Origin of the sequence: Vibrio sp. L5-1, from assembly GCF_021728315.1 — a bacterium.
Taxonomy (GTDB): domain Bacteria; phylum Pseudomonadota; class Gammaproteobacteria; order Enterobacterales; family Vibrionaceae; genus Vibrio; species Vibrio splendidus_K.
The window spans coordinates 157,626-215,296 of the sequence record NZ_JAKKCQ010000006.1 but is presented as its reverse complement, the minus strand read 5'-3'; the positions used below and the strand labels follow the sequence as shown (position 1 = coordinate 215,296).

50 protein-coding genes and 1 riboswitch (1 of these 51 only partly in view) are annotated in these 57,671 nt (G+C 45.9%); of the genes, 27 read left to right on the top strand and 23 right to left on the bottom strand.

Annotation, left to right across the window (positions count from 1 at the left end; translation table 11 throughout):
- Window positions 1-43: 43 nt before the first annotated feature.
- Window positions 44-703 (bottom strand): ribosome biogenesis GTP-binding protein YihA/YsxC, encoded by a 660-nt coding sequence (gene yihA / locus L3V35_RS19945; RefSeq protein WP_054547998.1) that lies wholly within the window; start codon window positions 701-703, stop codon window positions 44-46.
- A 148-nt stretch (window positions 704-851) separates the two neighbouring features.
- Between yihA and L3V35_RS19940 the strand changes: the two genes are divergently transcribed.
- The 5 genes from L3V35_RS19940 to hemN all read left to right on the top strand — a co-directional run bounded on the left by L3V35_RS19940 (window position 852) and on the right by hemN (window position 5,454).
- Window positions 852-1,469, top strand: coding sequence for a c-type cytochrome (locus L3V35_RS19940; RefSeq protein ID WP_004735574.1), 618 nt, complete (start codon window positions 852-854; stop codon window positions 1,467-1,469).
- A gap of 557 nt (window positions 1,470-2,026) precedes the next feature.
- Window positions 2,027-2,665, top strand: a complete 639-nt coding sequence (locus tag L3V35_RS19935; RefSeq protein WP_004735576.1) for a class I SAM-dependent methyltransferase — start codon at window positions 2,027-2,029, stop codon at window positions 2,663-2,665.
- On the top strand, window positions 2,665-3,222 hold the full coding sequence (gene yihI, locus L3V35_RS19930; protein ID WP_004735577.1) for a Der GTPase-activating protein YihI: 558 nt from the start codon (window positions 2,665-2,667) through the stop codon (window positions 3,220-3,222). The genes L3V35_RS19935 and yihI overlap by 1 nt, the downstream gene beginning before the upstream one ends.
- 6 nt (window positions 3,223-3,228) lie before the next feature.
- Window positions 3,229-3,717 (top strand): DUF2489 domain-containing protein, encoded by a 489-nt coding sequence (locus L3V35_RS19925; protein ID WP_017079341.1) that lies wholly within the window; start codon window positions 3,229-3,231, stop codon window positions 3,715-3,717.
- 345 nt (window positions 3,718-4,062) lie between these two features.
- Window positions 4,063-5,454, top strand: coding sequence for an oxygen-independent coproporphyrinogen III oxidase (hemN, locus tag L3V35_RS19920; protein WP_017095620.1), 1,392 nt, complete (start codon window positions 4,063-4,065; stop codon window positions 5,452-5,454).
- A gap of 86 nt (window positions 5,455-5,540) precedes the next feature.
- On the opposite strand, the gene L3V35_RS19915 is transcribed toward hemN, so the two are convergent.
- The 5 genes from L3V35_RS19915 to glnA form a co-directional block, all read right to left on the bottom strand.
- A complete protein-coding gene (locus tag L3V35_RS19915) occupies window positions 5,541-8,105 on the bottom strand; it encodes a GGDEF and EAL domain-containing protein (protein WP_054547997.1) in 2,565 nt (854 codons plus the stop codon).
- 108 nt (window positions 8,106-8,213) lie between these two features.
- Window positions 8,214-9,617, bottom strand: a complete 1,404-nt coding sequence (gene glnG / locus L3V35_RS19910; RefSeq protein WP_017081697.1) for a nitrogen regulation protein NR(I) — start codon at window positions 9,615-9,617, stop codon at window positions 8,214-8,216.
- A 122-nt stretch (window positions 9,618-9,739) separates the two neighbouring features.
- Entirely contained in the window at window positions 9,740-10,816 is a 1,077-nt protein-coding gene (gene glnL / locus L3V35_RS19905; protein WP_017079339.1) for a nitrogen regulation protein NR(II), read from the bottom strand.
- Window positions 10,817-10,984: 168 nt separating this feature from the next.
- The gene (locus tag L3V35_RS19900) at window positions 10,985-11,554 is read right to left on the bottom strand and encodes a DUF4124 domain-containing protein (protein WP_237300532.1); all 570 of its coding nucleotides are present in this window, start codon (window positions 11,552-11,554) and stop codon (window positions 10,985-10,987) included.
- A gap of 226 nt (window positions 11,555-11,780) precedes the next feature.
- A complete protein-coding gene (glnA, locus tag L3V35_RS19895) occupies window positions 11,781-13,190 on the bottom strand; it encodes a glutamate--ammonia ligase (protein ID WP_004735585.1) in 1,410 nt (469 codons plus the stop codon).
- A 564-nt stretch (window positions 13,191-13,754) separates the two neighbouring features.
- On the opposite strand from glnA, the gene typA reads away from it, so the two are divergent.
- Complete coding sequence (typA, locus tag L3V35_RS19890) at window positions 13,755-15,587, top strand: translational GTPase TypA (protein ID WP_004735586.1); 1,833 nt, start codon at window positions 13,755-13,757, stop codon at window positions 15,585-15,587.
- A gap of 467 nt (window positions 15,588-16,054) precedes the next feature.
- On the opposite strand, the gene L3V35_RS19885 is transcribed toward typA, so the two are convergent.
- Both L3V35_RS19885 and L3V35_RS19880 read right to left on the bottom strand, forming a co-directional pair.
- Window positions 16,055-16,585, bottom strand: a complete 531-nt coding sequence (locus L3V35_RS19885) for an AAA family ATPase (protein ID WP_237300531.1) — start codon at window positions 16,583-16,585, stop codon at window positions 16,055-16,057.
- A gap of 20 nt (window positions 16,586-16,605) precedes the next feature.
- Window positions 16,606-17,247, bottom strand: coding sequence for a DUF2959 domain-containing protein (locus L3V35_RS19880; protein WP_017079335.1), 642 nt, complete (start codon window positions 17,245-17,247; stop codon window positions 16,606-16,608).
- Window positions 17,248-17,452: 205 nt separating this feature from the next.
- Here L3V35_RS19880 and L3V35_RS19875 point away from each other — a divergent pair, with 205 nt between their 5' ends.
- From L3V35_RS19875 to L3V35_RS19865, 3 genes are read left to right on the top strand one after another with little or no spacing between them, the layout of a single operon-like run.
- Entirely contained in the window at window positions 17,453-18,394 is a 942-nt protein-coding gene (locus L3V35_RS19875) for a virulence factor BrkB family protein (protein ID WP_054542072.1), read from the top strand.
- Window positions 18,366-18,800: a D-aminoacyl-tRNA deacylase gene (gene dtd, locus L3V35_RS19870; protein ID WP_004735590.1), complete on the top strand. Its 435-nt coding sequence runs from the start codon at window positions 18,366-18,368 to the stop codon at window positions 18,798-18,800. Before L3V35_RS19875 ends, dtd begins: the two co-directional genes overlap by 29 nt.
- Window positions 18,801-18,816: 16 nt before the next feature.
- Entirely contained in the window at window positions 18,817-19,752 is a 936-nt protein-coding gene (locus tag L3V35_RS19865) for a bifunctional GNAT family N-acetyltransferase/hotdog fold thioesterase (protein WP_004735591.1), read from the top strand.
- Between the two features lie 51 nt (window positions 19,753-19,803).
- Here L3V35_RS19865 and L3V35_RS19860 read toward each other — a convergent pair whose 3' ends face one another.
- The 4 genes from L3V35_RS19860 to hslR all read right to left on the bottom strand — a co-directional run bounded on the left by L3V35_RS19860 (window position 19,804) and on the right by hslR (window position 25,183).
- The gene (locus L3V35_RS19860) at window positions 19,804-21,768 is read right to left on the bottom strand and encodes an AsmA family protein (protein ID WP_237300530.1); all 1,965 of its coding nucleotides are present in this window, start codon (window positions 21,766-21,768) and stop codon (window positions 19,804-19,806) included.
- A 153-nt stretch (window positions 21,769-21,921) separates the two neighbouring features.
- On the bottom strand, window positions 21,922-23,547 hold the full coding sequence (gene pckA / locus L3V35_RS19855) for a phosphoenolpyruvate carboxykinase (ATP) (RefSeq protein ID WP_017091441.1): 1,626 nt from the start codon (window positions 23,545-23,547) through the stop codon (window positions 21,922-21,924).
- A gap of 337 nt (window positions 23,548-23,884) precedes the next feature.
- Window positions 23,885-24,778, bottom strand: a complete 894-nt coding sequence (gene hslO / locus L3V35_RS19850; protein ID WP_054547993.1) for an Hsp33 family molecular chaperone HslO — start codon at window positions 24,776-24,778, stop codon at window positions 23,885-23,887.
- Window positions 24,779-24,796: 18 nt separating this feature from the next.
- Window positions 24,797-25,183, bottom strand: coding sequence for a ribosome-associated heat shock protein Hsp15 (hslR, locus tag L3V35_RS19845; protein ID WP_004735595.1), 387 nt, complete (start codon window positions 25,181-25,183; stop codon window positions 24,797-24,799).
- A 317-nt stretch (window positions 25,184-25,500) separates the two neighbouring features.
- Here hslR and gspC point away from each other — a divergent pair, with 317 nt between their 5' ends.
- From gspC to L3V35_RS19785, 12 genes are all read left to right on the top strand, one after another.
- Window positions 25,501-26,397 carry a type II secretion system protein GspC gene (gspC, locus tag L3V35_RS19840; RefSeq protein WP_029404958.1) on the top strand — a complete coding sequence of 299 codons (897 nt, stop codon included), beginning with the start codon at window positions 25,501-25,503 and terminating at the stop codon, window positions 26,395-26,397.
- 41 nt (window positions 26,398-26,438) lie between these two features.
- The gene (gene gspD, locus L3V35_RS19835; RefSeq protein ID WP_017091443.1) at window positions 26,439-28,463 is read left to right on the top strand and encodes a type II secretion system secretin GspD; all 2,025 of its coding nucleotides are present in this window, start codon (window positions 26,439-26,441) and stop codon (window positions 28,461-28,463) included.
- Complete coding sequence (gene gspE, locus L3V35_RS19830; RefSeq protein WP_237300529.1) at window positions 28,463-29,965, top strand: type II secretion system ATPase GspE; 1,503 nt, start codon at window positions 28,463-28,465, stop codon at window positions 29,963-29,965. Before gspD ends, gspE begins: the two co-directional genes overlap by 1 nt.
- A 1-nt stretch (window position 29,966) precedes the next feature.
- Window positions 29,967-31,187, top strand: a complete 1,221-nt coding sequence (gspF, locus tag L3V35_RS19825; protein ID WP_004735600.1) for a type II secretion system inner membrane protein GspF — start codon at window positions 29,967-29,969, stop codon at window positions 31,185-31,187.
- 88 nt (window positions 31,188-31,275) lie between these two features.
- The gene (gene gspG / locus L3V35_RS19820) at window positions 31,276-31,719 is read left to right on the top strand and encodes a type II secretion system major pseudopilin GspG (protein ID WP_004735601.1); all 444 of its coding nucleotides are present in this window, start codon (window positions 31,276-31,278) and stop codon (window positions 31,717-31,719) included.
- Window positions 31,720-31,819: 100 nt separating this feature from the next.
- Window positions 31,820-32,413, top strand: a complete 594-nt coding sequence (gspH, locus tag L3V35_RS19815; RefSeq protein WP_017079328.1) for a type II secretion system minor pseudopilin GspH — start codon at window positions 31,820-31,822, stop codon at window positions 32,411-32,413.
- Window positions 32,400-32,795: a type II secretion system minor pseudopilin GspI gene (gspI, locus tag L3V35_RS19810; protein ID WP_017086958.1), complete on the top strand. Its 396-nt coding sequence runs from the start codon at window positions 32,400-32,402 to the stop codon at window positions 32,793-32,795. The genes gspH and gspI overlap by 14 nt, the downstream gene beginning before the upstream one ends.
- The gene (gene gspJ / locus L3V35_RS19805; RefSeq protein ID WP_237300528.1) at window positions 32,782-33,549 is read left to right on the top strand and encodes a type II secretion system minor pseudopilin GspJ; all 768 of its coding nucleotides are present in this window, start codon (window positions 32,782-32,784) and stop codon (window positions 33,547-33,549) included. The genes gspI and gspJ overlap by 14 nt, the downstream gene beginning before the upstream one ends.
- Window positions 33,533-34,582, top strand: coding sequence for a type II secretion system minor pseudopilin GspK (gspK, locus tag L3V35_RS19800; RefSeq protein WP_054547989.1), 1,050 nt, complete (start codon window positions 33,533-33,535; stop codon window positions 34,580-34,582). Before gspJ ends, gspK begins: the two co-directional genes overlap by 17 nt.
- Complete coding sequence (gene gspL, locus L3V35_RS19795) at window positions 34,551-35,798, top strand: type II secretion system protein GspL (protein ID WP_237300527.1); 1,248 nt, start codon at window positions 34,551-34,553, stop codon at window positions 35,796-35,798. Before gspK ends, gspL begins: the two co-directional genes overlap by 32 nt.
- 20 nt (window positions 35,799-35,818) lie before the next feature.
- A complete protein-coding gene (locus L3V35_RS19790) occupies window positions 35,819-36,307 on the top strand; it encodes a type II secretion system protein M (protein WP_017081685.1) in 489 nt (162 codons plus the stop codon).
- Window position 36,308: 1 nt separating this feature from the next.
- Window positions 36,309-37,088, top strand: coding sequence for a type II secretion system protein N (locus tag L3V35_RS19785; RefSeq protein ID WP_237300526.1), 780 nt, complete (start codon window positions 36,309-36,311; stop codon window positions 37,086-37,088).
- Between the two features lie 149 nt (window positions 37,089-37,237).
- On the opposite strand, the gene cysQ is transcribed toward L3V35_RS19785, so the two are convergent.
- From cysQ to L3V35_RS25560, 4 genes are all read right to left on the bottom strand, one after another.
- Window positions 37,238-38,065, bottom strand: a complete 828-nt coding sequence (gene cysQ, locus L3V35_RS19780) for a 3'(2'),5'-bisphosphate nucleotidase CysQ (protein ID WP_237300525.1) — start codon at window positions 38,063-38,065, stop codon at window positions 37,238-37,240.
- A 36-nt stretch (window positions 38,066-38,101) separates the two neighbouring features.
- Window positions 38,102-38,653 carry an ADP compounds hydrolase NudE gene (nudE, locus tag L3V35_RS19775; protein WP_017094150.1) on the bottom strand — a complete coding sequence of 184 codons (552 nt, stop codon included), beginning with the start codon at window positions 38,651-38,653 and terminating at the stop codon, window positions 38,102-38,104.
- 328 nt (window positions 38,654-38,981) lie between these two features.
- Complete coding sequence (gene nfuA, locus L3V35_RS19770) at window positions 38,982-39,566, bottom strand: Fe-S biogenesis protein NfuA (protein WP_004735612.1); 585 nt, start codon at window positions 39,564-39,566, stop codon at window positions 38,982-38,984.
- Window positions 39,567-39,675: 109 nt separating this feature from the next.
- On the bottom strand, window positions 39,676-40,389 hold the full coding sequence (locus tag L3V35_RS25560; RefSeq protein ID WP_186437183.1) for a ComF family protein: 714 nt from the start codon (window positions 40,387-40,389) through the stop codon (window positions 39,676-39,678).
- Between the two features lie 93 nt (window positions 40,390-40,482).
- Between L3V35_RS25560 and bioH the strand changes: the two genes are divergently transcribed.
- Both bioH and L3V35_RS19755 read left to right on the top strand, forming a co-directional pair.
- A complete protein-coding gene (bioH, locus tag L3V35_RS19760) occupies window positions 40,483-41,259 on the top strand; it encodes a pimeloyl-ACP methyl ester esterase BioH (protein WP_054547984.1) in 777 nt (258 codons plus the stop codon).
- A gap of 341 nt (window positions 41,260-41,600) precedes the next feature.
- Window positions 41,601-42,074 (top strand): hypothetical protein, encoded by a 474-nt coding sequence (locus L3V35_RS19755; protein WP_004735616.1) that lies wholly within the window; start codon window positions 41,601-41,603, stop codon window positions 42,072-42,074.
- Between the two features lie 138 nt (window positions 42,075-42,212).
- Here the strand turns inward: L3V35_RS19755 and L3V35_RS19750 are convergent, their stop codons facing one another.
- Complete coding sequence (locus L3V35_RS19750) at window positions 42,213-44,543, bottom strand: Tex family protein (RefSeq protein ID WP_054547983.1); 2,331 nt, start codon at window positions 44,541-44,543, stop codon at window positions 42,213-42,215.
- Between the two features lie 707 nt (window positions 44,544-45,250).
- On the bottom strand, window positions 45,251-45,733 hold the full coding sequence (greB, locus tag L3V35_RS19745; RefSeq protein WP_017079316.1) for a transcription elongation factor GreB: 483 nt from the start codon (window positions 45,731-45,733) through the stop codon (window positions 45,251-45,253).
- A 178-nt stretch (window positions 45,734-45,911) separates the two neighbouring features.
- On the opposite strand from greB, the gene ompR reads away from it, so the two are divergent.
- Both ompR and envZ read left to right on the top strand, forming a co-directional pair.
- The gene (gene ompR / locus L3V35_RS19740) at window positions 45,912-46,631 is read left to right on the top strand and encodes a two-component system response regulator OmpR (RefSeq protein WP_004735642.1); all 720 of its coding nucleotides are present in this window, start codon (window positions 45,912-45,914) and stop codon (window positions 46,629-46,631) included.
- A gap of 165 nt (window positions 46,632-46,796) precedes the next feature.
- Window positions 46,797-48,092 (top strand): two-component system sensor histidine kinase EnvZ, encoded by a 1,296-nt coding sequence (envZ, locus tag L3V35_RS19735; protein WP_237300524.1) that lies wholly within the window; start codon window positions 46,797-46,799, stop codon window positions 48,090-48,092.
- 108 nt (window positions 48,093-48,200) lie between these two features.
- Here the strand turns inward: envZ and recG are convergent, their stop codons facing one another.
- From recG to gmk, 4 genes are all read right to left on the bottom strand, one after another.
- On the bottom strand, window positions 48,201-50,279 hold the full coding sequence (gene recG, locus L3V35_RS19730) for an ATP-dependent DNA helicase RecG (protein ID WP_054547980.1): 2,079 nt from the start codon (window positions 50,277-50,279) through the stop codon (window positions 48,201-48,203).
- 418 nt (window positions 50,280-50,697) lie between these two features.
- On the bottom strand, window positions 50,698-52,824 hold the full coding sequence (gene spoT, locus L3V35_RS19725; RefSeq protein WP_004735646.1) for a bifunctional GTP diphosphokinase/guanosine-3',5'-bis pyrophosphate 3'-pyrophosphohydrolase: 2,127 nt from the start codon (window positions 52,822-52,824) through the stop codon (window positions 50,698-50,700).
- 45 nt (window positions 52,825-52,869) lie between these two features.
- Window positions 52,870-53,142 (bottom strand): DNA-directed RNA polymerase subunit omega, encoded by a 273-nt coding sequence (gene rpoZ / locus L3V35_RS19720; protein WP_004735648.1) that lies wholly within the window; start codon window positions 53,140-53,142, stop codon window positions 52,870-52,872.
- A gap of 116 nt (window positions 53,143-53,258) precedes the next feature.
- Entirely contained in the window at window positions 53,259-53,882 is a 624-nt protein-coding gene (gene gmk, locus L3V35_RS19715; protein WP_017109197.1) for a guanylate kinase, read from the bottom strand.
- Between the two features lie 348 nt (window positions 53,883-54,230).
- Window positions 54,231-54,330: riboswitch (purine riboswitch) on the top strand.
- 57 nt (window positions 54,331-54,387) lie between these two features.
- On the opposite strand from gmk, the gene L3V35_RS19710 reads away from it, so the two are divergent.
- The gene (locus L3V35_RS19710; protein ID WP_065207346.1) at window positions 54,388-55,758 is read left to right on the top strand and encodes an NCS2 family permease; all 1,371 of its coding nucleotides are present in this window, start codon (window positions 54,388-54,390) and stop codon (window positions 55,756-55,758) included.
- Window positions 55,759-56,009: 251 nt separating this feature from the next.
- Here L3V35_RS19710 and L3V35_RS19705 read toward each other — a convergent pair whose 3' ends face one another.
- Window positions 56,010-56,579 carry a porin family protein gene (locus L3V35_RS19705; RefSeq protein ID WP_171328759.1) on the bottom strand — a complete coding sequence of 190 codons (570 nt, stop codon included), beginning with the start codon at window positions 56,577-56,579 and terminating at the stop codon, window positions 56,010-56,012.
- Between the two features lie 308 nt (window positions 56,580-56,887).
- Between L3V35_RS19705 and L3V35_RS19700 the strand changes: the two genes are divergently transcribed.
- On the top strand, window positions 56,888-57,671 hold the 5' portion of the coding sequence (locus L3V35_RS19700; protein ID WP_171328762.1) for a winged helix-turn-helix domain-containing protein. 41 nt of this gene lie beyond the right edge of the window; 784 of the gene's 825 nt are visible here — the first part of the coding sequence; the start codon lies at window positions 56,888-56,890; the stop codon falls past the right edge of the window.

Genomic DNA, 57,671 nt, shown 5'->3' with positions numbered 1-57,671 from the left:
GTGCTTTAACCTCTAATTATAGATAAAGCTATAGATAGAAGAACTACTCTGCGTCGTTGTGCTCTTCGTCAGCCAGTTCATCAAGAATCTGGTCAGCAAAAGCTGGGGCAAACCACTCATCCATCTTGGCTCGCAGTTGATCAACGCCGATGCCCTTCATTGAAGAGAAGACATCAACCGCTACATCACCACCGAAAGATTTCGCATCATTACGGATTTTCAGTAGTTGCGCTTTACGAGCGCCACTTTTCAGTTTGTCTGCTTTTGTTAACAAAACTTGCACTGGGATGCGGCTATCGATAGCCCAGTAGATCATTTGCTGGTCAAGGTCTTTCATTGGGTGACGGATATCCATCAATACCACTAAACCTTTCAAGCTTTCGCGTCGCTGTAGGTATTCACCTAGCGATTTCTGCCATTTTTTCTTCAGCTCAAGAGGGACTTGAGCAAAGCCATATCCAGGTAAATCGACGATATGACAACCGTCCGTTACCTTAAATAGGTTAATTAGCTGAGTTCGACCGGGTGTTTTACTGGTTTTCGCCAAGCCTTTTTGGTTTGTAACGCGATTTAGCGCGCTAGATTTACCAGCATTGGAGCGTCCTGCAAACGCAATTTCGATCCCTTCGTCTTCTGGTAAATGACGAATATCAGGTGCACTGGTAATGAAATGCGTGTTTTGATAATGAATTTTTACGCTCACTGTTAACTCCATCTCGACTTTGTGTAGTCGATTGATTACTTTTTTGTGAATTTGTGTAAAATAACCGTGCTCGGCATAAGGTCGCCTATTGTACCATGAGTGGCAACATAGAGTGGTACTGGAAGCTTGATAATTATAATGGAATGTCATGAAGAAATTAGCGCTAATTTTGAGTCTTTTAGCCAGCTGCTCAGTATGGGCTCAAGGTAGTATTGAAGCTGGTAAAGCCAAATCACAAACATGTGTTGCCTGCCACGGTGCTGACGGCAACAGTCTGATCACTCAGTACCCTAAGCTGGCTGGTCAACATGAGAAGTACCTAGAGAAGCAGTTAAAAGAGCTTAAGCTCGGTATGACCAGTGGTGGTAAGCAAGGTCGTAATGAACCTGTAATGGGTGCAATGGCGATGTCTTTATCTGAAGAAGATATGGCTGACCTAGCGGCGTACTACGCATCGCTACCTATCTCTAGTAACTCTACTCCTGAGAATGTAGTAGATGAAGGTAAGGTTCTTTACACCGCGGGTAACGCAGAACGCGGCGTAACGGCGTGTATTGCTTGTCACGGTCCACGTGGTAACGGTACCGAACTTTCTGGTTTCCCTAAGATTTCAGGCCAGCACGCAGATTACATCAAGGCTCAACTTGAGAAATTCCGCGATGGTAGCCGTAATAACGACATGAATGCGATGATGCGTGATGTAGCTAAAAAGTTAACAGACGCAGATATTGATACCTTATCGAAGTACGTTGGTGGTTTACACTAATATGTCGGTTTCTTGCTCTTAGCCAGAGTAAAGAAATGTACGCTCGAGCGAGATTGAAGAGACGCCCCGATCAGTAATGGTCGGGGTGTTTTCTTTTGTATTGGTTTTATTAATATGTTTTGCGCTGATGTCTGATTTATCAATGTGTGATCGATTTGTGTACAAAAGTGTGAGCTTGAACTCTTGTAGTCTTTTTGTAACCGGGTAAAGTAACGGCCATCAGCTAGGAGCTGACTTAGATACGGATGGTCATCTAGTCTAACGGTATAGACAGAAATGGATCAGGCTAGGACAGCCCAGCAACAAGGTGTTAGAAAAGGATAGCCAAAACTCATCAGGACGATGAACAACAAACAAATTTGGCATGGAAAGCACCAATAACAAATGGAGATTTGTGTACCAAGTTGAGTATGCAAATTTTGGCCGATATAGGCAGATTTAGAGAGCGATAGGTTTTCCTATCGCTTTTTTTATTGATTTGATGAAAAAACACCCAATACCTCTCCACTATAAACTCAGTTTCTGGTATGTTTCGCATCCCTGTTTAAGGATGTGCTATGTATACTTGTCCCTTATGCCATCACCAAGGCGTGAATCACTATTTTGAAGACAAACGCAGAGCCTATCTGCAATGTCAGCAATGTGAACTGGTATTTGTTAAACCTGAACAAAGGTTAGAAGCAAAAGAAGAGAAAGCACACTATGATCTCCATGAGAACGATCCTAGTGATGCAGGCTATCGCCGTTTTCTATCTCGCATCGCGGATCCACTAACAGACAAAATTTCATCTAACTCACACGGGTTGGATTTTGGTTGTGGCCCAGGCCCTACGCTATCTATTATGTTAGAAGAAGCCGGACACACCATGGAGTTGTACGATATCTATTACCACCCAGAAGCTTCTGTGTTGGAAAAAACGTATGACTTTATGACTGCCACTGAGGTGATAGAGCATCTTTATCACCCAGACAAAGTGTGGCAGCAATGGTTGAATTTAGTTAAACCCAAGGGCTGGATTGGTCTTATGACTAAACTAGTAATAGACGTAGACGCGTTTGCTGGTTGGCACTACAAGAATGACCCGACACATGTCGTCTTCTTTAGTCGTCAAACATTCCAGTTTTTGGCAGAGCGGGATAAGCTCGAACTAGAATTTTTTGGAAATGATGTAATTTTACTGAGGAAAGTGCAGTAATGGGTCGTAGTAAGAAATCAAGAAAACCGGGAGCACTTGGCGCTCCGGAACCTATGGTTACTCGTAACCGTAGTGAATCTGATGTTGAAGGTCGTGAACGTAAGCGTGTTAAAAAGCGTAAAGGCCTTAAGTCTGGCAGCCGTCACTCAGATGGTAGCGAAGCAAAACAGCGTAAAGCTGCACTAGCTCGCGACCCTCGTTTAGGCAGCAAGAAAAAAATCCCGCTGATTGTTGAACCAGCGAAGAAGTCGACCAAACAAGAGCGCAAGCTATCTAACGAACAAGAGTTAGAGATGCTTGAGAATGATGCTCAACTGAACACATTGCTAGATCGTATCGAAAATGGTGAAAACCTAGGTGCTGGCCTGCAGAAGTTTGTTGATGAGAAACTTGATCGTATCGAACACCTAATGGGCCGCTTAGGTCTGCTAGAGCCAGAAGACGATGAAGAAGAGATCTTCGAAGAAGCACCAGTTGCATCTAAGAAGAAAGCAAGCTCTGACGAAGACTTGCTATCTCAATTCGAAGATTTCGACTTAGACAGCTTTAAAGGTTAATAGCCAATGAACGTAACCTTATTAGCAATTGCTGGTGGAATTATCATTCTCGGCTTGGGCTCTTACGCAGGTTACCTTCTACTTCAAGTGAAGAAGCAGACGGAGTTGCAAAAGCAGCATCAAGCACTTGCCATTGAAAAACGTAACGCGACGATTTACGAAAACGTAAATACTCTGTGCTTAGCGGGTATTCAAGGCCAGTGTGACTTACCTGAGATCAGTATCCGAGTGTGTATCATTATGGATAACGTTCAGGGTGATGAGCGTGTCGATTTTGATTCTGAGTATCCTGCTCTTTCTGAGCTGTACCATATCGTAAAAGATATGGCTCGCGGAGACGGAAGGCAGGAACTGACGAAGAAAGAGCGCATGCAGCAGAATCTCACACGCCATAAGGCGGAGACTCGCTTGAATGATGCGGTCATTGAAGATTTGAAAAGGTTGCAGGAGAAGGTTAAGCCTCTCAACAACCAAATCAACATTCAGATGATCTAGTCACTAAGACTTTTAAATATAGAGGCTTGTTTAACATTTTGCTTTTAGACGCGCTGCTTTTAATACCTATGCATTAAAGACTTTTTGTCCTAAATGCATCTTGTTTTTAAGTCGCCTTGTCTTTAATAGACGATGTTAAATGAGCCTTCTTACCTTTTGCGTCTCGTTAATCCCGACGCTTTGTTAGTGATCAAGCTAGCAGTTCTGAGTTTTTGTCTGAAAAATTGATTTTGTCTTGGAACGACCTTACAGGTCGTGTGGCAAAATAACCCGTCTATATTTTAATGTATGTAAAATGATTTGAGAGACCTTAAGTTCTCGCGGATCTAAATTGGAATTACCGCTATGTCGAGCAAGCCAGTAACAACGAATCAGCAAATCGTTTGGGATCAAGAGATCTTAAACAAGTACAACTATTCGGGACCTCGTTACACTTCATATCCAACAGCGTTGGAGTTTCATGAAGCGTTTACCGTCGCTGATTACGACATGGCGTGTACTCAGTACCCTGAGCGTCCACTCTCTCTTTACGTGCATATCCCGTTCTGTCATAAGCTTTGTTACTACTGTGGTTGTAATAAAGTCATTACTCGTCACTCGCATAAAGCGGATGAGTACTTAGATGTGATTGAACATGAAATCCGCCAGCGCGCCTCTTTGTTGAATGGCCGTCAAGTGACGCAATTGCACTTCGGTGGTGGTACGCCAACGTTCTTGACCAAAACACAAATTACTCGCTTGATGATGATTCTGCGTGAGGAATTTAACTTCACAGCTGACGCTGAAATCAGTATTGAAGTTGACCCACGTGAGATTGAGCTAGACGTACTTGACCACCTGCGTAACGAAGGCTTCAACCGCCTGAGCATTGGTGTGCAAGACTTCAATAAAGAAGTGCAGAAACTGGTTAACCGTGAGCAAGATGAAGAGTTCATCATTGCGATGGTTAAACGAGCGAAAGAGCTAGGCTTTCGTTCAACCAACCTTGATTTGATCTACGGCCTACCAAAGCAGACTCAAGCTTTGTTCGCGGAAACATTGAAGCAAGTGTTAGAAATGAAACCGGGTCGTTTATCGGTATTTAACTACGCACACATGCCGCAACTGTTTGCTGCGCAGCGTAAGATTAAAGATGAAGACTTACCTGAACCAAAAGAGAAAATGGCAATCCTCCAAGATACCATTGAGACTTTAACGGGCGCGGGCTACCAGTTCATTGGTATGGATCACTTTGCTCTGCCTGAAGACGAGCTAGCAGTAGCACAGCGTGAAGGTATTCTGCATCGTAACTTCCAAGGCTACACGACCCAAGGTGAAGCTGACCTAATTGGCTTCGGTGTTTCTGCTATCTCTATGGTCGGTGATGCTTACGCTCAAAACCAGAAAGAGCTGAAGAAGTATTACGCTCAGGTGAATGACCTTCGCCACGCGCTTTGGAAAGGTGTTGCTCTAGACAGTGACGACCTTCTACGTCGTGAAGTGATCAAACAGCTTATCTGTAATTTTAAGCTTGATAAAACCATGATCGAATCTGAGTTCTCGGTTAACTTTAATCGTTACTTCAAAGAAGATTTAGGGCTACTGCAAACCTTCATCAATGATGAGTTGGTTGAAGTCGACGACAAAGAAATCCGCGTGACTTTGCGTGGCCGTTTGTTGATTCGTAATATCTGTATGTGTTTCGATAAATACCTACGTGCTAAGGCTCGTCAACAGCAGTTCTCTCGTGTGATTTAATCGTTCGATTGAGAACAGAAATATAAAAAATGCCAGCATTATGCTGGCATTTTTGTGTCTATCTGTAAGTCAATTCTCTATCTACTTTACATCATGCTTTCTTTACTGCTTTGTTTTACGTTGCAGAGGTCGGTTGGCCATTGCTCAAAAGGAACCGGGCGACTGTATAAGAACCCCTGTGCCTGTGGGCATTTCAGCTGTTTGAGTAGATCCGCTTGTTGCTGAGTTTCTACACCTTCTGCGACTATGCTTACCTTGAAGCCCTTGGTGATATTGACGATGGCTGCAACGATAGAGCTATCTAGGTTCTCTTTTTCGAGCTTGCTGACGAAGCTGCGATCGATCTTTAAGCAATCAAATGGCAGTTTGTGTAAATAAGCCAGTGACGAATAGCCGGTACCAAAGTCATCAATTGCAATCGAGATGCCTAATGCTTTTAGCGTCAGCATGTTATCGATGATGGCAGGATCATTGTCGACGATGCGTGACTCAGTGATCTCTAGTGTCAGGTTGCTTGCTGGTAGCTTGGTGTCACGTAGCGTGCCTTTAATTTGTTCAACAAAGCCACTTTCACTCAGTTGATCGACCGAAAGGTTAACGTGAATAGAGAAGTCCTTGCTCCATTTTCCTGACTCAATCGCGATGGCAGTATCTCGACACGACTTATGTAGAATTTGCTTGCCGATATCGTAAATCAGCCCGCTCTCTTCAGCGAGAGGAATGAATTCAAGTGGTGAGACTATTCCTTCATCGGCTATCCAGCGTGCTAAAGCTTCAGCCCCAATGGTCGATCCGGATTCTAGATCAATAATAGGTTGATAAAAGGGTTCGAACTGTTGAAGTTCAATCGCTCGGTTCATCCGCGCTAGCATCTTAGTACGATGTCTTGATGCTTTACCCATCTCAGGGCTGTAAATGCTGACACTGGCTTTGTCTTGTTTTGCGTTGCTCAAAGCAATGCTACTACTACGCAGCAATAGCGCAATGTCGTGGACGTTAGATACACCGACGACTCCCATCGATACCTTAATGGCGACACTTTCTGATTCCATTGAAAATGGGGAAGCAAAGGTTTGAAGCAAGCGATTAGTCAGTAGTTGAGCTTCCTTGCTTTGGATGACGTTCGGGGCGTAAATGGCGAATTCATCACCGCCAGTGCGAGCTAATAGGTAATCGGATGGCAATGTACCTCTTAAACGAGCGGCCGCAATGATAAGCAATTGGTCACCATTGTAATGACCAAGGCTGTCATTGATGTCTCGGAAGCGATCAATACCCACTAAATAAAGTGTGCCTTTTTCGTTTGCAGGGTTTTTCTTGGCAGCGTCGATAAAGCCTTCTCGACTATATAATTTGGTTAGTGAGTCATAGGTAAGCTGAGACTGTAATGCTTGAAAGGAAGCCTTTAAGTTGTTGGCCATTTCATTGAATGACTCCACCAACATGCTGGTTTCATAGATATGCCCTGTCTTTGGCATGCTCGTGCCCCAATCACCTTTAGCAAGACGCTTTGCCGCATCCGCTGTTGAGGTGATGGGTTGGGTAACGCGATTAAACGCAATTAACCCAGCAATGACACCAATGCAACTCAGCGCTAGCCCGAGCAACCAACTGTTTCTTTGGTTTTCAGGTAATTCACCGAGTAGGTTGCTTTCAGGGATCGACATACCAATAAACCAAGTGATGCCGTGCTCATCTTCATAAGGGGTGATCTGGTTGAAGTATCGTTCGTTGTCTAGGCGAAAGCTAAAGCGCTGCACGCCCAAATTATCGATTAGGTGAAATTGGTCTACGTAGCTAGCACTTTCACGTATTACCGGGTTAGCACTCTCTGATGCCAGTAAGCGTTGGCCCTTATTGGTTTTCCCTGTTCCCCAAGAGACCACGCTACCTCCGCCCGAGTGAGCGACCAAGCGTTGCTGCTTATCAATGATATAAACAGAGGCATCCGTTTTATCTTTGAGTTCTTTGAGAAACGCATTAAAGGTATTGATCTTAATGTCGCTAACGACGACGGCTTTGAATTCGTTGTCATCATAGATAGGGGCGAGGGCAGATAAGGTGATCTCTTGTCGTTCATCTGCATTGGCATAAATTGGCGACCATACAGCCTTTTTTTGTGTAGCAACGGGTGTGTACCAAGGGCGGACTCTCGGGTCGTAACCTGAAATCACCGATCGAATGTCTTCGCTGATCTTGCTGCCACGGTAAATGACCAGCTGATCGTTAGTACGGTCGTCTTGTACCATCAAGGTATAGCCGTTGTTAGCTTCTTTACGAAAACCGACATAGTTACCATCTTCAGAACCAAAGCCGATCACATCGAGTTGAGGTATAGCTGTGAAATGGTCTGAAAACGTATAAAGAATGTAGTCTTGGACCTTGCTAAGGTTGCCCGCTTGATAAAGATGGTGGTAGCCAATGTTATGGCTGAGCGAGAGGTTGGCGTGAAATGGTTTTTCTAAAAAATTGGACAGGCTTTGATGAACATGGTCAGTAAGTGATGTTAGTTGGCGTGCACTAACATCACTCACCATCTCTTTGTAGCTTTGCTTTTGAGTGAAAACCATTACGCTCATAGTGAACAGAAAAATCATCACGAATGGCAGAACCACCGCGGTTCTCAAGGTAATTTGTGTTTTCAAAGACATCTTTAGCTACAACTTTAGTGAATGGTATACCTTAATTGTACCGACACTGTTCAAACCAAGCGACACTTTTTTGGTTAAAAAAGTAGCTGCATCGAGAGTCATATCAGGTCAGTACAGTTCTTTTAGTTTACGAGTTAGGGTGTTTCTTCCCCAACCTAAAACCTTGGCTGCATCCTGTTTATGACCATTGGTATGGTTGAGTGCAGCCTCTAGCAGTATACGTTCAAACTCTGGCAGAGCATAAGTTAGTAGCTCTTTTTCTCCGGAATCAAGCGCACATTTTGCCCAATTAGCGAGCAGTTGTTGCCAGTTGTCTCCAGTCCCTGAGGTCGTCACCACTTTTTCTTCCAACAGTTCTGGAGGCAAGTCTGAAGGGAGTATTTCACTGCCGCTCGCCATGACTGTGAGCCAACGACAGATGTTCTCAAGCTGACGTACGTTACCCGGCCAATTTAGCTGATTGAGCTTCATGATGGTCTCTGAGTGCAGTGTCTTCACTTCTACACCAAGCTCTTCAGCGGCTGATGCTAGGAAGTGGTGAGTCAGTTTTTCAATGTCCTGTTTACGTTCGCGCAGTGCCGGAATATGGATTCGGATAACGTTCAGTCGATGGAAAAGGTCTTCACGGAAACCACCGTCATGCACCAAGCGCTCAAGATCTTGGTGGGTTGCTGCAACGATACGAACATCAACCTTAACCGCAGAATGCCCACCGACACGATAAAATTGACCATCAGAAAGCACGCGCAGTAGCCGAGTCTGAATATCGAGTGGCATATCGCCTATTTCATCAAGAAACAGAGTGCCGCCGTTGGCTTGTTCGAATCGTCCTTGGCGAACACTGTTAGCGCCAGTAAAGGCGCCTTTCTCGTGGCCAAACAGCTCTGATTCGATCAAGTCTTTAGGGATTGCCGCCATGTTTAATGCAATGAATGGCTTTTTAGCTCTTGGGCTGTGACGATGCAGAGCGTGCGCGACTAATTCTTTACCAGTCCCCGATTCACCATTAATAAGAACCGAAATGGATGAACGAGACAAACGGCCAATAGCTCGGAAAACTTCCTGCATTGCCGGTGCTTCACCGATGATTTCTGGTGCGTTGGTCTCTTCGGCTACTTCGCTGGCTTGTTCTCGCTTTTGCTCTTGGCTGTGTGCGATGGCTCGCTCTACTAGAGTCAGTGTCTCATCAATATCAAACGGCTTAGGTAGATACTCAAAAGCCCCTTTTTGATAAGCATTCACCGCCGCATCGAGGTCTGAGTGCGCGGTCATAATGATCACTGGCAGGTCGGGAGAGCGCTGGTGAACTTGGTGTAACAGCTCAATCCCGTCAATGCCAGGCATGCGAATGTCGGACACCAAAACGTCTGGTGTTTCGCGCTCAAGAGCAAGTAATACGCTCTCAGCATCAGCAAATGTTTCGCACTTTATATCCGCAGATGAAAGTGTTTTCTCTACGACCCAGCGTATAGAACTGTCGTCATCAACGACCCAAACGTATCCCTTACTCATAATTCAATTCCTTTGCAGCCAAATCTATTGTGATAATCATTGTTGTTTTTATGATGTCTTTAATCTTTGTGTTACCGAGTTAAGCCTTTCGCCTCGCTGTCCAATCGCGAGGTTCTGTTGACCTAAATTGGTAGGTAAATCGTGAATGTGGTGTTACCCGGCCAGCTCTCAACATCAATTTTTCCATTGTGCTGATCGATCAGGTTTTGAGAAATCGACAGTCCTAGCCCTGTGCCACCCTCTCGTCCGCTGACCATTGGGTAAAACAGCGTATCTTTTAAATCATCGGGGATGCCGGGGCCGTTATCGCTGATCTCAATGCGCGCTGCGAGTTTGTGTCGCTGCCCATGAATATTGGCTTGATGCACCGTTCTGGTGCGAATGGTGATTTTCCCTGATTCTTGCGCCTTTAAAATCTGTGCCGCGTTACTCACGATATTGAGCATCGCTTGTTCAACTTGTGCTGAATCCATCAGAATGTCCGGTAAGCTCGGGTCGTAATCTCGTTCGATGGCGAGCGTTGAACCCGACTCGAGTTCCACGAGCTGCCTGACTTTCTCAAGTATCTGGTGTAGGTTCTCTTCTGACTTGGTCCCCGGTTTTTGAGGGCCAAGCAGGCGATCAACTAACGCTCTTAGGCGGTCGGCTTGCTCAATAATGATCTGCGTATATTCATTAAGAGACTGATCAGGAAGCATTTTCCCAAGTAACTGCGCCGCACCTCTTAAGCCACCGAGTGGGTTCTTAATCTCATGTGCTAACCCGCGCACCAACAGCTTAGCTGCTTGTTGTTGTGCGTGTTGGTTGAGCTCTTGGCTGAGGCGTCTTTGCTGGTCTATCTTGCGCATCTCAACCAATAACAGCGTCTCTCGTTGCCAAGAGATTGGGCTAACCGTGACTTCAAGCATCAGTGGGCGGTTATCAACAACGAAGGTAACGTCACTGTCGGTAATGCTCTGGCCACTTTGTAGCGGTTGCGTCAGAAGCGCCAAATCCAGTGAGGCGTGTTGGATGAGTTGGCTCAATGGGTGATCGACGATGCGTCGCGCGCTTTGTGAAAAGAGTTGTTCAGCCGCAGGGTTGGCGTATCGGACATACAGTTGCTCATCGAGCATCAATGTTGAGGTCACCATATTGTCGAGAATGGCGCTGGAAAGATGATGTGTATCTATGCTGTCGCTTTTGGCTGATCGATTCACTATTTCGTCCTTGAACTGGTGTTTTTCTCACTGCACCAAATTGGTGCGTAGCTAAGTTCAAGTATGGCGCATATCAACCAGAAGCTAAAGATAATTCATTAGAGTCGCTGAAAGCTGCTTCGATTAGGTGAAAAGTAGAGGTAATTCAGTCTCTTTTAACACATTGGCCTACTTGAGCGTCGCTCGATGTAAATACACGGTGACTGGACTAGTAGATGCAATAAGCTTGCCGCTTCTATGTGCTTGAATTGCAATGGTGTGAGTACCTCGATCGATACCTTTCAGTTCCCAATTCGGTTGGGTTTGTGGGGCGCCATAGCGACGACCATCGAGCATCAATTGCAACTGTTCTCCAATACCAAGCTTGCGGCTAAGTTCTATTTGAATAGGGATTAAGCCGCGGTTGCTACGGATGGTTTGGTCATGAACGGGAGTCAGCATGATGAGGGCTAGTTGAGCTGGCGCCTCACGTTTCGTGCTTTCTGTTTTTTCCTGAGCCTGAGCTGGCATTGCCGTTTTAGTTGTAGATGAAGCAGCAGCGTCAACGGGAGTCGAGGCTTCAAATTTAGGTGCGGGTGCTGACGCTTGCACATCCGGTAGGCGAAGAGATTTGGCATCTTGAGCGCTAGGGTTATCACTAAAGTGGAGAACACCATCCTCATCCACCCAGGTATACACCGTTTGAGCAGAGCACGAGATCGCGACTGTTAACCCGATCAGGAACAGTATATTTTTCATATCTTTAGCCTCTTTTCACCGCTAGGTGATTTCACGTTTGGCGTTGGTTTTGTTATTGATTTTATTGTATTTATAGCAGCAGCCTCTGAGGGCTTTTGTCTAAGGTATGGTACGAGGAAGCAGGGGGAGGGAGTATATAAAAAAGGCCCGCCTGCGAGGCGAGCCTAATATTTAGTCAGCGATTCTTACAAGGTTGCAGTAAGAAATGGCTTATCTCTACAGGAGATTAAACTGAGTAGTACAGTTCAAACTCAAGTGGGTGTGTTGCCATGTTCACGCGTTGTACGTCGTCAGATTTCAGTGTGATGTAAGAATCAATGAAATCGTCAGAGAATACGCCGCCAGCTGTTAGGAACTCACGATCGTCGTCTAGCGCTTTAAGTGCTACTTCTAGAGATTCAGCAACGGTTGGGATTTCAGCCGCTTCTTCTGCTGGAAGGTCGTATAGATCTTTATCCATAGCTTCGCCTGGGTGGATCTTGTTCTTGATACCGTCAAGGCCAGCCATCAGCATTGCTGAGTAACATAGGTATGGGTTCGCTGCTGGGTCACCAAAACGTAGCTCGATACGACGTGCTTTCGGGCTTGGTACTACTGGGATACGGATAGACGCAGAACGGTTACGTGCTGAATAAGCAAGCATTACCGGAGCTTCAAAACCAGGTACAAGACGCTTGTACGAGTTCGTTGATGGGTTAGCAAATGCGTTGATTGCACGAGCGTGTTTGATTACACCACCGATGTAGTAAAGCGCCATTTCAGATAGGCCGCCGTACTTATCACCAGCAAACAGGTTAACGCCGTCTTTTGCTAGAGATTGGTGAACGTGCATACCAGAACCGTTGTCACCAACTAGTGGCTTAGGCATGAATGTCGCTGTTTTACCAAATGCGTGAGCAACGTTGTGCACAACGTACTTGTAGATTTGAGTCTCATCCGCTTTTGTTGTTAGCGTGTTGAAGCGAGTTGCGATTTCGTTTTGACCCGCAGTTGCTACTTCGTGGTGGTGAGCTTCAACTACTAGGCCCATCTCTTCCATTACTAGACACATTGCTGAACGGATGTCTTGAGATGAATCTACAGGAGCTACTGGGAAGTAACCGCCTTTAACGCCAGGACGGTGACCTTTGTTACCGCCTTCGATGTCAGAACCTGTGTTCCAAGCTGCTTCTACATCATCAATCTTGAAGAAAGAACCAGACATGTCGTTTGAGAACTTAACGTCATCGAATAGGAAGAATTCTGGCTCTGGACCAACTAGAACTGTGTCTGCGATACCCGTAGAACGTAGGTATTCTTCAGAACGCTTAGCGATAGAGCGTGGGTCACGGTCGTAGCCTTGCATTGTTGCAGGCTCAAGGATGTCACAACGGATGTTTAGCGTTGCATCTTCTGTGAATGGGTCCAGTACAGCTGAAGCTGCGTCTGGCATCATTACCATGTCAGATTCGTTAATGCCTTTCCAACCAGCTACTGAAGAGCCGTCAAACATTTTACCTTCTTCGAAGAAGTCTGCATCAACTTGGTGAGAAGGAATAGAGATGTGCTGCTCTTTACCTTTTGTATCAGTAAAACGTAAGTCGATAAATTTAACTTCGTTCTCTTGGATCAGGGATAGTACATTTTCTACTGACATCTTGGATAACCTCCAGTGTTATTAATTCGGTATTAGCTCGATTCGGTTGAAACTAGCATTGATTAATGTCTATAAGTGCATTAATCGATGCTGATTTATCTATAGCCAAAAACGTGCCAAAAAAATTATTCCATTAATTTCAATGATTTACTTGTTTTCTTGTTTCGTTCACTTTGGTTTTTGCACCAAAATGATCTCCTGGTGCACCTTATTGGTGCAATTGTTTATCTGTGCACCAATATGAAACATAAGCGAGCACCATTCAGCAATGAATTGCCTAAGTTGTCAATCCACTTTTGTTATTTTGCCGGAGATTTGGCTGCCCATCTTGCGGCGGATGCTTTTTTAGAATCCTACGAATTAGACTGTTAGATACTGTACTGAATCAAAGTTAAGCGGATATGAATCGCTAATAAAGAAAAAAGCCTTGGTTGAGATCACATATTTCTGGGTTTTTGTCTAAAATCTGGTATATTATTGACCGTTTTTTAAATCAAGCTAGCGGTTATTATCCAAACTTTTGAGATAATTGACGGCTACCTTTTATGAGTGAATCGAGAATCCATGTCTACTCCACAGATTGATAAGTTAAGAAATATCGCGATCATCGCGCACGTTGACCACGGTAAAACGACTTTGGTTGATAAACTACTACAACAGTCAGGCACTCTTGAGTCTCGTGGTGAAGCTGAAGAGCGTGTCATGGATTCGAATGACATCGAAAAAGAGCGTGGCATTACAATCCTTGCTAAGAACACAGCAATTGACTGGAATGATTACCGTATCAACATCGTAGATACCCCTGGACACGCGGACTTCGGTGGTGAAGTTGAACGTATCATGTCTATGGTTGATTCAGTTCTTCTGATCGTTGATGCAGTTGATGGCCCAATGCCTCAAACTCGTTTCGTAACGCAAAAAGCTTTCGCACACGGCCTTAAGCCAATCGTTGTTATCAACAAGATTGACCGTCCTGGTGCTCGTCCTGATTGGGTTATGGACCAAGTATTTGACTTGTTCGACAACCTAGGCGCGACTGATGAGCAACTAGACTTTACTGTTGTTTACGCTTCAGCTCTAAACGGTTGGGCAACAATGGAAGAAGGCGAAGTTGGCACAGACATGGAACCATTGTTCCAAGCTGTTGTTGATACAGTAGAAGCACCTGCAGTTGACCTTGAAGGTCCACTACAAATGCAAATTTCGCAACTTGATTACAGCTCTTACGTAGGTGTTATCGGTGTTGCTCGTGTTACTCGTGGTTCTGTTAAGCCAAACCAACAAGTAACTATCGTGAATGCTGAAGGCAAAAAACGTAACGGTAAAGTAGGTACTGTACTTGGTTACCTAGGTCTTGAGCGTCACGAAGTAGAACAAGCTAACGCTGGCGACATCATTGCAATCACAGGTCTTGGTGAACTGAAAATTTCAGACACTATCTGTGACGTAAACAATGTTGAAGCAATGGAACCACTGTCTGTTGATGAACCAACAGTAACAATGACTTTCCAAGTAAACACTTCTCCGTTCGCGGGTAAAGAAGGTAAGTTTGTAACTTCACGTAACATCCTTGAGCGTCTTGAAAAAGAATTGGTTCATAACGTTGCACTACGTGTTGAAGAAACTGAAAGTCCAGACCGTTTCCGCGTATCAGGCCGTGGTGAGCTTCACCTTTCTATCCTGATCGAAAACATGCGTCGTGAAGGTTTCGAGCTAGCAGTATCTCGTCCAGAAGTAATCATCAAAGAAGAAGATGGTCAGAAAATGGAACCGTTCGAAACGGTTACTATCGATGTAGTTGAAGAGCACCAAGGTGCGATCATGGAAAGCATCGGTCTACGTAAGGGTGAGCTAACAGATATGGCACCAGATGGTAAAGGCCGTGTTCGCATGGACTTCATGATGCCTTCTCGTGGTCTTATCGGTTTCCAAACTGAATTCCTTACAATGACGTCTGGTTCTGGTCTTATTTACCACTCGTTCGATCACTACGGTCCTTACAAAGGCGGTATCATTGGTCAGCGTAACAACGGTGTTCTAATTTCGAACGCAACGGGTAAAGCACTGACTTACGCATTGTTCTTCCTTCAAGCTCGTGGTCGTCTATTCACAGAGCACGCTGATGAAGTTTATGAAGGTCAAGTAATCGGTATTCACAACCGTTCAAACGACCTGACAGTAAACTGTCTGAAAGGTAAGCAACTAACGAACGTTCGTGCATCTGGTACTGATGAAGCACAAGTTCTTTCTCCACCGATCAAGCACACTCTAGAGCAAGCTCTTGAGTTTATCGATGAAGATGAACTAGTAGAAGTAACGCCACTAAACGTACGTATCCGTAAGAAACTTCTTACTGAAAACGACCGTAAGCGTGCAGCACGTCCAGCTAAGGCTTAATTGCCAGCTGACTAGCTTCTAGCTATCAAGCAATACGTTTTAGAATAAGTAAGAAAGCCCCGAGTAGCCTAGAGCTGCTCGGGGCTTTTGTTTTATGTGATATTGAAGTAGATACGGGTAAACGAGATGCGAGATACGAAGAGCATGCTCCATACCAATTCATTGAATCGTCATTCCAGAATTGGGGACGAGATATCTGGAATCTTTCTTTTTCGGCATACAAGAGATTCCCTATCACGCTCGTTCCTCGCTGTAGGGAATGACGGAATTTTGTTTAGATGCGGGTAACGAGAGGCGAGATATCTGGAATCTTTCTTTTTCGGCATACAAGAGATTCCCTGTCACGCTCGTGCCTCGCTGTAGGGAATGACGGTAGTTTACTTAGATTCAGGTAAACGAGATGCGAGATACGAAGAGCGTTCAAGTCTTCGTCATCCTCAAGAGGGAGGAACGACCGAGTTGGGGATCTAGCTTTTGATACCTAGTTGGCTTTTAACAAATAGAGCCCGCTCTTCGACTGACATAAATGGCACCTCGACCACCTCATACCCAAGCTCTTGATAGACTCTGACCAACGCGTGGTGAATCTCTAATGCCTCTTCAAGCGGATAAGGCCTCACATCATCTTGTACGTAAATAGATGCCTCAGGGCGACAGAACAAGGCTTGTGAGTGATAGCCTTGGCTAGCTTCTCGGTAGATTTTGTCAATCTCAAGGTTCGCCTGAGTTAAGTAACCGCAGATATCTGGAATGGCGCGATCGAGAAACGCAACCGGATGCTGGTTGGCCTGTTCCTTTTGCTCATTCATGACAGTGAGACACAGGCGAGCAAAGCCCGGTAGGTCTAACCAAGGTAAGATACTGTTCTCAAGTTGGCTCTGCTGTTCAATTAACTGTCGAGAAGATTCCGCGAAGGTTGGGTAACCCATGTCACCCAAGGCATTGATCAGTGTTGTCTTCCCGGCTCCGGGGCCGCCAGTAATAATGATAGGTTGCATCGTGTTCTTTATCTGTAACGCTACTTCTGGTTCAGTTGAGCTAGGAACTTATCCGATTCTGCTATTGCAGCATTCATCTGTTCTATCGCGTAGGCGATGTCTTTTTCTAAGCTCATAAATTCGCCCTGCAACGAACCGACAGCACTCGCATTGAGGTTATGCTTTAGATAAAGCGTATTGTCGCGAAGGGTGTTGAGTACCGGGTCCATTTTCTTCTCAGCGCGTTTCATTGCTGAAAGCATGGTCTTGTAAGACGATTGGGTTTCTCGCAGTTTTTGTTCACTCGAACGGCGCAGTGAAGCACTGGTGTAGAGGTCTAACTCGCTCTGCCACTCTGCAAACAGCGCATCTGACACGTCTTCAATCGCAGCAATGCGGTCACTGACATTTTGTGCGGCTTTCTCGCTGTCTTGGTATTTATCGTTGATTTGGTTGTACATGTCTTCAAGGTCGCCGCCACTGAAGTTCGTCAGGCTACTCAAGGCTTCAAGTGCGCTGGTAAACTCTTCCTGAGCATCCTGCTGCGACTCTTTAGCGTCTTCCACTCTATCGACCATAATGTCACGCTTGTGGTAACCCACTTGCTCCATGGCGGAGTAATAAGCGGACTGGCATCCAGTAAGAGTAAAAATAGAGAGGACTATAACTATTAAATAAGGCATCCTAGTTTCCTATAGTTAAATAATATCAATCGTAGTAAATAACTGCTCAACCTAGCTTGTTAAAATGCTCGATAACGGCGTTAGAATTTTTGATTGTAGAATAACTACTTATCAAAAAAAGCTGCCTTGTTCTCAAGCCTTTTTCCTACGCTATTTTTGAACATTTATTTACTGTGATTAATACAACGGAATATTAATTAGGACTATGAACGAGTTACCAGGGAGTTACAAGTTGAAGATAAAAAACGCAGTCACAGGAAGCATCCAGTTTTCCCGCTATCTTTTGGCGCGAATGACGCACGATAGGGTCAATGTGAATGCGGGTTACTTGGCGTACATTACTTTGCTCTCGATCGTACCGATGTTGACGGTTTTGCTCTCTATCTTATCGTCATTTTCAGTTTTTGCTGATGTTGGCCTAGTGATTCAAAACTTCGTTATTACCAACTTTGTTCCAGCATCTGGAGATGCGGTGCATGGTGCTCTACTAGAGTTCGTGGCCAATACCGGCAAGATGACGGCGGTGGGCAGTGTGTTCTTATTCATTGCGGCATTGATGCTGATCTCCAACATCGATAAGAATCTTAACTACATCTGGCGAGTAACAGAAAAGCGTCGGGCCGTGTTGTCCTTTTCTATGTATTGGATGGTGCTAACGCTTGGACCTATTTTGATTGGGGCGAGCATTGCTGCAACGTCGTATGTGACATCATTGAACTTGTTACAAAACGAAGTCGTGTCGAGTGCCTTTAATACCGTGATTCGCAAGCTCCCTTTGATTACCTCATTCTTTGCGTTTTTCGGTCTGTACCTGTTGGTTCCCAACAAAAAGATACACTTTTCTCATGCGGCAGCGGGCTCTTTGGTTGCGGCTCTGTTGTTCGAACTCAGTAAGAAAGGCTTTGCGGCTTACATTACTCAATTCCCCTCTTACCAGTTGATTTATGGCGCATTAGCGGCGATTCCCATTCTTTTTGTCTGGGTGTATTTGTGCTGGTTGATTGTGTTGGTGGGTGCCGAGGTGACGGCCGCGTTGGGCGAGCAGGAACAGTGGAGTGACTCGCAAGAAATGGTACACTCGTCGGATAAAGACAAAATCACAGAGCAAGGAAACAACAGTGATAGCACTGATCCAGAGAGTAAGTGAAGCTGCCGTCCGTGTTGATGGCGAAGTAGTGGGTGAGATTGAGCAAGGCTTATTGGTTCTGTTAGGCGTAGAAAAAGGTGATGATGAAGCCAAAGCCAAACGTTTGATGGAACGAGTGACCACTTATCGTGTCTTTGGAGATGAAGACGATAAAATGAATCTCAATGTAAAGCAGGTAGAAGGTAAGGTATTAGTGGTTTCTCAATTCACTCTGCCAGCTGATACCAAGAAAGGCACACGAGCAGGATTTTCTCGTGGTGCTCACCCAGAAGATGCAGAGCGTCTTTACAACTATTTCTCTGACCAGTGTGAATCAGTGTTGCCAACGGAACGTGGCCGATTCGCAGCCGACATGAAAGTGTCTTTGGTTAATGATGGCCCAGTAACATTCTGGCTGCAGGTTTAGGCTTAAAGGAATAAGCATGTTTAAACTCATAACACCGACCACCGAAAATCAACTGAACAAGTATTACCATTTTCGCTGGCAGATGCTCCGTGAACCTTGGCGCATGCCGGTAGGTTCAGAGCGCGATGAATACGATGCCATGAGTCACCATCGCATGATTGTCGATGGTCGAGGTCGCCCGATGGCGATTGGTCGTCTCTATATCACCCCAGATCTAGAGGGGCAGATTCGCTATATGGCGGTGAAGAAATCTCGCCAAAGTAAAGGTATGGGCTCACTTATCTTGGTTGCGCTAGAGTCACTGGCACGTCAAGAAGGGGCGAAGCGTTTGGTGTGTAATGCACGTGAAGATGCGATCTCATTCTATGAGAAGAATGAGTTTGAACGTCGTGGTGAAATTAACGATCAACGCGGCCCTGTGCGTCACCAACAGATGGTGAAACCTCTTGATCCAATGGCTGATGTACTGCGCAAACCAGAATGGTGTAATGAGCTTCAGCAGCGTTGGGAAAATCAGATCCCGATCAGTGACAAAATGGGCATCAAGATTAACCAATACACGGGTTATCAGTTTGAGTGTAGCGCTCAATTGAATCCCAACCTTAACCCTCATAACACCATGTTTGCTGGCTCAGCTTTTACCTTGGCGACTCTAACGGGTTGGGGAATGACTTGGCTACTGATGAAAGAACGTGGGCTGACCGGTGATATCGTACTGGCAGACAGTAATATTCGTTATCGTCACCCAGTCGAGCAAAACCCAGTCGCATCTACGTCATTGGATGGGATCAGTGGCGATTTAGATCGCCTCGCGTCTGGCAGAAAAGCTCGCATCATCATTCATGTGACCATTAACAGTGGCGATGTGGAAGCGGTTGAGTTTACGGGAACCTATATGCTGATCCCTGACTACAAAAAGCGATTATCAACAGACTCTAATGTAAGCGTATAGCTGACACTAGCTAACAGATACAGATACAGATACAGATAGAAGGCGCTACTCCTATGGAGTGGCGCTTTTTTGTTGGCAGTCGTTAATCTCGGAATACTCAGCTTGGGTGAGCTTTCCTGAGATTTGATGGCATTGGTCCGATAACGAAATGGATAGAGTGTGTTTGCTAGTTTCTAGCAAATCGAGCTCTCCAGAGACCTCACCGTTGAGCGTTTGAACTCTTTGTGTACCTTGCTCTGCTGAGGATGCACCAATAATGTGCATTGGTTCGAGAGTGAAGCGACCACGGTCAAAATTCGCATTAAGCTCTGGGATTTCAAACACGTTATCAGTCGAGGCTTCAGAAAGCTTATCGTTAAAGGTCATCACACCTTGGCGAACACTGCCAGTGAGTTGCCCTGTGGTTGAATAACCGAACATCAAGGAATCGCCATACAAGCCTGCGGCTTGAAGTTCAAACTCACCATAGCCGGTTGCATCAAGCGGTAATTCGAGTTGCTGCAGCATGGGTGCTATGGGTAACCCATCGGCAGAGATATCTAAGCTCCATGGCTTACTGATTTGGTTGAAGTCGAGTGTCGCGTTGGCTTCAATATAGCCGTGCTTTAGTGGCATAAACAGGCGTGTCAGCGTCCATTTTCCTTGTTCGCTATTCATTTCAACTACGGGTTGAACACTGACAATATTTTGATAGCTTGCATCGTTGGCGCTAACCATCAACTTGCCTTGCCACAGCCCTAACTTTCTCTGTTGCAGCAGCTGAACCTGATGTCCTTCTACATGCAGCCCTGAGACCTGCCAGTAGGGTTTGGTTGCGAGTTGGATAAGTTGGCTACGTTCTATATTAAGTCTGTCAATAGAGGCTTGCTGAAGCTGTGTCAGCCAAGGCAATAGGCGAGCGGATGGTAGAACTTTATTTTTGCTTTCCGTAATCCACTTTATGCCTTGCAGGTCGAGCTGCGCTAATTGAATGCTGTTAGGGGTTACTTCGCCATTAAGTTGAATAGTGCCTTGTAAGAATTGAGTATAGAAATCTTCAATCAGAATCTGGTTCGGATCTAAATTGAGCTTGATACTTGGCTCTATGAACATGTCATCATCAATGGTCACTCCCTCTGCTTGCAGAGAGAAAATGGTCTTCTGTTGCTTCCACAGCTCAAAAGGCAGTTGGATATTTTCTAGTGACGCATCAAAAGCGGTTAAGTGGCCATCTTGCCATTCCACGTCGCTGCGCAGAATATCTAAGCTATTGATGTGATTGATCTGAATACCTGCTATATCCCACTCTTTGCTTAGTAGGCTTTGGGTCTGTTTCTGATTGAGTCGTAAGCTATCGACGGTCACATTCACCAACGACCAATCTTGCTGATACTGCTCTGCTTGTCCTGAAATCTTGGCACCGCGCCAGTCAAATGAAGCGCCATAAAGCGTGCTGTCGCTAGGTTTTAAGTCTAGGTCAAACAACAGGTTATCGAAGGCTTCTCCTTGCCAATACAGCTGCGTGGCTGAGAGTTGGATTTTGCCATAAGGCAGCAATGCGTTGTTGTCATCCCACGTTGGATCGGAGATCTGGAGGTCGATGCCTCGCGCATTAAAGTCTGGGGTCGAAAAGTCGAGATTATTGATGGCTAGCTGATGGAGCTTGATGTTTGGTTGGGTGAATAACGGCGTGAATGTCTCTAGATCGCTTACCTCCAACTGTAGGCCACTGATCAAGACGGAGTCCAAGACCAGTTTAGCTTCTGTAATCGAGCTGGGACTGAACCAAAGATCGATCTTGTCGATATAGAGAGGTTTTTGTTTATCAGGTTGGCTTTGGGTAATGCCCATCAAGGTGATGTGATAAGGCGCCTGATACTCAACGTCTTCAATGAGTACAGGTTGTTCAAGCGTATGCTTGATAAAAAAGTTAGCAACATCCGATCGGTATTGAGTTTGTAGGCTTAATAACAACGCTGCGATAGTCGCAACGATGATGGCCACCACAATGCCAATCACCATGAATACCTTTTTCATTCCCTGAAAGCCTTAAATTTCAATAGTCTCAAAACAGAGTGGAACAAAAAGGGGCAAGCAGCAACAAAAAAGCCCCTCAAAAGAGGGGCTTGCTACAAAAATATCACTTTAAATTGGGCGTTCGCTTTTGGCTTGGCCCGAGCAGATGTTGGGTTAGTCTAGTTGAGGGCCTGCCGCAACCAGTGACTTACCTTCAGCATTGTCTGTGTACTTATCAAAGTTGTTGATGAAGCGCTCTGCTAGATCTTTCGCTTTGCTTTCCCATTGTAGTGGGTCAGTGTAAGTATCACGTGGGTCAAGAATCGCTGGGTCAACATCGTGCAACGCTAGCGGTACTTCTAGGTTAAACATAGGGATAACCTTAGTTTCAGCTTGGTCGATTGAGCCATCTAGGATAGCGTCGATGATGCCACGAGTATCTTGGATTGAGATACGTTTACCTGTGCCATTCCAACCTGTGTTCACTAGGTAAGCTTCAGCGCCAGCTGCTTCCATACGCTTCACAAGCACTTCAGCGTACTGAGTTGGGTGAAGAGTTAAGAATGCCGCACCAAATGCCGCAGAGAACGTTGGTGTTGGTTCAGTAATACCGCGCTCTGTACCTGCTAGCTTAGCTGTGAAGCCAGATAGGAAGTGGTACTTAGTTTGCTCCGGAGTCAGCTTAGATACTGGTGGTAGCACACCAAACGCATCCGCTGTTAGGAAGATAACTTTTTGAGCGTGACCTGCTTTTGATACTGGCTTAACAATGTTGTCGATGTGGTGAATCGGGTAAGAAACACGAGTGTTCTCTGTTTTTGAACCGTCATCGAAATCGATAGAACCATCACCACGAACCGTTACGTTTTCTAGCAGAGCATCGCGACGGATTGCATTGTAGATTTCTGGTTCTGCTTCTTTAGATAGACGAATCGTCTTCGCGTAACAACCACCTTCGAAGTTGAAGATACCATCGTCATCCCAACCGTGCTCATCATCACCGATTAGCTCACGCTTAGGATCGGTTGATAGGGTTGTTTTACCTGTACCAGACAGGCCGAAGAAGATGGCTACATCGCCTTTCTCGCCAACGTTTGCACTACAGTGCATTGAAGCAATGCCTTGCAGAGGAAGCAGGTAGTTCATCATTGCGAACATGCCTTTCTTCATCTCACCGCCGTACCAAGTACCACCGATGATTTGAACGCGCTCTGTTAGGTTGAAAGCAACGAAGTTCTCAGAGTTTAGACCCTGTTTTTCCCAGTTAGGGTTAGTTGTTTTAGCACCGTTCATTACCACGAAATCAGGTTCGAACGTTGCTAGCTCTTCGTCAGTTGGACGAATGAACATGTTCTTAACGAAGTGCGCTTGCCACGCTACTTCAGTGATAATACGCACACTTAAACGCGTATCTGGGTTAGCACCACAATAACCGTCGATGACAAACAGGCGCTTGCCAGATAGCTGAGTTGTCACAAGTTCTTTCAGCTCACTCCAAACTTCAGTTGTAATCGGTTTGTTGTCATTTTTGCCTTGATCTGACCACCACATGGTATCGCGTGTAGTGTCATCTTTAACAATGTACTTATCTTTTGGTGAGCGGCCAGTAAAGATACCAGTATCAACCGCAACAGAGCCTAGTTCCGTTACTACGCCTTTTTCGTAGCCTTCCAAACCTGGCAGTGTCTCTTCAACGAATAACTGCTCGTAGCTAGGATTACGAAGAACTTCAGTAACGCCAGTCAGTCCGTGCTTAGTTAGATCAATTTGTGCAGCCTTAGTATGTTCCATAACGGTCATAGGTGCTCCTTGTAGGATATTTTGTAGGGATTTTGTATTAATTTTTTATTGTTATCTGCTCACCATGCTAGCAACGAGACTCTGGGGAAACAGGGATACAGCTCAAAAAGTATCCATATTAATCTTGGGGTTTTAAGCGTCTCGTCACATATTGGCCTAACTAGTCTATCCTGTACGCAAACCTTTGCGCTAGGGGCGAGAACATTATTAATTGATTAAAATTAAGCGGTGATTTTATTACGAGATGTTACGGAGTTTGCGCTATTTTGATCACAAAAAAGGCCAGCTTAGTGCTGACCTTTTTGGGGTAAATTACGTGTTTTTGGTACGCTGTAAATTAATGAACCGTATTGTCGCCTTTATCTGCTGCTTCTGCGTACAGTGCATCAACGTCGCCCTTATCGAACGAGTAGTTTGTGCCACAGTAATCACAGTGAAGAGCAACACTACCTTCCGTACTCAGGATGTCGTAGATCTCCTCTTGAGCAACGGTAATGATAGCGGCACCACTGCGTTCACGAGAACAACCACAGAAGAACTCGACAGGTTGAGGGGTAAATACCTGAACCTTCTCTTGGTTATATAGGCGGTATAACAAATCATTCGCTTCTAGAGAGAATAGTTCTTCGTTTTTAACCGTGTCAGTTAACTGCTCCAGGTGCTCGAAGTCATCTGGCGTGCCGGTGCCGTCTGGCATAACCTGCAGTAACATACCTGCAGCGTGTGCTTTGCCTTCATGTTCACCCGTACGTAGCCACAGACGAGTCTTAAGCTGTTCTGAGTTAGCAAAGTAACCTTCAAGAACGTCAGCAAGTGTTTCGCCTTCAAGACCAACGATACCTTGGTAACGCTCACCTTTTTTAGGATCGATAGTGATCACTAGGTGGCCTTTACCTATAAGGTCGTGCAGGCCAGCGTCGTCAGCAATATCACCGTCAAAGCGCGCAACACCACGAATCTTCTGATCGTTATCGCCATTAATAACAGCGAGAGATACTGGGCCATCACCTTGCAGTTGCATCGTGATAGAGCCTTCAAACTTTAGCGTCGCCGTTAGCAGCGTCGTTGAAACCAGTAGCTCACCCAACAGCTTTTGTACTGGCGCTGGGTATTCCTTGCTAGAAATAATCTGTTGGTACGCTTCGTTCATCTGTACCAATTCACCACGTACTGATAGGTCTTCAAATAGGTAGCGATTTAAAACATTACTTGTAGACATTGGGTCTGCCATTTGGCTATTCCTTCTAGCTTATTGAGTCTTGAACTTGATGATGTCACGACGTTGCTTTTTATCTGGGCGACGTTCTGGTGCTGGGCTATGAGCATTTAGCTTGCGCTGTTGTGCAAACTCTTCTCTTTTTGCCAAGCTTTCGGTGGTTTCTTCATAGAGGGTTTGAGCGACTGGCGCCCCGCCACGGTGTGCGGATATTTTCTCTATGGTGACCGTCTTTTCTTCATTCCCTTGGCGCAGGGTAATCACTGCCCCAAGTTCTACGATTTTGCTGGGTTTACTGCGCTGACCATTATAGTGGACTTTGCCACCATCGACCATGTTGCGAGCAATTGAACGAGTTTTATAAAAGCGTGCTGCCCACAACCATTTATCGAGTCTGACAGCTTCATTAGTCGTTTTCATATAGGACAGTGCCTTTTCAGTTAGAAATGAATGCGGTTTAACTGTTATTCACAGTATGCAACTTATTTTATTTGATGACGCTTATCACATTTAGTAGAAGCTTATGTGGAGGCGATTGGCTTTTTTTTCAAGGAAGATTACAAAATAGCTCAGGTAATGCCGATTTATAGATTTGCTATGATATAGTTCAGGATCTTATGCTTTTAATAAGCAGGAACAGAATTTATGAACAAAAAAGCTGATAGTTTAGTAGGTTACAGCTTTATTCGTTATAGAAAGGGTTAGGGAACGTGAACTTTTTAGAGCTCAAACTTCGCATGGATAACTCTCCGGTGCTGAGCCGATTTTTAGAGAATGGATTTTTACTCCAGCAGAAACTGAGCCTTGTTCTTTGTTGTGTGTTGATCGCAGCTTCCGCATGGATTTTAGGACAGCTTGCATGGTTTATTGAACCTGCTGAGCAAACCGTCGTGCCATGGGCTGCAACGGCTTCCTCGTCTTCAACGCCTCAATCGACTCTTGATATCTCTTCTTTGCAGCAGAGCAACATGTTTGGTGCTTATAACCCAACCACGCCTGCTGTGGTTGAGCAGCAAGTTATCCAAGATGCGCCAAAGACGCGACTGAACCTCGTTTTAGTGGGCGCTGTCGCCAGCTCTAATCCAAAACTGAGCTTGGCGGTGATTGCCAATCGCGGCACACAAGCGACCTACGGAATTAACGAAGAGATTGAAGGCACTAGAGCTAAGCTCAAGGCCGTATTGGTCGATCGTGTGATCATCGATAACTCTGGGCGAGACGAAACCCTGATGCTTGAAGGTATTGAGTACAAGCGTTTGTCTGTATCAGCGCCTGCGCCACCTCGTACCTCTTCTTCTGTGCGTGGCAACAACCCAGCTTCTGCAGAAGAGAAGCTAGATGAAATTAAAGCGAAGATAATGAAAGATCCGCAACAAATCTTCCAATATGTTCGACTGTCTCAGGTGAAACGCGACGATAAAGTGATTGGTTATCGTGTGAGCCCTGGCAAAGATTCAGAACTTTTTAACTCTGTTGGGCTCCAAAACGGAGATATTGCGACTCAGTTAAATGGACAAGACCTGACAGACCCTGCTGCTATGGGCAACATATTCCGTTCTATCTCAGAGCTGACAGAGCTAAACCTCGTCGTCGAGAGAGATGGTCAACAACATGAAGTGTTTATTGAATTTTAAAACTTTGCGTCTAACGAAGGACGAAAGTGTAGGAGAAGTACGTGAAGCATTGGTTTAAGAAAAGTGCATGGTTATTGGCAGGAAGCTTAATCTGCACACCCGCAGCCATCGCGAGTGATTTTAGTGCCAGCTTTAAAGGCACTGATATTCAAGAGTTTATTAATATTGTTGGTCGTAACCTAGAGAAGACGATCATCGTTGACCCTTCGGTGCGCGGAAAAATCGATGTACGCAGCTACGACGTACTCAATGAAGAGCAATATTACAGCTTCTTCCTAAACGTATTGGAAGTGTATGGCTACGCGGTTGTCGAAATGGACTCGGGTGTTCTTAAGATCATCAAGGCCAAGGATTCGAAAACATCGGCAATTCCAGTCGTTGGAGACAGTGATACGATCAAAGGCGACAACGTGGTGACACGTGTTGTAACGGTTCGTAATGTTTCAGTACGTGAACTTTCTCCTCTGCTTCGTCAACTAAACGACAATGCAGGCGCGGGTAACGTTGTGCACTACGACCCAGCCAACATCATCCTTATTACAGGCCGAGCGGCGGTAGTAAACCGTTTAGCTGAAATCATCAAGCGCGTTGACCAAGCGGGTGATAAAGAGATTGAAGTCGTTGAGCTAAAGAATGCCTCTGCGGCAGAAATGGTACGTATCGTTGATGCGTTAAGCAAAACCACAGATGCTAAAAACACACCTGCTTTCCTACAACCTAAATTAGTTGCTGATGAGCGTACCAATGCGATTCTTATCTCAGGCGACCCTAAGGTGCGTAGCCGTTTAAGAAGGCTGATTGAACAGCTTGATGTTGAAATGGCAACCAAGGGCAATAATCAAGTTATTTACCTTAAATACGCAAAAGCCGAAGATTTAGTCGATGTACTGAAAGGCGTGTCGGACAACCTGCAATCAGAGAAGCAAACATCAACCAAAGGCAGTTCATCGCAACGCAACCAAGTGATGATCTCCGCTCACAGCGACACCAACTCTCTGGTTATTACCGCTCAGCCGGACATCATGAATGCGCTACAAGACGTGATCGCACAGCTGGATATTCGTCGTGCTCAAGTATTGATTGAAGCACTGATTGTCGAAATGGCTGAAGGTGACGGCGTTAACCTTGGTGTGCAATGGGGTAACCTTGAAACGGGTGCCATGATTCAGTACAGCAACACTGGCGCTTCCATTGGTGGTGTGATGGTTGGCCTAGAAGAAGCAAAAGATTCAACAACAACCAAAGCTGTTTATGATGAAAATAATAACTTCTTACGTAATGAAACCACTACAGAAGAAGGTGATTATTCTACATTGGCTTCTGCTCTTTCTGGCGTTAATGGCGCGGCAATGAGCGTAGTGATGGGTGACTGGACCGCCTTGATCAGTGCAGTCGCGACCGATTCAAATTCAAATATCCTATCTTCTCCAAGTATCACCGTAATGGATAACGGCGAAGCGTCGTTCATTGTGGGCGAAGAGGTGCCTGTTTTAACTGGCTCGACCGCAGGTTCAAGTAACGACAACCCATTCCAAACGGTTGAACGTAAAGAAGTGGGTATCAAGCTTAAAGTGGTGCCACAAATCAACGAAGGTGACTCGGTTCAACTGCAAATAGAACAAGAAGTATCGAACGTATTAGGCGCCAATGGTGCGGTTGATGTGCGTTTTGCTAAGCGACAGCTAAATACATCAGTGATTGTTCAAGACGGTCAAATGCTGGTGCTTGGTGGCTTGATTGATGAACGCGCATTGGAAAGTGAATCGAAGGTGCCGTTCTTGGGTGATATCCCAGTGCTTGGACACTTGTTCAAATCAACCAGTACTCAGGTTGAGAAAAAGAACCTAATGGTCTTCATCAAACCAACCATTATTCGTGATGGTATGACAGCTGATGGTATCACGCAGCGTAAATACAACTTCATCCGTGCTGAGCAGCTGTATAAGGCTGAGCAAGGGCTGAAATTAATGGCAGATGATAACATCCCGGTATTGCCTAAATTTGGTGCCGACATGAATCACCCGGCTGAAATTCAAGCCTTCATCGATCAAATGGAACAAGAATAATGGCTGAATTGGTAGGGGCGGCAAGTACTTATCAGCGCTTGCCGTTTAGCTTTGCGAATCGCTATAAGATGGTGTTGGAGTATCAACATCCAGAGCGCGCACCGATACTTTATTATGTTGAGCCACTGAAATCGGCGGCGATCATTGAAGTGAGTCGTGTTGTGAAAAATGGTTTCACGCCACAAGCGATTACTCTCGATGAGTTTGATAAAAAACTGACCGATGCTTATCAGCGTGACTCGTCGGAAGCTCGTCAGCTAATGGAAGACATTGGTGCTGATAGTGATGATTTCTTCTCACTAGCGGAAGAACTGCCTCAAGACGAAGACTTACTTGAATCAGAAGACGACGCGCCAATCATCAAGTTAATCAATGCGATGCTGGGTGAGGCGATCAAGGAAGGTGCTTCGGATATTCATATCGAAACCTTTGAAAAGTCACTTTGTATCCGTTTCCGAGTTGATGGTGTGCTGCGTGATGTTCTAGCGCCAAGCCGTAAACTGGCTCCGCTATTGGTTTCACGTGTCAAGGTTATGGCTAAACTGGATATTGCAGAAAAACGCGTGCCACAAGATGGCCGTATCTCTCTGCGTATTGGTGGCCGAGCGGTTGATGTTCGTGTTTCAACCATGCCTTCTTCGCACGGTGAGCGTGTGGTAATGCGTCTGTTGGACAAAAACGCCACTCGTCTAGACTTGCACAGTTTAGGTATGACAGCAGAAAACCATGAAAACTTCCGTAAGCTGATTCAGCGCCCACACGGCATTATCTTGGTGACCGGCCCGACAGGTTCAGGTAAATCGACGACCTTGTACGCTGGTCTGCAAGAACTCAACAGCAATGAACGAAACATTTTAACCGTTGAAGACCCGATCGAATTCGATATTGATGGCATTGGTCAAACACAAGTGAACCCTAAGGTTGATATGACCTTTGCGCGAGGCTTACGTGCCATTCTTCGTCAAGATCCTGATGTGGTTATGATTGGTGAGATCCGTGATTTGGAGACCGCTGAGATCGCTGTTCAAGCTTCTTTAACGGGTCACTTAGTTATGTCGACTCTGCATACCAATACTGCCGTCGGTGCGATTACACGTCTGCGTGATATGGGCATTGAACCTTTCTTGATCTCTTCTTCATTGCTGGGTGTTTTGGCTCAGCGCTTGGTTCGTACTTTATGTAACGAATGTAAAGAACCTTATGAAGCCGATAAAGAGCAGAAGAAACTGTTTGGGTTGAAGAAGAAAGAAAGCCTGACGCTTTACCATGCCAAAGGTTGTGAAGAGTGTGGCCATAAGGGTTATCGAGGTCGTACTGGTATTCATGAGCTGTTGATGATTGATGACTCAGTACAAGAGCTGATTCACAGTGAAGCGGGTGAGCAGGCGATTGATAAAGCAATTCGTGGCACAACACCAAGTATTCGAGATGATGGCTTGAGCAAAGTTCTGAAAGGGGTAACGTCCCTAGAAGAAGTGATGCGCGTGACCAAGGAAGTCTAGTATGGCGGCATTTGAATACAAAGCACTGGATGCCAAAGGCAAAAGTAAAAAAGGCTCAATTGAAGCAGATAATGCTCGTCAGGCTCGCCAAAGAATCAAAGAACTTGGCTTGATGCCGGTTGAGATGACCGAGGCTAAAGCAAAAACAGCAAAAGGTGCTCAGCCATCGACCAGCTTTAAACGCGGCATCAGTACGCCCGATCTTGCGCTTATTACTCGTCAAATATCCACGCTCGTTCAATCTGGTATGCCGTTGGAAGAGTGCTTGAAAGCCGTTGCCGAACAGTCTGAAAAACCTCGTATTCGCACCATGCTACTCGCGGTGAGATCTAAGGTGACTGAAGGTTATTCGTTAGCAGACAGCTTGTCTGATTATCCCCATATCTTCGATGAGCTATTCAGAGCCATGGTTGCTGCTGGTGAGAAGTCAGGACACCTCGATGCGGTATTGGAACGATTGGCTGACTACGCAGAAAACCGTCAGAAGATGCGTTCTAAGTTGCTGCAAGCGATGATCTACCCAATCGTGCTGGTGGTGTTTGCGGTGACGATTGTGTCGTTCCTACTGGCTACGGTAGTGCCTAAGATCGTTGAGCCTATTATCCAAATGGGACAAGAGCTCCCTCAGTCGACACAATTTTTATTAGCATCGAGTGAATTTATCCAGAATTGGGGCATCCAATTACTGGTGTTGACCATTGGTGTGATTGTGTTGGTTAAGACTGCGCTGAAAAAGCCGGGCGTTCGCATGAGCTGGGATCGCAAATTATTGAGCATCCCGTTGATCGGCAAGATAGCGAAAGGGATCAACACCTCTCGCTTTGCACGAACACTTTCTATCTGTACCTCTAGTGCGATTCCTATCCTTGAAGGGATGAAGGTCGCGGTAGATGTGATGTCGAATCATCACGTGAAACAACAAGTATTACAGGCATCAGATAGCGTTAGAGAAGGGGCAAGCCTGCGTAAAGCGCTTGATCAAACCAAACTCTTTCCCCCGATGATGCTGCATATGATCGCCAGTGGTGAACAGAGTGGCCAATTGGAACAGATGCTGACAAGAGCGGCAGATAACCAGGATCAAAGCTTTGAATCGACGGTCAATATCGCGTTAGGCATTTTTACCCCAGCGCTTATTGCGTTGATGGCTGGCTTAGTGCTGTTTATCGTGATGGCGACGCTGATGCCAATGCTTGAAATGAACAATTTAATGAGTGGTTAACCTGCTGCTCATCAGACGTTAGTTTTTGGATTATCGAGAAGAAGGACATCATTCCCCTTAACTCGCTATCTGTAATTTGGAGAAAATAATGAAAAATAAAATGAAAAAACAGTCAGGCTTTACCCTATTAGAAGTCATGGTTGTTGTCGTTATCCTTGGTGTTCTAGCAAGTTTTGTTGTACCTAACCTGTTGGGTAACAAAGAGAAGGCGGATCAACAAAAAGCCATCACTGATATCGTGGCGCTAGAGAACGCGCTCGACATGTACAAACTGGATAACAGCGTTTACCCAACAACAGATCAAGGCCTTGACGGGTTGGTGACAAAGCCAAGCAGCCCTGAGCCTCGTAACTACCGTGATGGTGGTTACATCAAGCGTCTACCTAATGACCCATGGGGCAATGAGTACCAATACCTAAGTCCTGGCGATAACGGCACAATTGATATCTTCACTCTTGGCGCAGATGGTCAAGAAGGTGGTGAAGGTATTGCTGCGGATATCGGCAATTGGAACATGCAGGATTTCCAATAGGCTTCGGCTTGTTGTCGCTTGATAAGTTCCTGTTGTTTGATTCGTTATTGTCGCTTGATACGTTATTGATGGTAGTACGCAAAAAAATGGAGTCTACAAGGTGAAAACTAAGCAAACACAGCCAGGTTTCACCTTGATTGAGATTCTTTTGGTGTTGGTATTACTGTCAGTATCGGCGGTCGCGGTGATCTCGACCATCCCTACCAATAGCAAAGATGTTGCTAAAAAATACGCTCAAAGCTTTTATCAGCGAATTCAGCTACTCAATGAAGAGGCTATTTTGAGTGGCTTAGATTTTGGTGTTCGTGTTGATGAAAAAAAATCGACTTACGTTCTGATGACTTTGAAGTCTGATGGCTGGCAAGAAACTGAGTTCGAAAAGATCCCTTCTTCAACTGAATTACCGGAAGAACTGGCACTGTCGCTGACATTAGGTGGTGGCGCGTGGGAAGACGATGATCGTCTTTTTAATCCGGGAAGCTTATTTGATGAAGACATGTTTGCGGATCTGGAAGAGGAAAAGAAGCCCAAGCCACCACAGGTTTACATCTTGTCGAGTGCTGAAATGACGCCATTTGTACTGTCGTTTTACCCAAACACGGGTGACACTATACAAGATGGTTGGCGCATTCGAGTATTGGATAATGGTGAGATTCGACTGCTAGAGCCGGGAGAAGAAGATGAAGAAGAATAACCGTTCTCCTTATCGTTCTCGTGGTATGCCTCTTGGTTCTCGAGGAATGACTCTGCTTGAAGTATTGGTTGCGCTGGCTATCTTCGCTACGGCGGCGATCAGTGTGATTCGTGCCGTCACCCAGCACATCAATACGCTCAGTTATCTCGAAGAAAAAACCTTCGCGGCGATGGTCGTTGATAATCAAATGGCTCTAGTCATGCTACATCCTGAGAAGCTTAAAAAAGCGCAGGGCACGCAAGAGTTAGCGGGAAGAGAGTGGTTCTGGAAGATTACCCCTATCGATACCAGCGATGATTTATTAAAGGCGTTTGATGTGAGTGCGGCAACCAGTAAGAAAGCGTCTCCAGTCGTTACGGTGCGCAGTTATGTGGTCAATTAAAGGCGTGTGGTCAACTAAAAGCGTGTCGCTAAGTAAGAGCATGTCGGCAAATAAGCGTACGTCGCGTAAACAAGGTCTATCTTCCAAAGGGAGAGGCTTTACCTTAATTGAAGTTTTGGTCTCGATCGCTATCTTTGCCACGTTAAGCATGGCGGCTTATCAGGTGGTTAATCAGGTACAGCGAAGCAACGAGATCTCTATTGAGCGCAGTGCTCGTTTGAACCAACTGCAACGCAGTTTAGTCATTTTAGATAATGATTTTCGCCAGATGGCGGTGCGAAAATTTCGTACCAACGGTGAAGAAGCATCATCTAAGCTGATCTTAATGAAAGAGTATTTATTGGATTCTGACAGTGTAGGCATCATGTTTACTCGCCTAGGTTGGCACAACCCGCAGCAGCAGTTTCCTCGCGGAGAAGTAACGAAAGTTGGCTACCGCATCAAAGAAGAAACACTTGAGCGTGTATGGTGGCGTTACCCCGATACGCCTGCAGGCCAAGAAGGTGTGATTACCCCTCTGCTTGATGATGTTGAAAGCTTTGAAATCGAGTTTTATGACGGAAGCCGCTGGGGGAAAGAGTGGCAAACCGATAAGTCCCTGCCGAAAGCGGTAAGGCTCAAGCTAACCTTGAAAGATTATGGTGAGATAGAGCGTGTTTATCTCACTCCAGGTGGCACCCTAGATCAGGCCGATGGTTCTTCAAGTAATGACTCTTCAGGTAGTAGTGAGGGGAATAATGACTCGTCGAACTAACAAGCGTATAGCAACAAGGTCAGCCTTGGGACGCAAACAGCGTGGTGTCGCGCTGATCATTATTTTGATGCTATTGGCGATCATGGCCACCATTGCTGGCAGCATGTCTGAACGTTTATTTACCCAATTCAAGCGTGTTGGTAATCAATTGAATTACCAACAGGCCTACTGGTATAGCATTGGTGTGGAAGCGCTTGTGCAAGACGGTATTAGGCAAAGTTACAAAGACAGTGATACCGTGAACCTAAGCCAACCATGGGCGTTAGAAGAGCAGGTATACCCATTGGATTATGGCCAAGTTAAGGGCCGCATTGTTGATGCTCAGGCATGTTTTAATCTTAATGCCTTAGCCGGAGTGGCGACCACTTCAAGTAACCAGGTTCCTTATTTAATCACGGTTTGGCAAACCCTATTGGAAAACCAAGACGTTGAGCCTTATCAGGCTGAGGTTATCGCAAATTCAACGTGGGAATTTGTTGATGCGGATACACGAACCACCTCTTCGTCTGGCGTAGAAGACAGCACCTATGAAGCGATGAAGCCCTCTTATTTAGCGGCGAATGGCTTAATGGCCGATGAATCGGAGCTACGAGCGGTTTATCAGGTCACTGGTGAAGTGATGAATAAGGTTCGCCCATTTGTTTGTGCTCTGCCAACCGATGATTTCCGTTTGAACGTGAATACACTCACGGAAAAGCAAGCGCCTTTATTGGAAGCGATGTTTGCGCCAGGCTTAAGTGAATCGGATGCCAAACAGCTGATAGATAAACGCCCATTTGATGGTTGGGATACGGTAGATGCATTTATGGCTGAACCTGCCATTGTTGGTGTAAGTGCCGAAGTTAGCAAAAAAGCGAAAGCATATTTAACTGTAGATAGCGCCTATTTTGAGCTAGATGCAGAGGTATTAGTTGAGCAGTCACGTGTACGTATACGGACGCTTTTCTATAGTAGTAATCGAGAAACAGTGACGGTAGTACGCCGTCGTTTTGGAGGAATCAGTGAGCGAGTTTCTGACCGTTCGACTGAGTAGCGAACCACAAAGCCCTGTGCAGTGGTTAGTTTGGTCGACAAGCCAACAAGAAGTGATAGCAAGCGGTGAACTGTCTAGCTGGGAACAGCTTGACGAGTTAACGCCTTACGCTGAAAAGCGCAGCTGTATCGCTTTATTGCCGGGAAGTGAATGCTTAATTAAGCGTGTTGAGATCCCGAAAGGTGCTGCTCGCCAGTTTGATTCTATGCTGCCGTTCTTATTAGAAGACGAAGTCGCACAAGATATCGAAGACTTACACCTGACCATTTTGGATAAAGATGCCACTCACGCTACCGTGTGTGGTGTGGATCGTGAATGGTTAAAACAAGCTTTAAACCTGTTTCGCGAAGCCAATATAATCTTCCGTAAGGTGCTACCAGATACACTCGCCGTGCCTTTTGAAGAACAAGGCATCAGTGCATTACAGATCGACCAACATTGGTTATTGCGCCAAGGTCACTCTCAACGTCAAGGTAACTATCAAGCCGTATCAATCAGCGAAGCATGGCTACCGATGTTCTTGCAAAGTGATTGGATTGGCGCCAATGAGGAAGAGCAAGCGACGACTATCTTCAGCTATACCGCGATGCCGAGCGACGACGTTCAACAGCAGAGCGGTCTCGAGTGGCAAGCCAAGCCTGCGGAATTGGTGATGTCTTTATTGAGTCAGCAAGCGATCACAAGCGGCGTAAATTTACTGACTGGCACCTTTAAAACCAAATCTTCATTCAGTAAATATTGGCGTGTTTGGCAGAAAGTGGCGATTGCTGCTTGTTTACTGGTGGCCGTGATTGTGACTCAACAAGTGTTGAAGGTTCAGCAATACGAAGCGCAAGCACAAGCCTACCGCATGGAGAGTGAGCGCATCTTTAGAGCGGTGCTGCCTGGCAAACAACGCATTCCTACCGTGAGTTACCTCAAGCGTCAGATGAACGACGAAGCCAAGAAATACGGTGGTTCAGGCGAAGGTGATTCCTTACTTGGTTGGTTAGCTTTGCTGCCTGAAACCTTAGGGCAAGTGAAGACGATCGAAGTTGAAAGCATTCGCTACGATGGCAACCGTTCTGAGGTTCGACTGCAGGCTAAAAGTTCTGACTTCCAACACTTTGAGACCGCAAGGGTGAAACTCGAAGAGAAGTTTGTCGTTGAGCAAGGGCCATTGAACCGCAATGGCGATGCCGTATTTGGCAGTTTTACTCTTAAACCCCATCAATAACCTGCGTAAGGAGATCAGTGATGAGAAATATGATTGAACCACTCCAGGCGTGGTGGACTTCAATAAGTCAAAGAGAGCAACGATTAGTCATTGGTTGTTCTATTTTATTGATACTGGGTGTTGTCTATTGGGGATTAATACAACCACTTAGCCAACGAGCCGAGCTCGCACAAAGCCGCATTCAAAGTGAGAAGCAACTTCTGGCTTGGGTAACCGACAAAGCCAATCAAGTGGTTGAGCTACGAGGCAGTGGTGGCATCAGTGCGAGCCAGCCTTTGAACCAATCTGTGCCTGCTTCTATGCGCCGTTTTAACATCGAGCTGATACGCGTGCAACCACGTGGTGAGATGCTGCAAGTGTGGATTAAGCCTGTGCCCTTTAATAAGTTCGTTGACTGGCTGACATACCTGAAAGAAAAGCAGGGTGTTGAGGTTGAGTTTATGGATATTGATCGCTCTGATAGCCCTGGGGTTATTGAGATCAACCGACTACAGTTTAAACGAGGTTAATGTGAAACGCGGTTTATCTTTCAAATATGGCCTGCTATTCAGCGTCATTTTTATCGTTTTTTTCTCGGTAAGCTTGTTGCTGCATTTGCCTGCCGCTTTTGCTCTCAAGCATGCACCCGTCGTGCGTGGTTTAAGCATTGAAGGTGTTGAGGGTACAGTTTGGCAAGGTCGCGCTAACAATATTGCGTGGCAGCGTGTCAATTATGGCTCAGTGCAGTGGGACTTCCAGTTCTCGAAACTATTCCAAGCCAAAGCAGAACTGGCGGTTCGCTTTGGCCGTAACAGCGACATGAACTTATCAGGTAAAGGACGTGTCGGATATAGCATGAGTGGTGCTTACGCGGAAAACTTAGTGGCATCAATGCCAGCCAGCAACGTGATGAAATATGCGCCAGCTATCCCAGTGCCTGTGTCTATTGCAGGGCAAGTTGAACTGACGATCAAACATGCGGTTCATGCTCCGCCTTGGTGCCAATCGGGCGAAGGTACGCTTGCTTGGTCTGGTGCAGCAGTCGACTCTCCTGTTGGCTCGTTAGACCTTGGTCCTGTGATTGCGGACATAACCTGTGAAGACAACACAATTGCAGCCAAAGGCATTCAGAAGAGCGAGCAAGTGGACAGTGAGTTTTCCGCGAGCGTAACGCCTAACCAACGCTACACCTCGGCAGCATGGTTTAAGCCAGGCGCTGAATTCCCGCCAGCAATGCAGAGTCAGCTTAAGTGGTTGGGCAACCCTGATAGCCAAGGTAAATACCAATTTACTTATCAAGGCCGCTTTTAGCCCGGTATCTACTTCTGAGCTAGTATCTGTTGGTTAGTACATTTGACGATCAAATCGCAAGATATAAAAATGGGCACCTCACTGAGGTGCCCATTTTGTTTGTTCTGAGAATCTAGAGGATATCTGACGGTTAAAGAGAGCAAACTCGCCTAATCTTTACTCTGAAGTATCTCTGACCAAGGTAAGTCTGCATCACCAAGAACAATGAAATTCGGGTTTTCTAGTGTCTCACGTTCGTTATAGGAAAGCGGCTCGAGTTGAGTGCTTAGGATTCGTCCTCCCGCTTCTTCAACAATACATTGCGTTGCTGCGGTATCCCACTCTCCGGTTGGTCCAATACGTAGATAACAGTCCACAGCACCTTCTGCGACTAAACATGCTTTAAGCGCTGCTGAACCTAGAGGAACCAAGTCGTAGTTCCAAGCAGAGCTCATACGGTTAGTGATGCGATTGATGTCTTGGCGACGGCTGATTGCCATCGCGATCGACTGGTTTGGCAGCTCGTGACGATGCGTTTTGATTTTTACACTGTTATTGAGGTCTGGGATCTTCCAAGCGCCTTTGCCACTGTAAGCGTAATAGCTCACACCTGAAACAGGCGCGTACACGACGCCCATTACCGGCTTGTTATGCTCAATTAAGGCGATGATTGTTGCAAAGTCGCCACTTCTTGCGATGAACTCTTGCGTGCCATCGAGTGGGTCAACCAACCAGTAGCGATCCCATTGAGAGCGTTGCTCTAGGCTGATGTCGGCGTCTTCTTCGGATAATACGGGAATATCAGGCGTCAATTCACTGAGTTTTTTTAATATCAGCTTATGTGCTGCAAGATCGGCACTGGTTACTGGAGTGTCATCACTCTTAGTGAACTCTTCGTAATCCTTTTTCTCGTAAATCTCTAAGATGAGTTGGCCTGCAGAGCGAGCAATCTCAATGATAGAGGGTAGGAGGTGAGACAAATCTTTTGTTATTGGCATAAATATTCTCTTACTCTTCGAGCGAGCCTGAATGTTCTAATTATTGTTTAATACACGAAGGGCTAATAGTAGGGCTGTAATACTGCGAGCCTCACAGAAGTCGAGATGCGTTAACAGTTCTTCGGCTTGAGCAAGTGGCCAGCGCACAATGTCTAGTGGCTCTGGCTCATCACCTTCTAGTTTTTCTGGGTAGAGTTCTTCTGCGATAAACAGTGTCATTTTGCTAGAGAAATAAGAGGGTGCAAGGATTACTTCTTTTAGAGGAGTAAGCTTGTTGGCACCAAAGCCAATTTCTTCTTTTAGTTCACGAACGGCGGCTTGATTGGGCTGCTCACCGGGATCAATTAGCCCTTTTGGGAAGCCGAGTTCATAGCGCTCTGTGCCTGCTGCGTATTCACGAACTAACAGAATATCGCCTTGTTCAGTAATCGGAACCATCATTACTGCGTTGCGACCGCTGGGCTTCATGCGTTCGTAAGTGCGCTCTTCACCGTTTGAAAAGCGTAAATCGAGAGACTCGATAGAGAATAGTTTTGATTGAGCGACAGTTTGTTGAGCCAAAATTTCTGGCTTGGTCCTTTTTGTCATTGCGCTCGCTCCTTAGCTCATTGGAATTCTTTCTTATAAAGTCATTCTAATATAGGGGAAATAGAGTTGAGTTCCTAGATCCGAGTTTTCATATCCTGGAATTATTGGATCAGGAACCGATTGCGATCACTTGAATACCTTACTGCAAATGGTAACGCGCCCGTCATTATTGGTATTGAACGATAAATAGACGGTTCGGAAGTGCTCTGCTGTTTTAAACATAAAAAAAGGTTGATGCTTGCGCATCAACCTTTTGATTGAATCTTTAACTTTCTACTGGCTAAGACTTCATGAGTACCTAATCATGAAGTACCTAGCCGTAAAGTGATTAGTAGTAAGAGTGCTCACCGCGATCGTGCTCAGTTGCATCACGAACGGCCGTCAATTCACCTTCGAATTGTTGAAGAAGTTCTTTCTCGATGCCTTCTTTAAGCGTTACGTCAACCATAGAACAACCGTTACAACCGCCGCCGAATGCAACGATAGCTGCGCCTTCTTCAGTGATCTCTACTAGGCTAACGTGACCGCCGTGGCCAGCAAGCTGTGGGTTCACTTGTGTTTGGATTGCATACTCAACACGCTCTATCAGAGTTGCGTCGTCTGATACTTTACGCATTTTAGCGTTTGGCGCTTTTAGCGTGAGTTGAGAGCCCATTTTGTCAGTTACGAAGTCAATCTCAGCTTCGTCTAGGAATGGTAGGCTTAGCTCATCAACGTATGCCGAGAATGCGTCGAAAGAAAGCTTAGTGTCAGACGCTTCGATAGCATCTGTTGGGCAGTAAGAAACACCACACTCAGCGTTTTGTGTGCCTGGGTTTACCACGAACACACGAATGTTTGTACCTTCAGGCTGCTGTGACAGCAGATTGGCAAAGTGAGTTTGAGCTGTTTCTGTAATAGTAATATTTGACACGACGAATACCTGAGTAAATTTGTAGGTTATTAGCGCCATTCTACTCCTGTCAGATTTGTAATTCAGCCCTTTTTTGTTGGATTGCTGTACAAGTAGCGATTCACAGCTTTTATCCAGAGGGCTCAGGAGTGCGGCAGATGCAGTAAATATCAATCCTTTTCACGCCCACTTCAAGTAGTAATTGGCATAATTGATACACTGTACTGCCTGTGGTTACAACATCATCAATTATCGCGACGTGAGAAGGGACAGTTCCTTGAAAGTCTTGTTTTCGAAGCGTAAAAGCACTCTTTAGATTGTGTAATCGTGCGGATTTAGTTAGCCCTTGCTGAGAAGCGGTTGAGCGAATTCGACGGAACAGCACCTCATCTTTAACGCCAAGTTCTTGAGCTGTGTAATTAGCGAGCAGCTGACTTTGATTAAAGCCACGATGAATATATCGACGCCAATGCAGAGGTACGCTGGTGATCAGCGGAGCAGGATGCTCGATACGTGAAGCCAATAACTTTGATAGATCACGTGCAAACCAAAACTTATCGGCGTACTTCATTTGTTGAATGTAACGTGCTGTTGGAAAGGTGTAGTCCCCAACGCAATAGAGACGATGCCAAGGTGGAGGTTGAGATAAGCACTGACCACATTGCTCGACGGTAGTTAGGGTTTTTAAGCCACACTGCTGGCAACGCGGCACTGGCTCGAAGAGATTAAGGCAATCATTACACCATCGCGGATGATCATCATGAGAGGATTTATCCAATTTACATAGGTGACATTGAGGTGTGACCAGCCGTGGTGTGTGTTTTTGTAGCCAATCAGATAACATAGCTCGAGATGCTTTTGGGTTATGGTGTTCCTTTTACTCACCATACTGAAAAGCACAGATAATCGCCGATGAAAAAAGTAGGGAATATTGAGAATGAGTGACGCGTTGTATTGGCATGTTTCTGGGCAAGGGCCTGATTTAGTTCTGGTTCACGGTTGGGGTATGAATGGTGCCGTATGGCAGCAAACGGTTACTGCTTTAGAAGCTGACTTCCGAGTGCATGTTGTCGATCTTCCAGGGTATGGACACAGCGCGCACTGCCACGCTCAAGATCTGGAAGAGATTGCTCAGCAACTATTGGTCGACGCGCCCAAGCAAGCGATTTGGGTGGGTTGGTCACTCGGTGGGTTGGTCGCGACGCACATGGCTCTCCATCACTCCGATTACGTGAGCAAACTGGTGACTGTCGCCAGTTCCCCTAAGTTCGCTGCCGCAAAAGAACCCGTATTATGGCGAGGTATTCAGCCAAACGTATTAAGCGCATTCACAGAACAGTTGGTTGAAGATTTTCAAACCACCATCGAACGTTTTATGGCATTGCAAGCCATGGGCAGCCCTTCTGCAAGACAAGATGTCAAACAGCTCAAGCAAGCGGTGCTGTCTCGTCCGCTACCGAATCCTGATTCTTTGTTAGCGGGTTTGAAAATGCTGTCAGACGTTGACCTCCGTGAACAATTACCGCAGATCTCTGTGCCTATGCTGCGTTTATACGGTCGATTAGATGGGCTTGTGCCAATCAAGGTTGCAAAAGACTTGGGCAACGCCTTACCTCATACCGAACAATACATCTTCACTCAGTCTTCACATGCGCCTTTTATGACTGAAGCAGATGCCTTTTGCAGTGAGCTGGTCAGCTTCGCGCAAAAATAATCGCTAAATTTATCGCTGGCTTGGTCGATATATAACCTAATACCAATCACAGTAAGTAAGTGTTCAAAAATAGCGTAGGAAAAAGGCTTGAGAACAAGGCTGAGCTTTTTGATAAGTAGTTATTCTACAATCAAAAGTTCTAACGCCGTTATCGAGCATTTTAACAAGCTAGGATGAGCAGTTATTTACTACGATTGGTATAACACCAAGGCGTTGCATGATACTCAGACCTCACTCTCTCCAGAGTGGATTGCGATAAGTTGGGCTATGCCTGTTGTGCTGACTCACAGTACAACAGCGTTGTAGCAATAACGATGGGCGATTCTTGAGGAGAGTTCGCGATGATTGTGTCACCTGCAACTGCAGTGAGTGTGCCACTGATCGCTCCATCCGTTAATGTGCAAACAGAGCAAGTTGCGCGTGATAATAGAGTTCGAGAACCTGTCGCTCCCGCCGTAGCATTGGCGAAAACCAATGCAGAGCGAAAGGTAAAGCCGGACGATAAGCGAAGGCAGCAGTCGGCTTGGGATCCTTCAGACCATCCTGGTTATGAAATGGAGAACGAGTCAGAGGCCAATTCGATTAGCCAAGAAGAGCCTCAAGATCCTTTTGATAGGTTGTTCAGCTTATTGGCACTGAGAACATACAGTGCCGATCAAGGAAAAGGCTATACCATGCGTTTCCGCCTGCCAAAGCATGTTTTAGATGCGGCGATTCAAGAGGGACAGATGGAGAAGCGACGTAAGGTCATAAAATATCATTATGGTCATGCTGTTGCGCCTCATGCTCCATCAGGAATGCTGGTCGTGTTATAAATCGAAAACTTATGACCCAACCAAACTTCGATGTCTTTTTTGAACACATAATAAAAAAACCTGCATACCCTAAGGGATGCAGGTTTTCTGTTTTTACAGGCTATTTATTTCGCGACACGCAGTCGTTTCATTGACCTATTATTTCTTCGCTTTAGCAAAGGCAGCGGCAAAAGCACCACCCATCGCCGCGTTTTGTTGCGGTTCTTCACGGCGGCGTTGTCCACCTTGCGAATTTTGATTCGGGCGGTTTTGCGTGCGAGGTGCACTTGAACGTTGTGCGCGGTTGTCTTGGCCGGGTTCATCTTTCATACGCATGCTTAGCGCAATACGTTTGCGTTGAACATCGACTTCCATCACCTTCACTTTGACGATTTCCCCCGTTTTCACGACTTCATGAGGATCAGAGACAAAACGATCGGTTAGCGCTGAAATGTGCACCAAGCCGTCTTGGTGAACACCAATGTCAACGAAGGCGCCAAAGTTGGCTACGTTTGAAACTACACCTTCTAAGATCATGCCGGGTTCTAGGTCAGACATGCTATTTACGCCATCGGCGAAGGTTGCTGTCTTGAATTCAGGACGAGGATCTCGACCCGGCTTATCCAGCTCTTTGATGATGTCGGTTACCGTAGGTACACCGAAGTTCTCATTGGTGTAATCAACCGCATGTAAACCACGTAAGAAGTCTGTATTACCCACCAGAGACTTGATGTCTTTGTGGTTTTTCTCGGCGATGGTTTTCACCAATGGGTAAGCTTCTGGGTGAACTGAAGATGCGTCTAGTGGATTCTTACCATCCATAATTCTCAGGAAACCCGCACACTGTTCAAAGGCTTTTGGCCCTAAACGAGCGACTTTTTTGAGTGTTGTACGCGCTTCGAAGCGACCGTTTTCATCACGGAAGTCCACGATGTTCTGAGCGATGGTGGTAGAAAGGCCGGCTACACGAGTTAACAGGGCGGCAGAGGCCGTATTCACATCAACACCAACCGCGTTTACACAGTCTTCGACAATCGCATCTAGGCGCTTAGCGAGCATAGTTTGGCTCACGTCGTGTTGGTATTGGCCTACACCGATCGATTTAGGGTCAATCTTCACCAGCTCTGCCAATGGATCTTGCAGACGACGAGCAATAGACACCGCACCACGAATCGATACATCCATGTTTGGGAATTCTTTCGCTGCTAACTCAGACGCGGAATAAACTGATGCGCCCGCTTCGCTGACAATAATCTTTTGTGCTGTTAGGTTGCCACGCTTAATCACATCAGCCACGAAGCTGTCGGTTTCGCGTGAAGCTGTGCCGTTACCAATCGCAATCAGGTCAACGTTGAACTGACGAACCATCTGTTCAACAATATGAGCTGACTTGTCGTATTGCTTTTGCGGTGGGTGAGGGTAAATAGTCTCTGTCGCTAGAACTTTACCGGTTGAGTCCACAACAGCGATTTTCGAACCGGTGCGTAAACCCGGATCCAAGCCCAAGGTTGCACGAGGGCCAGCCGGTGCCGCCATCAACAAGTCTTTAAGGTTGGTTGCGAACACTTCAATCGCTTCGATTTCACCGCGTTCTTTCATCGCGCCCATCAACTCAGTTTCCATGTGCATAGAAACCTTGATACGCCATGCCCAGCTAATCACTTGCTTACGCCATGCATCTGCAGGTGCGCTGCTCAGGGTTATACCGTAGTGATCAGAGATGATGTTTTCGCAGTAAGAACCACGGACACCTTCTTCTTGTTCAGGGTCAGCATTCATCGCTAGCGTTAGGAAGCCTTCATTACGGCCTCGTAGCATGGCAAGTGCGCGGTGAGAAGGCACTTTGTTGAGTGTTTCGTTGTGTTCGAAATAGTCTTTGAACTTCTCACCAGTTTGCTCTTTGCCTGTCACGACACGTGAAATGAGCTCAGAGTTACGTGTTAGATGTTGGCGAATCTTTTCAAGTAGGTTTGCGTCTTCTGCAATGCGCTCCATCACGATCGCACGAGCACCATCGAGCGCGGCTTTAGTATCAGCAATGCCTTTATCGCTGCTGATGAAGTTAGCGGCTTCGGTTTCAGGATCGTGCTGTGGCTCATTCCAAAGTGTATCGGCAAGTGGCTCTAAGCCTGCTTCGATTGCGATCTGACCTTTGGTACGACGCTTTGGTTTGTATGGCAGATATAAATCTTCTAGGCGCGTCTTGCTGTCGGCTTGAGTGATATCACGTTCCAGTTCTGGCGTGAGCTTGCCTTGGTCTTGAATCGACTTGAGGATCGTTTGGCGACGATCGTCGAGCTCGCGAAGGTATGAAAGGCGACTATCAAGGTTACGTAGTTGGGTATCGTCTAAGCCACCCGTGACTTCTTTACGGTAGCGGGCAATAAAGGGAACGGTGTTACCGTCGTCAATTAGGTTTACTGCGGCGGTGACTTGCTCTGAACGAACATTCAGTTCTTCAGCAATCAGTCGACAGATAGCTTGGCTCATCCGATGAATCTCTTATTTAATATCATGACAAATACATGGGGGTGAGCGTACGCTTTTTCTAGCTTTGGCTGTGTAATTATCCTGTCAGAAGTCGAATTTCCGTTTGTGATATCCGCTTTGTGCGAGATCTCTCACACGTGATGTAAGCCTAAGTCACCTTAAACCTGTCAACATGTCTTAATTTAACTGTAAGTTGTTGATTTTTAATGGCGTGATGTTTGAGGGCGTATTTCTCTCTCGAAATGTTTTTTGGGACTATCTAGGAAACTCGCCCAAATACCGTAATATTTAATTTGTCGACAGGGAGTTGGCAGGAACAGGAAAAAGCCTAATGGACTAGGTATCTTCAGGATGAAGATTTGATTACTTAGGATGAGTGGTCAGCAAGGAAGTAATAATCTCTGGATGAGATTCGCCAGTCAGGATGACAGGCTAGAATGGACACCGCTAGGATGGCGATGAACAAAAAGGAAATTGGTTAAAGGATTTAGCCACTATCAAGGACAGATGCAGGGAGCACCTTATCTCGAAGAGATAAACAGTAGCCGGATTGCTGCGATAGAGACTTAACCCCGTCAGGCGAAAGCCTAGCGGGGTTTTCTTTTATCTGGAGTTTGGGTTTGTCTGCTCGACCTGTGATGGCCGGTTAATCACGCTAAGCCATAAGGCAAGGCATAAGCTATAAGCCAAGGCATAAAGCATAAACTTTACGCGTCGTCTGCGTAGCGAATCGAGTTAATGAACCACTCTTTATCGCCTTCCGGTGTGGTTACCGTAAACTCATCATCCACTTCTTTCTTGAGCAGAGCTCTAGCCATTGGCGAGTCGATAGAGATATAACCTTTCGCATCACCGTAGATCTCTTCAGGGCCGACAATACGAAACTTCTTCATTTCCCCATCATCATTCTCAATTTCCACCCAAGCACCGAAAAATACCTTACCTTCTTGTTGCGGTGAGTAATCAACGATAGTCACATCAGGTAGGAATTTTCTTAAGAAACGGACTCGGCGATCAATCTGACGAAGCAAACGCTTATTGAAGGTGTAATCTGCGTTTTCTGATCGATCTCCAAGGCTTGCAGCCCAAGTGACTATTTTGGTTATTTCTGGGCGCTTCTCGTGCCATAAGTGGTCATGTTCTGCTTTGAGCTTGTTATAACCTTCGCGGGTGATAAGTTTGGTTTTCATAAATCTGACTTAATGAAATGATGATCTAAGATAGAATATATAGAAAGGCAACATACGTTAACAATTATTTAGGCGACTTTTTCCCCAATAATGTTACATTTTTAATGTCTTATACCAATATACAATTTACCAAGAATGCTTAACCTCAGGTTTAAGCTTTAATAGGTGGAACCATTACATGCAAGAAAACTACAAAATTTTAGTGGTCGATGACGATGCTCGTCTACGTGCATTGCTAGAACGCTATCTGTCAGAGCAAGGCTTTCAAGTGCGTAGCGTGGCAAACAGTGAGCAGATGGACCGCCTGTTAACCCGTGAAAATTTTCACTTGATGGTATTGGATTTAATGTTGCCGGGCGAAGATGGTCTTTCGATCTGTCGTCGTCTAAGAAACGCAAACAACTCGCTACCTATCCTTATGCTGACGGCAAAGGGTGATGAAGTGGATCGCATTGTGGGCTTGGAAGTGGGTGCGGATGATTACCTGCCAAAACCATTTAACCCGCGCGAACTACTAGCGCGTATCAAAGCGGTAATGCGTCGCCAAGTGATTGAAGCGCCGGGCGCACCAAGCACAGAAGAATCTGTGGTTGCATTTGGTGAGTTCCGCTTGAACCTAGGTACACGTGAAATGTTCCGCGGTGAAGAGCCAATGCCTCTGACCTCAGGTGAATTTGCGGTACTTAAGTCATTGGTGACGAATGCTCGTGAGCCAATGTCTCGCGATAAGCTGATGAACATGGCACGTGGCCGTGAGTATTCAGCAATGGAACGTTCTATCGATGTTCAGATTTCACGTCTGCGTCGTCTAGTGGAAGAAGACCCAAGTAAGCCTCGTTACATCCAAACGGTGTGGGGCTTGGGTTACGTATTCGTTCCAGATGGTAAAGCAGTTTAAGCCGGCTTTGTAAGCTCTATACTAGCTTCATCAGTTCTGTGAATCAGAATTCTATATTTACGGGTCATCTCATTAACATGTGATGGCCCGTTTTGTATTCAGCACTATGGTTAACAGCTATAGTTTCCATTATATCCCTTTATCATCCCTCACTTTAGGTCTTCTATGCGCATACGTAGCTCCTTTACTCAGTCGATAGTGCTCTTTTTAACCCTGTTGGTCGCTAGCCAAATCTTTTCTTATTACGCGGTGTTTAACTATGCATTGATGCCGAGTTTGCAGCAGTTTAATAAGATTCTGGCTCACGAGCTAAACCTCGTATTGGATCAAGGCAGTGATATCGAGATTGATGCACCACTACGTCAACGTGTGCTTGAGCAGCTAGGAGTGACGGTTCACGCCAAGGACAGCGAAGCTGCGGGTGAGTATTACCATGCAGTAGCAATCGACCTGATGAGTGAGGAGATGACCAAAGAGTTGGGCTCTGAAACCGAAGTACGGCTGATTCTAGGCAAAGAGAGCTACGTGTTGTGGATGGACATCGCACAGCTGCCTAACTCCTTGATTCGTATTCCTCTGTCTGAGCTGCAAGAAGAAGACTTTGCGCCTCTGTTCCGTAACAGCCTGATCATGGCGATGTTGATTGTCGCGGGTGGCTGGCTGTTCATTCGCTTGCAAAACCGGCCTTTGATAGCGCTAGAGAAAGCCGCCCAAGGTGTGGGGCGTGGTGATATTCCACCACCGCTACCAGTACAAGGTGCGCAAGAGATCCGCTCGGTAACTCGAGCCTTTAATCAGATGTCGAAAGGTATCCAAGAACTCGAAGAAGACCGCGCTTTGTTGATGGCAGGTATCAGTCATGATTTACGTACTCCGTTAACGCGTATTCGCTTAGCGACCGAGATGATGTCGCCAGAAGATAGCTATTTAGCGGAAGGGATTATCAGTGATACCGAAGAGTGTAATGAGATCATCAGCCAGTTTATGGATTACCTAAAGCCCGTTGATCGAGATTCATTCCAAGAGGTATTTGTCGATGATATTGCCCGAGAAGTTTCTAGCTCTGAAGGTGGCTACGAGGTACAAATTGAAACCGATATACCAGATTCGATGAAGCCTGCACTAGGGAACCCGATCGCGATGAAGCGTGCCGTGAGTAACTTGGTGGTGAATGCGCTGCGCTATGGCAATGGTTGGGTCAAGGTATCGACTGGCATGACGGCCGATAATAAACTGGCTTGGGTGACCGTTGAAGATAATGGCCCGGGGATCCCGCAAGACCAAGTCGGTAAGTTGTTTGAACCGTTCACGCGTGGTGACACCGCTCGTGGCAGTGAAGGTACCGGCTTAGGCTTGGCGATTGTGAAACGTATTGTCAGCCAGCACCAAGGTGCTGTTGTGGTTAATAACCGCAGTGAGGGCGGGTTAAAAGCGCAGATCAGTTTCCCTGTGAAGCCTTAAATACTATTGGGAGAGAGATCCTCGCTATTGCTTGATGAGAGTAACGCACAGTAAAAAGGCTTCCTTGAAGGGAAGCCTTTTTGTCTTTTTATGCAGTCTCAGCGTTAACTAAGCCTTGGAGTAAACATCGCGCTCGCCTAGCCAGCGGTTGATGATCGCCTTGGCGTTGTCTGGGTAGCTATCGTGAATATGACGAGCAATACGCTGCACTTCTGGGATTAAACGTTGGTCACGAATTAGATCGGCGATCTTGAAATCAGCCAAGCCAGTTTGTTTGGTACCGAGCAATTCACCGGGGCCACGGATTTCTAAGTCGCGCTGTGCAATCACAAAGCCATCGTTACTTTCACGCAGCACACCTAAGCGCTTCTGAGCGGTTTTAGACAGTGGTGAGTGATACAACAGTACACAATGGCTTGCGACCGAACCTCGGCCGACACGGCCTCGTAGTTGGTGCAGTTGCGCTAGGCCAAGACGCTCTGGGTTTTCGATGATCATTAAGCTCGAATTCGGTACATCCACACCTACTTCAATCACGGTAGTCGCGACCAACAAATGCAGTTTGTTCTCTTTGAATTCCTGCATTACTGCTTGCTTCTCGGCTGGCTTCATTCGGCCGTGCACGAGACCAATTTTTACGTCAGGCAGTTTGCGTTGCAGCTCTTCAGCGGTATCAGCAGCAGCTTGAGCTTCTAATACTTCGGACTCATCAATCAGCGTACATACCCAATAAGCTTGTTTGCCTTCATTAAGACACGCATTTTTCACACGTTCGACAATGTCATCTCGTTTAGTATCAGGAATCGCGACGGTTTGAATTGGGGTTCGCCCCGGTGGTAACTCATCAATAATCGAGGTTTCGAGGTCGGCATAGGCTGTCATCGCTAACGTTCGTGGAATCGGTGTTGCCGTCATTACCAATTGGTGTGGGTAATAACCTTGCTTTGCACCTTTCTCACGCAGCTCTAGTCGCTGGTGGACGCCAAATCGGTGCTGCTCATCAATGATCACTAAACCAAGGTTGTTGAACTCGACATGCTCTTGGAATAGCGCATGAGTACCGACCACCATTTGCGCTTCGCCGCTGGCAATACGTGTTAGTTCAGTTTCACGAGCTTTGCCTTTGAGCTTACCTGCTAGCCAGCCGACTTGAATGCCCATCGCCTCAAACCAGTTAGCAAAGTTGAGAGCGTGCTGCTCGGCTAATAGTTCTGTGGGTGCCATTAGTGCTACTTGCTGACCGTGCTCGAGTGCGCGAACGGCTGCTAGTGCGGCGACTAAGGTTTTACCTGAGCCTACATCGCCCTGAACTAAACGCATCATAGGGTGCGGTTTTTCAAGGTCAGCTTCGATCTCCTTGGTTACTCGCGCTTGAGCGTTGGTTGGAGAAAACGGTAGTTGAGCGAGTAGCTTATCTTTGAGTGCATTTACTGGAGGAAAAGGCATCGCTTTGTCTTGCTGCCCTTTACTACGGACAGACAGCATCGACAGATTTTGAGCCAGTAGCTCTTCCATAATCAGGCGTAGCTGCGCAGGGTGTTTACCTTCATCAAACAACTCTAGGTCAATGCCTGGAGGTGGTCTGTGAATGGTATGCAGTGCTTGTGCGAGGGTAATTTGGTGATCGTATAAACCTGATGGTAGCAGCTCATTCACCGCGGCTTTGTCGATCAGCTCTAATGCTTGGTCGGTGAGGTTACGCAGTGTGACTTGTCTTAGCCCCTCGGTGGTTGGGTACACCGGAGTTAGGTTGGCTTCAACGTCTGGCTGTTGCCTCGGCGCAAAGAATTTGTAGTCAGGGTGGACGATCTCAAGCCCCATATTACCGCGCTTGATCTCACCATAAGCATGCACTTGTTTGCCTTCGGCAAAGTTATTTTTCATGCCTGCAGTGAAGTTGAAAAAACGTAGGGTAATAGTGCCATTACCATCACTGATCTTTACTGCGAGCATCTTACGTTTACCGAAAATGGTATCGACGTGCATTACCTTGCCTTGCACTGCTGCCCATAAACCAGCATGCAGTTTTACGATGGGATAGATACGCGTTCGATCTTCATAGCGCAAAGGCAGGTGAAACAGCAGGTCTTGTACATTGTTAAGCCCAACCTTCTCTAGTTTCTCTGCGACTTTAGCGCCGACTCCAGATAAAGAGTTGAGAGGGATAGCAGATAAAAGCTGTGACATAACAAGGCTCATAAACGTAAGAGAGATAATCTATTCAAGCATTTTACTGGATTTTTGTACAGGGTAAAGCTTAGAAGCAGATGAGGGATGAGAGTGAACGAGATTCGAAGGGAATAAGAGTAGATGCGGGATGTGGGTAAACGAGATGCGAAGAGATTAAGAGCAGATACGGGATACGGGTAAACGAGATTCGAAGAGATAAGAGCAGATACGGGATGTGGGTAAACGAGATTCGAAGAGATAAGAGTAGATACGGGATGCGAGTAAACGGGGGTACTAAAGGGGGGATATAGAAAACAGGACAGTACAAAAAATTAAAGCAGACTCGAAATACGAAAAGTTGAGGTGGTGAAAAGCTTTTGCTCTTCGCATCTCGAGACTCGTATCTCTCATCTGCTTTATTTATCTGCTGTTAGATCTAGTTCTTACGACGTTTTACTTTCAGCGCGTGTGGCATCACACGTAGCTTTTTCATAATACTTGCAAGATGAACACGATCTTTGGTCGTCAGCAAGATAGTCACTGTGTACAGGCGCCCATCACGTTCTTCGGTTGAAATACCGTGAATGTTTGAGCCCGTTTTCGAGATAACGTTCGTTAACTCTGCCAGTGCACCTTGGTGGTTTTGGATGTCGATCTGAAGTTCAGCTGTGAACTCTTGATCGTAATCGTCAGACCATTCCACTGCCATGTATTTGTCTGGTTCTTTTTGGTAGCCACGAACGTTTGGACACGTTTCACGGTGAACCACAAGGCCACGACCTGGAGATACATGAGCAATGATGTGATCGCCTGGGATCGGGTGACAACAATTTGCAAAAGTCAGTAGTAGACCTTCAGCTCCGCGGATAGCTAGTTTCTTCCTAGGCGCATCGCTGTTGTTTTTCACTTCAGTCAGTTCGTCAGCATCACCCAGTAGGCGACGAGCAATGACGATACTCATCAGCTCGCCAAGACCAATCGATGCTAGCAAGTCTTCAACGCTTTCTAGGCGTAAGTCAGACAATACATGCTCAAGGTTCTCTTGGCCGATATCGGCAATAGAGTGTTCACCAAGTGCATGATTCAGTAGACGACGACCTAGGGTAATCGACTCTTCACGGCGCATTGTCTTCAGAACCTGACGGATCTTAGTACGAGCACGAGAGGTCACCACGTAGTTGAGCCATGCAGCATTCGGACGTGCGCCCGGAGCACTGATGATCTCAATGGTTTGACCGTTCTTCAGCGATTTGCTGAGTGGGTAAGGGTTCATGTCGACGCGAGCCCCTACACACATATTGCCCACATCGGTATGTACCGCATAAGCAAAATCGACCGCTGTTGCACCTGCAGGAAGTTCGACGATACGACCTTTCGGCGTGAACACGAAGATCTCATCTGGGAACAGATCAGACTTAACGTTTTCAATAAATTCGAATGAGTTACCTGCGCTTTGTTGAAGCTCAAGCAAGCTCTGCATCCAACGCTGTGCTTTAACCTGTGCGGTTGTCCCATTACTACTGCGTGAGCCACTGCCTTTATAAGACCAGTGTGCCGCGACACCTTTGTCGGCCATTTGCTCCATATCTTCGGTACGGATCTGAACCTCTACAGGTACCCCGTGAGGGCCGATCATTGACGTATGAAGAGATTGGTAGCCGTTGGCTTTTGGTACCGCAATGTAATCTTTCATGCGGCCCGGACGTGGCTTGTACAAGCTGTGAGCCTGGCCAAGTGCGCGATAACAAGTGTCTGGGGTATCAACCACTACGCGGAAAGCGTAGATGTCCATAATAGTGTGAAAGCGCTGCTCTTTGGTTTTCATCTTGTTATAGATGGAGAACAAGTTCTTTTCACGACCTACGACGCGAGCAGACAAACCGACTTCTTCAAGACGGCCTTCAATTTCGCTATGGATACGTTGGATCATTTCCTTACGGTTACCACGCGCAGCTTTCACTACATTTCTGAGTACGCGATAACGGTTAGGGTAGAGGGCTTCGAAGCCCAACTCTTCTAGTTCGGTCTTGATGTTATGAATACCAAGACGGTGAGCTAGCGGAGAATAGATCTCTAAAGTTTCACGAGCAATACGACGCTTTTTGTCGGGACGAAGTGCCCCAAGCGTACGCATGTTGTGAGTACGGTCAGCTAATTTGATCAAGATAACGCGGATGTCTTGCACCATGGCGAGAACCATCTTACGGAAGTTCTCTGCTTGCGCTTCTTTGCGATCACGAAATTTAAGCTTATCCAGCTTAGATACACCATCAACCAGTTCAGCAACGGTATTGCCGAATTGAGCTTCTAGCTCCTCTTTTGTAACTTCAGTATCTTCAATTACATCGTGGAGTAGGGCGGCTTGCAGGGTTTCGATATCCAGACGCATTTCTGCCAGGATTCTTGAAACAGCAACAGGATGGATTATGTATGGTTCACCCGTTGAACGGGTTTGCCCTTCATGGGCATTTCTCGCTACCACATAAGATTGACGCAGAGCCTCAATTTGAGGCTCTGTTAGGTATTCTTGGGCAACGTCTTTGAGGCTATCGAATAGATACAAATTAAAGGCCCGGAAGGTTAATTAGTTCGAATGACGTTGATTCTATCAGCGAGTGTGAGCGATGCTGCTTACTGCTGCAAGTTCAGCCGCTTCTTGCTCTTGTTGCTCTTGACGCTCACGAGCATCTAGTACGTCTTTAGTGATAAGACCTTCTTCGATTTCGCGAAGAGCGATAACCGTCGGCTTATCGTTTTCTTCAGGCACTAGTGAATCTTTGCCGCCAGTTTGCATTTGACGTGCGCGGCGAGCCGAAATAAGAACTAGGTCGAAACGGTTGCCAACTTTTTCAACAGCGTCTTGAACAGTTACGCGTGCCATGAGGACTCCAAATAGTAATTAACTAATAAATTTTATATGACGAGAAAGTATACAAGTTTAACTAGAGACTTTCTAGCTCACCGTATACTTATCTCAATGGAAAATCTAGTTCTAGATTATTCCGCTAGTAGTGCTGTAAGCATGCCGCTGTATTTAGCTGCTTGCTTATCTTCTTTTAAGCGTTCCGCACGAATGATTGCTCTGAAGTCCATTAAGGCTGCATCAAAGTCATCATTCACGATCACATAATCGTATTCTGCATAGTGAGAAATCTCTGATTTTGCTTCGCTCATGCGTTTCGCAATAACTTCGTCGCTATCTTGACCGCGAACATTTAAACGACGCTCTAGCTCACCATTTGATGGTGGAAGAATGAAGACACTCTTCGCTTGAGGCATTTGTTCACGGATCTGGCGAGCACCTTGCCAGTCGATATCTAGGAATACATCGATACCGCGGTTAAGGTTTTCTTCAATCCAAACACGTGACGTGCCGTAGTAGTTGCCGAATACTTCAGCATACTCTAGGAACTCACTCTTCTTGATGAGATCTTCAAAGTGATGTTTCTCTACAAAGTGGTAGTGAACACCATTTTCTTCACCAGGGCGCATACCGCGAGTGGTGTGTGAAACAGATACCTTCATTGCGTAGGTTGGATTGGTTTCCAGCATTGCTGAGATCAAGCTCGATTTACCTGCGCCACTAGGTGCAGATACGATGTAAAGAGTACCTATGCCCATCTGTATATTTCCACTGTTGGTTGGATTGAGTGAAGGCGATAAACCGACACTATAAAAGATAGCACTGACCCTAATTTTTGTTCCGGTGGTGCATCTACTAATTGTTTCGGTGGTTACATCTATAAAGGGATAACGAGTGAAACCAATAGAGACAACTGGTGAAAATTAGGTCAGAAAAATGGAGGCGAAGAGTAGCATATTTAGATGATTGAGAACAACTGGCTTGATCGTTATTTATCAGCGAATGATCTTTTCAAGGATCTTTGTATAACTGCAATGACTCGTCATCTTCACTTTTTTATGTGATCTGGACAAAATTTGTTGAAGTTTTAATCTCAATCCTTACAATCCGCGCAAACGATTAAATGCTGTATATATCTAGTGATATGGACTAGATGTTTCTACTACCGAGCCTACCTTGGTGACTACAGTTTTTAGTGTAGAGATCCCTCTATTCTCACAGCATTTGAATCTCAAATTTCTTAATTTATACATAGGTTTTGTTGTGAATACCGACTCCACCCTGAAAGCCCAGAAAACGTCTGGCTCGCTTGACACCATGTTCAAACTCTCAGAGAGAAAGACCACGATCAGCACTGAGCTATACGCAGGTTTTATTACCTTCCTAGCGATGAGTTATATCTTGGCGGTTAACCCAGCAATTTTGGGTGGTATCCCGGGGATGGACAAAGGGGCTGTATTTACGGCTACCGCTCTTTCTGCTGCTATCGCAACGCTTATCATGGGCATTTGGGGTAACTACCCAGTGATGCTGGCGCCAGGTATGAGCATGAACGGCTTCTTCAAAGGCTTACTGTTAAGTGGTTCAGTCGCTGTACTTTGGAATGAAGCGTTATTCGGCATCTTCCTATCGGGTATCCTTTATCTCGCTTTCTCGTTGACCAATATCCGTAAGTCGATGATTGAATCGATTCCTGAAGATTTGAAGCTAGCGATTACCGTATCTCTCGGCTTATTCATTGCTTTCTTAGGACTTAAGAATGCAGGCATCATCGTGTCTAACCCGTTTGTACTGGTTGGCTTAGGTGACATCTCAGACCCACAAGTGGTTATCGCTTATGTGAGTATCTTCATCGCTCTGGGCTGTATGGTTCGTGACATTAAACTGGCAACGTTTATCTCGTTTGTTTCAGCGATTGCATTGACGATTTTGGCTGATGTGTTCTTAGGTACATCAAACGCACCAATCCCAGATCAATTCGTTTCTATGCCACCAAGTATGGCGGGCAGCTTCGGTGCGATCTTTGATTTCTCAGCTTTCACCCCTGAGAAAATGTTCGACCTATTGTTCATCGTCCTTATCTTCCTGATTGTCGATTTCTTCGATGGCTTAAGCACGATTGTTGGTGTTGGTCGTGATGCGGGTATCATCGACAAAGATGGCAAGGTACCAAATGCGAAATCGGCTTTAGTTGCTGATGCAGGCGGAACAGTGATTGGTTCGATTCTTGGTACCACATCGATCACTGCTTTCTCTGAATCGGGTATTGCCTCTTCTCAAGGTGCGAAAACAGGTTTAGCGGCAGTCATGGTGGCTGGCTTATTCCTAGTGTCTCTATTTCTATACCCAATTTTCTCTATCTTCTCAGCGGCAATGGTTGCGCCGGCGATGGTCGTGGTGGGTATCTACATGGTTGGCCGTCTTGGTCAGATTAACTGGGAAAAGAAAGAGTCACGCATTGCGGCTTTCTTCACCATCATGTTCACTGTTTTAAGCTTCTCACCAGCAAACGGCATGGCGATGGGTTTCATCAGCTACGCATTTACTATGGTTGTTGCGGGTAAGCGCAAAGAAGTGCACCCACTTATCTACGGCCTGTGTGTGGTGTTCTTAACTTACCTGATTCTTCTATAAGGTTAATTCGCCACTACCAATTAGCCACTAAAAAGTCGCTAAGTAAAAGACAAACAGATGGCTCTGCAGTGAATGTGGGGCCATTTTTGTATCTGTTGTATCTGTTGTATCTGTTGTATCTGTTGTATCTTAAATTTATGCTCGTTCTTGCTGAACGTTGAGTTCAACTTACCGCCATTCTGCTGATGTTCATCTAAAAAGGGCGACGGTGGTCGCCTCTTTACGTTTACTAGCCAACGAAGTGTTCGTTATTAGAATTTGTACGTTGCGCCAGCGTAGAAGCTACCAAGTTGGACGGTCACATCATTGTATAACCAGTGGCCAGTATCAACGCTGAAGGTATCAACTTCGTAAGCCACACGGAAGTTTAGGTTCTCAAGGCTTGCTGGTGTGTATTCTACACCTGCGCCCAGACGCAATGCTGTTTCATCTTTGCTACCATAGTCATCAACATCAAATGAAAGCTGCGTTAGACCTATGGTACCAAATGGACGCCAACCGCTATCAAAGGTGTAGCCAAGGTTTGCAGCAATAGATATGCCTGCTGTCTCGATAGCATAACCTGACAAGCCTGATGCTGTTATATTACTGTATTTGGTGAATTGTGTTTCAACGCCAACAATGCGGTTAAATTGATAGCCACCAATCAACTTAAGCGTTGAGTATTTTGTTTCTAGTGTAGAAAACGCGGCATCGTCATCGTAAGTTGTGGTACCAAAACCACCACCTAGGTAAAAGCCAGATACGTCTTTCTCAACTGCTTGCTCTTGGGCACTGGCAAAGGCAGAAAATGCTGCCAGAAGGATCACTGCTTTTTTCATTAGATTCATCTCATCGGGGATAAAAAGTGGTGCGCATTATGTGTTCAATGGCAATATAAAACTAAAGATGGAATTCATATAAACTTCATGAGTTGTCGGTTTATTGATAATTCCCCTTTTATATATTTTTATCTTTATTGCATAATTCATTGATATAGTTGATGTTGTATTTTTTCTGTAAGAACTTTTGCTTTAGGTAGATGGATTGTACTCAATGCTTACGCAGTTGACTTGGTAATGGTAGGATCCAGCTCTTCACGCGTGTGTTTTTTGGTTGTGTGAGCCCTAATTTCAGTAATAGTGAGTGTATGCATAGAGTCTGCTTTTCCAATCTGATTCTCGATCCAACGACTCTAACCTTATCGAATGTCGATGGGGAATGTATTCAATTACGCCCGCTTCCATATGCAGTGTTGAGCTTGTTACTTGAAAACCAGGGTGTTCACGTTACTCGTGAACAACTATTTGAAACGTGTTGGGGGGGCGCATTAGTCACTGACCAAGCGATCACTAATGTCATTTCAGGTTTAAGGAAAAACTTCGAGCAGTTGGGCGCGCGTGATGTCACCTTGAAAACAGTCAGCAAAATTGGCTACGTTCTGAACATTCACCGTGGCAAAGAGCCGATTAAGAAAATAGGAAACCGAGCAATTCGGGTTGGCCAAGAGCAAGAAATCGTCTTAGAAGAGGTGAGTCTTAAGCTTGCCCCTACCTTGAAAATGAACATGTATTCTTGGCATGGGTTTGTGACGGTATTGCTGCTAGCCTGTTTGGTGTTCGTTTTTTTTACTAAGCCTTTTATCCGAAAGCCACAGTTTCTCCAGCCTAGTGAGTATCAACATTTTCAGATTGGCGTGACCGATTTTTATCTTTATGACAGTGCTTATTTAATAAGTGACGGTCGACTGCTCGCATATGAGTTAGCGACTCAATCGTTTCCAACCTGTCATGCGGATATGTATCTGCGAATCGCAGAGTCTGCTTATGACGACGACGTTTATATGATTAAAACTTTTGCTTTTGCGAAACACGGCAGTAAGAACGCAAGCTACGTGAATCATTCGGTGAGTATTGATGATTTATCAGAGACGG

Excerpts from the sequence above, each read along its gene's own strand:
- L3V35_RS25560 (WP_186437183.1), bottom strand. The coding sequence starts at position 40,389 with ATGTTATCTGATTGGCTACAAAAACACACACCACGGCTGGTCACACCT.
- gspF (WP_004735600.1), top strand. The coding sequence starts at position 29,967 with ATGGCGGCATTTGAATACAAAGCACTGGATGCCAAAGGCAAAAGTAAA.
- gspC (WP_029404958.1), top strand. The coding sequence starts at position 25,501 with ATGGATAACTCTCCGGTGCTGAGCCGATTTTTAGAGAATGGATTTTTA.
- cysQ (WP_237300525.1), bottom strand. The coding sequence starts at position 38,065 with ATGCCAATAACAAAAGATTTGTCTCACCTCCTACCCTCTATCATTGAG.
- hemN (WP_017095620.1), top strand. The coding sequence starts at position 4,063 with ATGTCGAGCAAGCCAGTAACAACGAATCAGCAAATCGTTTGGGATCAA.
- glnG (WP_017081697.1), bottom strand. The coding sequence starts at position 9,617 with ATGAGTAAGGGATACGTTTGGGTCGTTGATGACGACAGTTCTATACGC.
- gspI (WP_017086958.1), top strand. The coding sequence starts at position 32,400 with ATGAAGAAGAATAACCGTTCTCCTTATCGTTCTCGTGGTATGCCTCTT.
- greB (WP_017079316.1), bottom strand. The coding sequence starts at position 45,733 with ATGAAAACCAAACTTATCACCCGCGAAGGTTATAACAAGCTCAAAGCA.
- gspE (WP_237300529.1), top strand. The coding sequence starts at position 28,463 with ATGGCTGAATTGGTAGGGGCGGCAAGTACTTATCAGCGCTTGCCGTTT.
- glnA (WP_004735585.1), bottom strand. The coding sequence starts at position 13,190 with ATGTCAGTAGAAAATGTACTATCCCTGATCCAAGAGAACGAAGTTAAA.
- bioH (WP_054547984.1), top strand. The coding sequence starts at position 40,483 with ATGAGTGACGCGTTGTATTGGCATGTTTCTGGGCAAGGGCCTGATTTA.
- L3V35_RS19865 (WP_004735591.1), top strand. The coding sequence starts at position 18,817 with ATGTTTAAACTCATAACACCGACCACCGAAAATCAACTGAACAAGTAT.
- gmk (WP_017109197.1), bottom strand. The coding sequence starts at position 53,882 with ATGGGCATAGGTACTCTTTACATCGTATCTGCACCTAGTGGCGCAGGT.
- L3V35_RS19860 (WP_237300530.1), bottom strand. The coding sequence starts at position 21,768 with ATGAAAAAGGTATTCATGGTGATTGGCATTGTGGTGGCCATCATCGTT.
- L3V35_RS19935 (WP_004735576.1), top strand. The coding sequence starts at position 2,027 with ATGTATACTTGTCCCTTATGCCATCACCAAGGCGTGAATCACTATTTT.
- hslO (WP_054547993.1), bottom strand. The coding sequence starts at position 24,778 with ATGGCAGACCCAATGTCTACAAGTAATGTTTTAAATCGCTACCTATTT.
- recG (WP_054547980.1), bottom strand. The coding sequence starts at position 50,279 with ATGTCACAGCTTTTATCTGCTATCCCTCTCAACTCTTTATCTGGAGTC.
- pckA (WP_017091441.1), bottom strand. The coding sequence starts at position 23,547 with ATGACCGTTATGGAACATACTAAGGCTGCACAAATTGATCTAACTAAG.
- L3V35_RS19925 (WP_017079341.1), top strand. The coding sequence starts at position 3,229 with ATGAACGTAACCTTATTAGCAATTGCTGGTGGAATTATCATTCTCGGC.
- gspG (WP_004735601.1), top strand. The coding sequence starts at position 31,276 with ATGAAAAATAAAATGAAAAAACAGTCAGGCTTTACCCTATTAGAAGTC.
- ompR (WP_004735642.1), top strand. The coding sequence starts at position 45,912 with ATGCAAGAAAACTACAAAATTTTAGTGGTCGATGACGATGCTCGTCTA.
- nudE (WP_017094150.1), bottom strand. The coding sequence starts at position 38,653 with ATGACAAAAAGGACCAAGCCAGAAATTTTGGCTCAACAAACTGTCGCT.
- rpoZ (WP_004735648.1), bottom strand. The coding sequence starts at position 53,142 with ATGGCACGCGTAACTGTTCAAGACGCTGTTGAAAAAGTTGGCAACCGT.
- envZ (WP_237300524.1), top strand. The coding sequence starts at position 46,797 with ATGCGCATACGTAGCTCCTTTACTCAGTCGATAGTGCTCTTTTTAACC.
- L3V35_RS19750 (WP_054547983.1), bottom strand. The coding sequence starts at position 44,543 with ATGAGCCAAGCTATCTGTCGACTGATTGCTGAAGAACTGAATGTTCGT.
- L3V35_RS19880 (WP_017079335.1), bottom strand. The coding sequence starts at position 17,247 with ATGCCTTATTTAATAGTTATAGTCCTCTCTATTTTTACTCTTACTGGA.
- L3V35_RS19705 (WP_171328759.1), bottom strand. The coding sequence starts at position 56,579 with ATGAAAAAAGCAGTGATCCTTCTGGCAGCATTTTCTGCCTTTGCCAGT.
- L3V35_RS19790 (WP_017081685.1), top strand. The coding sequence starts at position 35,819 with ATGAGAAATATGATTGAACCACTCCAGGCGTGGTGGACTTCAATAAGT.
- gspJ (WP_237300528.1), top strand. The coding sequence starts at position 32,782 with ATGTGGTCAATTAAAGGCGTGTGGTCAACTAAAAGCGTGTCGCTAAGT.
- L3V35_RS19885 (WP_237300531.1), bottom strand. The coding sequence starts at position 16,585 with ATGCAACCTATCATTATTACTGGCGGCCCCGGAGCCGGGAAGACAACA.
- L3V35_RS19940 (WP_004735574.1), top strand. The coding sequence starts at position 852 with ATGAAGAAATTAGCGCTAATTTTGAGTCTTTTAGCCAGCTGCTCAGTA.
- typA (WP_004735586.1), top strand. The coding sequence starts at position 13,755 with ATGTCTACTCCACAGATTGATAAGTTAAGAAATATCGCGATCATCGCG.
- L3V35_RS19875 (WP_054542072.1), top strand. The coding sequence starts at position 17,453 with ATGAACGAGTTACCAGGGAGTTACAAGTTGAAGATAAAAAACGCAGTC.
- L3V35_RS19915 (WP_054547997.1), bottom strand. The coding sequence starts at position 8,105 with ATGTCTTTGAAAACACAAATTACCTTGAGAACCGCGGTGGTTCTGCCA.
- L3V35_RS19755 (WP_004735616.1), top strand. The coding sequence starts at position 41,601 with ATGATTGTGTCACCTGCAACTGCAGTGAGTGTGCCACTGATCGCTCCA.
- gspK (WP_054547989.1), top strand. The coding sequence starts at position 33,533 with ATGACTCGTCGAACTAACAAGCGTATAGCAACAAGGTCAGCCTTGGGA.
- hslR (WP_004735595.1), bottom strand. The coding sequence starts at position 25,183 with ATGAAAACGACTAATGAAGCTGTCAGACTCGATAAATGGTTGTGGGCA.
- L3V35_RS19900 (WP_237300532.1), bottom strand. The coding sequence starts at position 11,554 with ATGAAAAATATACTGTTCCTGATCGGGTTAACAGTCGCGATCTCGTGC.
- yihI (WP_004735577.1), top strand. The coding sequence starts at position 2,665 with ATGGGTCGTAGTAAGAAATCAAGAAAACCGGGAGCACTTGGCGCTCCG.